This is a genomic window from Methylobacterium sp. OAE515 (genome assembly GCF_041806315.1).
GTDB classification, from domain to species: Bacteria; Pseudomonadota; Alphaproteobacteria; order Rhizobiales; family Beijerinckiaceae; genus Methylobacterium; species Methylobacterium tardum.
The window spans coordinates 3,977,035-4,033,696 of sequence record NZ_JBGMUV010000001.1 but is presented as its reverse complement, the minus strand read 5'-3'; the positions used below and the strand labels follow the sequence as shown (position 1 = coordinate 4,033,696).

The 56,662-nt window shown below is 70.8% G+C and carries 51 protein-coding genes and 2 pseudogenes (2 of these 53 running past the window's edge); 38 read left to right on the top strand and 15 right to left on the bottom strand.

Annotated elements, in window-relative coordinates; genetic code table 11:
* The 3 genes from ABIE45_RS19710 to ABIE45_RS19700 form a co-directional block, all read left to right on the top strand.
* A protein-coding gene (locus ABIE45_RS19710; protein WP_192711304.1) for a hypothetical protein crosses the window boundary here: on the top strand, positions 1-175 show its final stretch. It extends 212 nt beyond the left edge of the window; 175 of the gene's 387 nt are visible here — the last part of the coding sequence; the start codon falls outside the window, past its left edge; it ends in the stop codon at positions 173-175.
* 172 nt (positions 176-347) lie between these two features.
* A complete protein-coding gene (locus ABIE45_RS19705) occupies positions 348-593 on the top strand; it encodes a hypothetical protein (protein ID WP_192711303.1) in 246 nt (81 codons plus the stop codon).
* Positions 594-700: 107 nt separating this feature from the next.
* Positions 701-1,306: a glutathione S-transferase gene (locus ABIE45_RS19700; protein WP_192711302.1), complete on the top strand. Its 606-nt coding sequence runs from the start codon at positions 701-703 to the stop codon at positions 1,304-1,306.
* A gap of 21 nt (positions 1,307-1,327) precedes the next feature.
* Here the strand turns inward: ABIE45_RS19700 and ABIE45_RS19695 are convergent, their stop codons facing one another.
* A complete protein-coding gene (locus tag ABIE45_RS19695; protein WP_192711301.1) occupies positions 1,328-1,801 on the bottom strand; it encodes a DoxX family membrane protein in 474 nt (157 codons plus the stop codon).
* Positions 1,802-1,898: 97 nt separating this feature from the next.
* On the bottom strand, positions 1,899-3,113 hold the full coding sequence (argE, locus tag ABIE45_RS19690) for an acetylornithine deacetylase (protein ID WP_192711300.1): 1,215 nt from the start codon (positions 3,111-3,113) through the stop codon (positions 1,899-1,901).
* 181 nt (positions 3,114-3,294) lie between these two features.
* Here argE and ABIE45_RS19685 point away from each other — a divergent pair, with 181 nt between their 5' ends.
* The 7 genes from ABIE45_RS19685 to ABIE45_RS19655 all read left to right on the top strand — a co-directional run bounded on the left by ABIE45_RS19685 (position 3,295) and on the right by ABIE45_RS19655 (position 9,170).
* A complete protein-coding gene (locus ABIE45_RS19685; RefSeq protein ID WP_192711299.1) occupies positions 3,295-3,609 on the top strand; it encodes a hypothetical protein in 315 nt (104 codons plus the stop codon).
* Positions 3,610-3,681: 72 nt separating this feature from the next.
* The gene (locus tag ABIE45_RS19680) at positions 3,682-4,167 is read left to right on the top strand and encodes a heme-binding protein (protein ID WP_192711298.1); all 486 of its coding nucleotides are present in this window, start codon (positions 3,682-3,684) and stop codon (positions 4,165-4,167) included.
* 66 nt (positions 4,168-4,233) lie between these two features.
* The gene (locus ABIE45_RS19675; protein WP_192711297.1) at positions 4,234-5,100 is read left to right on the top strand and encodes an alpha/beta hydrolase; all 867 of its coding nucleotides are present in this window, start codon (positions 4,234-4,236) and stop codon (positions 5,098-5,100) included.
* Between the two features lie 348 nt (positions 5,101-5,448).
* Complete coding sequence (locus tag ABIE45_RS19670) at positions 5,449-7,221, top strand: sensor histidine kinase (protein ID WP_373622489.1); 1,773 nt, start codon at positions 5,449-5,451, stop codon at positions 7,219-7,221.
* Between the two features lie 346 nt (positions 7,222-7,567).
* Entirely contained in the window at positions 7,568-7,879 is a 312-nt protein-coding gene (locus tag ABIE45_RS19665; protein WP_192711296.1) for a hypothetical protein, read from the top strand.
* Between the two features lie 159 nt (positions 7,880-8,038).
* Positions 8,039-8,716, top strand: a complete 678-nt coding sequence (locus ABIE45_RS19660) for a carbonic anhydrase (protein WP_192711295.1) — start codon at positions 8,039-8,041, stop codon at positions 8,714-8,716.
* Between the two features lie 133 nt (positions 8,717-8,849).
* The gene (locus ABIE45_RS19655) at positions 8,850-9,170 is read left to right on the top strand and encodes a hypothetical protein (protein WP_192711294.1); all 321 of its coding nucleotides are present in this window, start codon (positions 8,850-8,852) and stop codon (positions 9,168-9,170) included.
* A gap of 32 nt (positions 9,171-9,202) precedes the next feature.
* Here the strand turns inward: ABIE45_RS19655 and ABIE45_RS19650 are convergent, their stop codons facing one another.
* From ABIE45_RS19650 to ABIE45_RS19640, 3 genes are all read right to left on the bottom strand, one after another.
* Positions 9,203-9,439 (bottom strand): hypothetical protein, encoded by a 237-nt coding sequence (locus tag ABIE45_RS19650; protein ID WP_238198977.1) that lies wholly within the window; start codon positions 9,437-9,439, stop codon positions 9,203-9,205.
* A gap of 178 nt (positions 9,440-9,617) precedes the next feature.
* A complete protein-coding gene (locus ABIE45_RS19645) occupies positions 9,618-10,331 on the bottom strand; it encodes a winged helix-turn-helix domain-containing protein (protein ID WP_192711293.1) in 714 nt (237 codons plus the stop codon).
* Positions 10,332-10,453: 122 nt separating this feature from the next.
* The gene (locus ABIE45_RS19640) at positions 10,454-11,551 is read right to left on the bottom strand and encodes a replication protein RepA (protein WP_192711292.1); all 1,098 of its coding nucleotides are present in this window, start codon (positions 11,549-11,551) and stop codon (positions 10,454-10,456) included.
* A 739-nt stretch (positions 11,552-12,290) separates the two neighbouring features.
* Between ABIE45_RS19640 and ABIE45_RS19635 the strand changes: the two genes are divergently transcribed.
* The 4 genes from ABIE45_RS19635 (at position 12,291) to ABIE45_RS19620 (ending at position 16,294) form a co-directional block, all read left to right on the top strand.
* Positions 12,291-13,145, top strand: a complete 855-nt coding sequence (locus ABIE45_RS19635; protein WP_192711291.1) for an RNA methyltransferase — start codon at positions 12,291-12,293, stop codon at positions 13,143-13,145.
* 169 nt (positions 13,146-13,314) lie between these two features.
* Complete coding sequence (locus ABIE45_RS19630) at positions 13,315-13,569, top strand: hypothetical protein (protein ID WP_192711290.1); 255 nt, start codon at positions 13,315-13,317, stop codon at positions 13,567-13,569.
* Positions 13,570-13,768: 199 nt separating this feature from the next.
* On the top strand, positions 13,769-15,199 hold the full coding sequence (locus ABIE45_RS19625; protein ID WP_373622486.1) for an MFS transporter: 1,431 nt from the start codon (positions 13,769-13,771) through the stop codon (positions 15,197-15,199).
* A gap of 237 nt (positions 15,200-15,436) precedes the next feature.
* On the top strand, positions 15,437-16,294 hold the full coding sequence (locus tag ABIE45_RS19620; protein ID WP_192711289.1) for an amidohydrolase family protein: 858 nt from the start codon (positions 15,437-15,439) through the stop codon (positions 16,292-16,294).
* Between the two features lie 106 nt (positions 16,295-16,400).
* On the opposite strand, the gene ABIE45_RS19615 is transcribed toward ABIE45_RS19620, so the two are convergent.
* Together ABIE45_RS19615 and ABIE45_RS19610 are read right to left on the bottom strand one after the other, a co-directional pair.
* Positions 16,401-18,449, bottom strand: coding sequence for a nitrate- and nitrite sensing domain-containing protein (locus ABIE45_RS19615; RefSeq protein ID WP_192711288.1), 2,049 nt, complete (start codon positions 18,447-18,449; stop codon positions 16,401-16,403).
* Positions 18,450-18,550: 101 nt separating this feature from the next.
* The gene (locus ABIE45_RS19610; RefSeq protein WP_192711287.1) at positions 18,551-18,910 is read right to left on the bottom strand and encodes a helix-turn-helix domain-containing protein; all 360 of its coding nucleotides are present in this window, start codon (positions 18,908-18,910) and stop codon (positions 18,551-18,553) included.
* Between the two features lie 110 nt (positions 18,911-19,020).
* On the opposite strand from ABIE45_RS19610, the gene ABIE45_RS19605 reads away from it, so the two are divergent.
* Both ABIE45_RS19605 and ABIE45_RS19600 read left to right on the top strand, forming a co-directional pair.
* Positions 19,021-20,040, top strand: coding sequence for a zinc-binding alcohol dehydrogenase family protein (locus tag ABIE45_RS19605; RefSeq protein WP_192711286.1), 1,020 nt, complete (start codon positions 19,021-19,023; stop codon positions 20,038-20,040).
* Between the two features lie 11 nt (positions 20,041-20,051).
* Positions 20,052-20,478 (top strand): annotated as a pseudogene (locus ABIE45_RS19600) (cupin domain-containing protein).
* 3 nt (positions 20,479-20,481) lie between these two features.
* Here the strand turns inward: ABIE45_RS19600 and ABIE45_RS19595 are convergent.
* Positions 20,482-21,660 (bottom strand): MFS transporter, encoded by a 1,179-nt coding sequence (locus tag ABIE45_RS19595; protein ID WP_192711285.1) that lies wholly within the window; start codon positions 21,658-21,660, stop codon positions 20,482-20,484.
* A gap of 418 nt (positions 21,661-22,078) precedes the next feature.
* Here ABIE45_RS19595 and uvrA point away from each other — a divergent pair, with 418 nt between their 5' ends.
* From uvrA to ABIE45_RS19555, 8 genes are all read left to right on the top strand, one after another.
* Positions 22,079-25,192, top strand: a complete 3,114-nt coding sequence (uvrA, locus tag ABIE45_RS19590) for an excinuclease ABC subunit UvrA (protein ID WP_192711284.1) — start codon at positions 22,079-22,081, stop codon at positions 25,190-25,192.
* A 534-nt stretch (positions 25,193-25,726) separates the two neighbouring features.
* Positions 25,727-26,710, top strand: a complete 984-nt coding sequence (locus tag ABIE45_RS19585) for a transporter (RefSeq protein WP_192711283.1) — start codon at positions 25,727-25,729, stop codon at positions 26,708-26,710.
* 247 nt (positions 26,711-26,957) lie between these two features.
* A complete protein-coding gene (locus ABIE45_RS19580) occupies positions 26,958-27,932 on the top strand; it encodes a S1C family serine protease (RefSeq protein ID WP_192711282.1) in 975 nt (324 codons plus the stop codon).
* Positions 27,933-28,098: 166 nt separating this feature from the next.
* Positions 28,099-28,359, top strand: coding sequence for a GCG_CRPN prefix-to-repeats domain-containing protein (locus ABIE45_RS19575; RefSeq protein WP_192711281.1), 261 nt, complete (start codon positions 28,099-28,101; stop codon positions 28,357-28,359).
* A gap of 276 nt (positions 28,360-28,635) precedes the next feature.
* Positions 28,636-28,782, top strand: coding sequence for a DUF1127 domain-containing protein (locus tag ABIE45_RS19570; RefSeq protein WP_192711280.1), 147 nt, complete (start codon positions 28,636-28,638; stop codon positions 28,780-28,782).
* Between the two features lie 75 nt (positions 28,783-28,857).
* A complete protein-coding gene (trmFO, locus tag ABIE45_RS19565) occupies positions 28,858-30,285 on the top strand; it encodes a methylenetetrahydrofolate--tRNA-(uracil(54)-C(5))-methyltransferase (FADH(2)-oxidizing) TrmFO (protein ID WP_192711279.1) in 1,428 nt (475 codons plus the stop codon).
* Between the two features lie 50 nt (positions 30,286-30,335).
* Entirely contained in the window at positions 30,336-31,553 is a 1,218-nt protein-coding gene (locus ABIE45_RS19560; protein ID WP_192711278.1) for a Zn-dependent hydrolase, read from the top strand.
* Positions 31,554-32,120: 567 nt separating this feature from the next.
* Complete coding sequence (locus tag ABIE45_RS19555) at positions 32,121-32,936, top strand: glycosyltransferase family A protein (RefSeq protein WP_192711277.1); 816 nt, start codon at positions 32,121-32,123, stop codon at positions 32,934-32,936.
* 108 nt (positions 32,937-33,044) lie between these two features.
* On the opposite strand, the gene ABIE45_RS19550 is transcribed toward ABIE45_RS19555, so the two are convergent.
* The gene (locus ABIE45_RS19550; protein WP_192711276.1) at positions 33,045-33,764 is read right to left on the bottom strand and encodes a CatB-related O-acetyltransferase; all 720 of its coding nucleotides are present in this window, start codon (positions 33,762-33,764) and stop codon (positions 33,045-33,047) included.
* Positions 33,761-37,691: pseudogene (locus ABIE45_RS19545) on the bottom strand (glycosyltransferase). The gene ABIE45_RS19550 and the pseudogene ABIE45_RS19545 overlap by 4 nt, the downstream one beginning before the upstream one ends.
* A gap of 345 nt (positions 37,692-38,036) precedes the next feature.
* Between ABIE45_RS19545 and ABIE45_RS19540 the strand changes: the two are divergent.
* From ABIE45_RS19540 to ABIE45_RS19525, 4 genes are all read left to right on the top strand, one after another.
* A complete protein-coding gene (locus ABIE45_RS19540; RefSeq protein WP_192709539.1) occupies positions 38,037-38,669 on the top strand; it encodes a PadR family transcriptional regulator in 633 nt (210 codons plus the stop codon).
* A gap of 24 nt (positions 38,670-38,693) precedes the next feature.
* Positions 38,694-39,650 carry a glycosyltransferase family 2 protein gene (locus ABIE45_RS19535; RefSeq protein WP_192709538.1) on the top strand — a complete coding sequence of 319 codons (957 nt, stop codon included), beginning with the start codon at positions 38,694-38,696 and terminating at the stop codon, positions 39,648-39,650.
* Entirely contained in the window at positions 39,647-40,636 is a 990-nt protein-coding gene (locus ABIE45_RS19530) for a glycosyltransferase family 2 protein (RefSeq protein WP_192709537.1), read from the top strand. Before ABIE45_RS19535 ends, ABIE45_RS19530 begins: the two co-directional genes overlap by 4 nt.
* A gap of 157 nt (positions 40,637-40,793) precedes the next feature.
* Positions 40,794-41,693, top strand: coding sequence for a DUF2142 domain-containing protein (locus ABIE45_RS19525; protein WP_192709536.1), 900 nt, complete (start codon positions 40,794-40,796; stop codon positions 41,691-41,693).
* A 7-nt stretch (positions 41,694-41,700) separates the two neighbouring features.
* Here ABIE45_RS19525 and rutD read toward each other — a convergent pair whose 3' ends face one another.
* The 4 genes from rutD to rutA are packed head-to-tail and all read right to left on the bottom strand — an operon-like array spanning position 41,701 to position 44,750.
* Positions 41,701-42,492 carry a pyrimidine utilization protein D gene (gene rutD / locus ABIE45_RS19520; RefSeq protein WP_192709535.1) on the bottom strand — a complete coding sequence of 264 codons (792 nt, stop codon included), beginning with the start codon at positions 42,490-42,492 and terminating at the stop codon, positions 41,701-41,703.
* Positions 42,489-42,875, bottom strand: coding sequence for a pyrimidine utilization protein C (rutC, locus tag ABIE45_RS19515; RefSeq protein WP_192709534.1), 387 nt, complete (start codon positions 42,873-42,875; stop codon positions 42,489-42,491). The genes rutD and rutC overlap by 4 nt, the downstream gene beginning before the upstream one ends.
* A 43-nt stretch (positions 42,876-42,918) precedes the next feature.
* Positions 42,919-43,656, bottom strand: a complete 738-nt coding sequence (gene rutB / locus ABIE45_RS19510; protein ID WP_192709533.1) for a pyrimidine utilization protein B — start codon at positions 43,654-43,656, stop codon at positions 42,919-42,921.
* Positions 43,656-44,750 (bottom strand): pyrimidine utilization protein A, encoded by a 1,095-nt coding sequence (gene rutA, locus ABIE45_RS19505; RefSeq protein WP_192709559.1) that lies wholly within the window; start codon positions 44,748-44,750, stop codon positions 43,656-43,658. Before rutA ends, rutB begins: the two co-directional genes overlap by 1 nt.
* Before the next feature lie 419 nt (positions 44,751-45,169).
* On the opposite strand from rutA, the gene ABIE45_RS19500 reads away from it, so the two are divergent.
* The 5 genes from ABIE45_RS19500 to ABIE45_RS19480 all read left to right on the top strand — a co-directional run bounded on the left by ABIE45_RS19500 (position 45,170) and on the right by ABIE45_RS19480 (position 52,447).
* Positions 45,170-45,526 carry a DUF4864 domain-containing protein gene (locus ABIE45_RS19500; RefSeq protein ID WP_373622484.1) on the top strand — a complete coding sequence of 119 codons (357 nt, stop codon included), beginning with the start codon at positions 45,170-45,172 and terminating at the stop codon, positions 45,524-45,526.
* Positions 45,527-46,149: 623 nt separating this feature from the next.
* The gene (gene thrC / locus ABIE45_RS19495; protein WP_192709531.1) at positions 46,150-47,562 is read left to right on the top strand and encodes a threonine synthase; all 1,413 of its coding nucleotides are present in this window, start codon (positions 46,150-46,152) and stop codon (positions 47,560-47,562) included.
* A 7-nt stretch (positions 47,563-47,569) separates the two neighbouring features.
* Positions 47,570-48,865: a pitrilysin family protein gene (locus ABIE45_RS19490; protein WP_192709530.1), complete on the top strand. Its 1,296-nt coding sequence runs from the start codon at positions 47,570-47,572 to the stop codon at positions 48,863-48,865.
* Between the two features lie 224 nt (positions 48,866-49,089).
* Entirely contained in the window at positions 49,090-51,966 is a 2,877-nt protein-coding gene (locus tag ABIE45_RS19485; RefSeq protein ID WP_373622892.1) for an EAL domain-containing protein, read from the top strand.
* Between the two features lie 67 nt (positions 51,967-52,033).
* On the top strand, positions 52,034-52,447 hold the full coding sequence (locus tag ABIE45_RS19480) for a globin family protein (protein ID WP_192709528.1): 414 nt from the start codon (positions 52,034-52,036) through the stop codon (positions 52,445-52,447).
* A gap of 91 nt (positions 52,448-52,538) precedes the next feature.
* On the opposite strand, the gene ABIE45_RS19475 is transcribed toward ABIE45_RS19480, so the two are convergent.
* Entirely contained in the window at positions 52,539-53,681 is a 1,143-nt protein-coding gene (locus ABIE45_RS19475; protein WP_373622483.1) for a Fic family protein, read from the bottom strand.
* 599 nt (positions 53,682-54,280) lie between these two features.
* On the opposite strand from ABIE45_RS19475, the gene ABIE45_RS19470 reads away from it, so the two are divergent.
* The 5 genes from ABIE45_RS19470 to ABIE45_RS19450 form a co-directional block, all read left to right on the top strand.
* Positions 54,281-54,547: a hypothetical protein gene (locus tag ABIE45_RS19470; RefSeq protein WP_192709527.1), complete on the top strand. Its 267-nt coding sequence runs from the start codon at positions 54,281-54,283 to the stop codon at positions 54,545-54,547.
* A complete protein-coding gene (locus ABIE45_RS19465; RefSeq protein ID WP_192709526.1) occupies positions 54,544-54,846 on the top strand; it encodes a hypothetical protein in 303 nt (100 codons plus the stop codon). Before ABIE45_RS19470 ends, ABIE45_RS19465 begins: the two co-directional genes overlap by 4 nt.
* Positions 54,843-55,049: a hypothetical protein gene (locus tag ABIE45_RS19460; protein WP_192709525.1), complete on the top strand. Its 207-nt coding sequence runs from the start codon at positions 54,843-54,845 to the stop codon at positions 55,047-55,049. Before ABIE45_RS19465 ends, ABIE45_RS19460 begins: the two co-directional genes overlap by 4 nt.
* A gap of 2 nt (positions 55,050-55,051) precedes the next feature.
* On the top strand, positions 55,052-55,237 hold the full coding sequence (locus ABIE45_RS19455; RefSeq protein ID WP_192709524.1) for a hypothetical protein: 186 nt from the start codon (positions 55,052-55,054) through the stop codon (positions 55,235-55,237).
* A 500-nt stretch (positions 55,238-55,737) separates the two neighbouring features.
* Positions 55,738-56,662, top strand: the 5' portion of a protein-coding gene (locus ABIE45_RS19450; protein WP_192709523.1) for a porin. The gene runs 725 nt beyond the window's last position; the window shows 925 of its 1,650 coding nt (coding positions 1-925); the start codon lies at positions 55,738-55,740; the stop codon falls past the right edge of the window.

The window sequence follows — 56,662 nt, the reverse complement described above, 5'->3', positions numbered from 1 at the left end:
CACCGGCACAATCCGCAGGGGCCTCGCCAACGTCGCGGTGTCCGGCCGCCTCAGCGGGGCCGCGGGACGGGGGCGCTGGACGCTCTCCGGTCTGGGCTCGTGCTCGGGACGCTGGACGGCCCGCCGCACGGGGTCGCGCGGGTCGGAGGTCGGAGCGCCTGCGACGCAAGATTAGGCAAGCCAAGTCAATGCAGGATCTGTATTTACCGTCTATAAACCTCGATCAACCGATTGAACTACCACGATAACAAATCTCAGCACGATCGCTTCAGTCGCGCCAACTTCTTAAGGGTCTCGGGTCAACTTCTGTCGACACGACAGCACCTTCAAATTTGGTAGGCGGCGTGATGGCGAAGTGGATACCCGGCGCGGCCGTTTTCGGCCTGCTGTGCCTGATGATCATCCCGGCTCCCGGGATCTGGGGCGTGCTGATCGGGGCCGCCTGCGTGCTGGCGATCGTCGGCAGCCTGTGCATGCTCGCCCTCGATCGGGTGGCGAGCGCCATCCTGGCCTGGCGCGAGCGGGTGCGGGCGCGACGCCTGGGCCGGGCCCGGGCGGTCCGTGCCGGCTTCGGGGTTATCCGGAAGGTCTGAGCGCCAGAAGGGGCGCTCGGCGGGGCGGTGGGGACTGGATTCCCCGCGGCATCGGTGCAAGGTCCCGGCGCCACGATCGCGGCGCCAAGACCAACCGGGACGGTCCGATGAAGCTCCTGTACTCCCCCGCCTCTCCCTATGCGCGCAAGGTGCTGGTCCTCGCCCACGAGGCGGGACTGATCGACCGGATCGACGTCACCGTCGCGGGGGCCTCGCCGACCGGCCCCTCCGCGGAGGTCGCCGCCCACAACCCCCTGGGCAAGATCCCGGCCCTGGTGCTGGACGACGGCACCGCCCTCTACGACAGCCGGGTGATCTGCGAGTATCTCGACGGTCTCTCGGCCGGGCCGCGCCTGTTCCCCGAGGGCGCCGCCCGCTGGGACGCGCTGACCCGGCAGGCGCTCGCCGACGGCCTGCTCGATGCGGCGTTGCTGACCCGGTACGAGCGCGTGCTGCGCCCGGAACCGCTGCGCTGGGACGACTGGGAGGCCGGCCAGATCGGCAAGATCCGGTCGGCGCTGGACCGGTTCGAGACCCTGGTCGCCGGGATGCCGCCGCTGGATATCGGCACCGTCGCGCTGGCCTGCGCCGTCGGCTACCTCGATCTGCGCTTCCCCGACCTCGCGTGGCGCGAGGGTCGTCCGGCCATCGCCGCGTGGTACGCGGATTTCGCGCGCCGGCCGTCGATGGAAGCCACCGTGCCGAAGGGCTGAGGATCCCGCCCGCGGGCCCGGCTACGGCCGGGCCCGGTCGGCGGTCGCGTAGGGGTGCGTGGAGCCGAGCGGGTCGGCGAAGAAGGTCTCCACCGTCCCCGCCCCCGTGCCGAAGGTGATGAGCAGGAAGCCGCCCGCGAGCGCGAAGTTCTTGAGGAAATCCCAGAACAGCTCGCGGCCCTTGCCGCCGGTCCGGAAGTCGCCCGGCACCCAGAACTGCTTCCACAGGAGCGCCGTGACCCCGCAATAGCCGGCCATCACGAAGGCCGCCGCCCGGTCGGCGGTGCCGGTCAGGATGCAGAGCGACATCCCGATCTCCACGCAGAGCCCGATCAGGATCAGCGCCGTGGCGGGCGCCGTGGCGTGCACGGCCTGCCGCGCCTGGCCGACCGCGCCCTTGAAGTTCAGGATCTTGTCGAGCGCGCTGAACGGCAGGAACAGCAGAACCAGGAGCAGGCGGGTGCCGAACGCGATCGCGACGCTGAGGCTGGCCATGCGCTGAGACGACTCCCGACCCGGCCCGCTTCGGGCCGCTGATCCAAGCCGCGAGCGGCGCAAAGGTTTCTTCCCCACCCCCGCCCGTCGGCGCGCCTTAGCCCCGGCAATCCCGGATCAGCCGCCGCACGAAGCCCGCGCAGGCTTCCAGTTCGTCCCGGGTCACGTACTCGTCGGCCTTGTGGGCGCGGGCGATGGAGCCGGGGCCGATCACCACGGCGGGCACGCCGCCGAGCCGCTCGAACAGCCCGCCCTCGGTGCCGTACGAGACCTTGGCGTGGCCGTTCCGGCCGGCGAGCCGCTTGGCCAGGGTCACGATCGGCGCCTCCGGGTCGGTGTCGAGGCCCGGATAGTCGATCAGCGGCTCGACCGTCACGCCGCACGCCGCGTCGACTGCCCGCATCAGCGGCACCAGGGTGTCGGTGGCGTAGGCGATGGCCGCGGCCGCGAGCGCCCCGGCATCGTCCGCGCCGATCGCCCGGTACTCAAACGCGACGCTGCAGGTATCGGGGACGATGTTGAGGGCCGTGCCGCCCTGGACCACGCTCGACAGGCCGGTGGTGTGGGGCACGTCGTAGAGCGGGTCGCGGGCGCCGTCCCGGGCGAGCGCCTCCGCGGACAGGCGGACATGCTCGATGAAGCGGGCGGCATATTCCACCGCGTTGACCCCCTGAGGCGCCAGGGCCGAATGGCTGGCCCTGCCCCGGAAGGTGAGGCGGGCGGCCGACTTGCCCTTGTGGCCGACCACCACCTCCATCCCGGTGGGCTCGCCCACGAAGCAGCCCAGCGGGCGGGGAATGCAGGCCAGCATCCGGTCGATCAGCGGCCGCACCCCGAGGCAGCCCACTTCCTCGTCGTACGAGATCGCGAGGTGGATCGGGGTGGTGAGTTCCGCCGCCGCCATCTCGGGCAGGAGCGCGAGGCAAACCGCCAGGAACCCCTTCATATCGGAGGTGCCGCGCCCGTAGAGACGGCCCTCGGCCTCCCGCAGGATGAACGGGTCCGACGACCAGGGCTGGCCCTCGGCCGGCACCACATCGCTGTGGCCGGAGAGCACGTAGCCGGGCCGGCTCGCGAACGGACCGACGCTGACGAGGAGCGCCGCCTTTAGCCCGGTCGGGTCGACGACCCGCTCCACCACGGCGCCGTGGCGGCGGCAATAGGCCTCCACCCAGTCGATCAGCGGTAGGTTCGAGCGGGCGCTCACCGTGTCGAAGGCGACGAGCCTCTCCAGCAGCGCCACCGGATCGGGCGCATCGGAGGGCGGGGGAGCGGCGTTCCGTTCGGGCTTCGTCGGTCCGGGCTCTGACATGGTTGCTCGCGCGCGAATCGTCTCGGGGAAAGCCTGCGGCTTCTACGGGGTTTTCGGCGATCCGGGGATGCCGGGAAACACCCTGGCTGCCCGCTTGATCCCGAAAAGCGCAGGTCCCGGAACCGGAGCGGCTGCCGGAGCGTAGCTGCCGGTGACAGCCTCCTCCCCTTGAGCCCGAACCATGCACGCCGGCCCGAACACGATCCCCGCGATGGTCATCGCCGCGATCCTCATCGCCGGAATGCTGGCGAGCGGCCCGGCCGGGGCGCGCCCGCATCCCGGCCGCCACCCCGGGCCGGCCTCCGGGTCCGACATGGACCGGACCCTGGCCCGCATGGCCGCGCGCGACCGGCTCCGGGGCTGGCGGGAGAGCTGGCAGGAAACCCGGCCGCTCGCCCTGGTCTTCGCACCGGCCACCCGGGAGCGCGTCGCCGCCCCACCCTTCTCGGGCTGGGGCTACGGCGGCACGATCCCCGGCGCCGGGCCCGGATTCTGAGCCGCCGGGATGGCCCGGGCCGTGCCCGGATGCCTCGTGCGGCCCGCTTCATGATCGCCCGATGATCACGCCATGACCGACAACCCTGCCGCCGCCACCCGCCACGTCCCGCAGCTCACCCATGCGGCCGCGCTGGCCGCCCTGCAGGCGGCCGTCGCCCACGCGGAGGCGATCGGGGCGCCGGAGAACGTGGCTGTGGTGGACCAGGGCGGCAACCTGCTGGCCTTCCTGCGCATGGACGGCGCCAAGCTCCTGTCCCGCGAGAGTGCGCTGGCCAAGGCGGTGACCGCAGCCTCCAACGGCGTGCCCACAGGCCGTCTGCCCGCCGATCTTGCCGTGACCGTGGCCCTCGCCTCCGGCGGACGGCTCACCAACCTCCCGGGCGGCTTGCCGATCCTGATCGACGGCGCCTGCCTGGGCGGCATCGGCGTCGGCTCGGGAACCAGCGACCAGGACGTGGCGGTGGCCCGCGCCGCCCTGCGGGCGATCGGCGCGCAAGATTTGGATGTGCGAGATCCGAACGGGCAGGCTCGGGGCGCGGACGGCCCGGAGCCCTGATCCGCCTCGACCCCGGCCCGGCACCCTGCCATGGTGCGGCGGACTGGGCGCCGGAGACAACCCACGATGGTTCTGGATTTCCGTCTGGACGACCCGACCCCTGCGGATCCGCGCCGCCGCTGGGCCGACCTCGACCAGGCCGGGCGGGACGCCTGCTACGACAACACCCGGGCGGTGGCCGACAGCGCGCGGCAGGTGGAAGCGCGGGACGAAGCCTCGGCGGCCTACCGGGCCGCCCATCCGGCCGGCCTCGACATCGCCTACGGCGCGGGCGCCCGCAACGCCCTCGACCTCTACCCCGCGCGGGACGGAGCGGCGCCCTGCCTGGTCTTCCTTCATGGCGGCTACTGGCAGCGGGGCGCCCGGGAGCTGTTCGCCTGCTTCGCGGAAGGTCCGAACGCCGCCGGCTGGTCGGTGGCGATGATCGGCTACACCCTGGCCCCGGAGGCGAGCCTCACCCAGATCGTGGCCGAGACCGGCGCGGCCCTCGACTGGCTCGCCGCGAACGGCGCCGCGCACGGGATCCGCGGTCCCCTGATCCTGTCGGGCTGGTCGGCGGGCGGATTGCTCACCGCGATGCAACTCGCCCATCCGGCGGTCGCCGCGGGACTCGCGATCTCGGGCGTCTACGACCTCGCGCCGATCCGCCAGACCTATCTCGATGCCAAGCTCGGCCTCACGGATGCCGAGATCGCGGCGCTCTCGCCCCTGCGCCTGCCGGCAGTCGGCAAGCCCCTGTGCATCGCCTACGGCACCCGCGAGCTGCCGGCCCTGGTGCATGACGCCCGCAACCTGCACGCCCTGCGGGCGGCGGCCCACGCCCCCGGCCCCCTTCTGCCGGTGCCCGGCGCCGAGCATTTCTCGGTGCTCGACGCCCTGCGCCGGCCGGACGGGATCCTGGTCCGGGCGGCCCACGCCCTGCTGAGGGCGTGACCGGGACGAGCCCGGCCGGAGCTCGATGGGGGTCCAAAGGCGTGGCGGCCCAAGGGCGAGACTGACATCGCCGGCTGCATATTTGCAACTCTCGATAGCAATAGTGCATCGCCGGGAGCCGAACCTGTCTTGCTGAGCCTTCCGGCGCGTGCTCAGAACGTGTCTTGAGCAGGCTTGGTGGGCGCGATCTCCGGAGGCGGGCGCGATCTCCGGGAGCGGACCGGGTCCGGGGGGCGGATGCAGGCGGGCGCGCAATCGGAATTGCCTGCAGCGGCGCGTGCGGCGACGTCTCCGGCAGCTCCTATCGGTCGGACCGTGCCGCGCCGCGGGGCGCCGCGGCTGCGTGTCGTGCTGGCGGTGAGTTTCGGCGCGATCGGCTTCCTGGCAACCCTGGCGCTCGCCGCCCTGGTCAGCCGCGAGGCGAGCCGTCGGCTCGAGGCGGAGGTCGGCGGCCAGCTCGCCGAGATCGCCGGCCAGATGGCGCGCGGCCTCGACCTCGGCATGTTCGAGCGCTGGCGCGACATCCAGATCGCCGCCGCCTCAGAGAGCCTGCGCGATCCTGGGGTGGGGGCGGCCGCCAAGCGCGGCCTGATGGAGCGGCTCCAGGCGACCTACCCGGCCTACTCGATCATCGGGCTGATTGACCCGGACGGCCGGGTCGCAATGACCAGCACCGGCGCCCTGGAGGGGGCCGACGTCTCGGGCCGCGATTATTTTCGGGCCGGCCGCGAGCGGCCTTTCGTGGGCGACGTGCACCCCGCCAAGCTCCTGCAGGCGCTGCTGACCCCGGACGCTGCGAGCGGGGGCGCCACCGCCCGGGAGCCGCTTCGCCTCCTCGACGTCGCGGCCCCGGTCCGGGCCGCGGACGGGCGCGTCCTCGGGGTGCTGGCCGCCCATCTCGACTGGACCTGGGCGCGCGACATGGCGCGCATCCTCGAGAGCTCGCTGCGGGGTCATCGCCAGGGCGCCGAGATCCTGATCCTCGCCCAGGACGGAACCGTGCTCCTCGGGCCACCTGCCCTGCAGGGCGGGGCCCTGCCCCCGTCCGTGCTGACCGGCGGCCAGTCCCTCGATCCGCAGGGCACGAGCCGGGTCGGGCACTGGCCGGACGGCCCTGCCGCGTATCTCAGCGCGCGGGCATCCACGGCCGGCTACCGCGACTATCCCGGCCTCGGCTGGCAGGTGGTGGTGCGCCAGACGGCCGACCGGGCCCTGGCCTCGGTCGCGGCCCTGCGCTGGAGCATCCTGAGTGCGGGCAGCGCCGTGGCTTTGGCTTCGGCGCTGCTGGCGTGGCTGCTCGCCGGCCTGATCGCCAGGCCTCTGCGGGACCTGGCGGCCGCCGCAGGGGCGCTGGGCCGCGACCAGAAGCTGCCGCCCCTCCCCCGCTCCCTCGTGCGCGAGGGCGCGATGATCGCCGACGCTCTCGGCGCGGCGGCCGACGAGCTCGCCCGGCGCGCGGATGCCCACCGGCTGCTGGTCGATGAACTCAACCACAGAGTGAAGAACACCCTCGCCACCGTGCAGTCGATGGCGGCGCAGAGCCTGAAGAATCTCGGGGGCGGTGCCGCGGCCGGGCGCGACGCCTTCGAGGCGCGGCTCCTCGCCCTGTCGCGGGCCCACGACATCCTGACCCGCGAGAGCTGGGCGAGCGCGGACCTGCGCGGCATCGCCGATCAGGCCGCGCGCCCCTTCCTCGACCAGGCGCATCCAGGCGCGCCGACCCCGCGCATCACCCTGGACGGACCCGACCTGCGGCTGCCGCCCGAGGGGGCGCTCGCGCTCACGATGATCCTGCACGAATTGTGCACCAACGCGGTCAAGCATGGCGCCCTCTCGGTTCCGGGCGGCCGGGCAGCGCTGGCCTGGACGCTGGAGCCCGGCCCGGAAGCCCGAATCCTGCGGATGAGCTGGCACGAGCGGGGCGGCCCTCCGGTGGTCGCCCCATCGCGGGTCGGATTCGGGAGCCGCCTTCTGGAACGGGGTTTCGCGGGCCGGAACACCGCCAGCCTCGCCTACGAGACCTCAGGCCTGATCTATCGGGCGGTCTGTCCCCTGCCCCCTGCCACCCGCATGGAGGCCGGTTCGGCCCCGGCGCGGTGGATCCGGGCCGGAGGGGCCTGAGGACGGTTCCGGCGAACGCCGTCAGGGCGGTCTCCGCCGGGATGGTCCGGGTGCGTGGCCGCCGGACTTGAGAGCCCCTCTCAAACGGTCCGCGGTGCCGACATCGCCCCGGGGAGGGACTCCCGGTGATCGGGCGCCTCGCGAGGCGGTCTTAATCCCGCTGATCTGATGCTGCCGGGACCCTGTTGTGCGTGCCCGCACCAAGTATATCCGAAGACAAGGATTAAATTTTACGCTTATCGACTGTGCCTATCCGCACATAAACTCTGCGCACTCACGATTATGTTCTGGCTATCGGTCAGGGCAGGGTGTTCCCGACCAGAAGACGAACATGTGAGGAAGCGCCATGACGAAGACACGGCACCGTTTGGCCCTCGGCCTTGCTCTCCTGGCCGGCGCAGCCGCGCTGCCCCTGGCCGCCCAGGCTGGCGAGGGCGGCGGCGGAAGCCGCCAGGCCGCGGGGGGCGGCCATATGAGTTCCTACATCAGCGATCCCCATCACGATCCGCGCTCGCTGCACTCGCAGCGCCTCGGCACCGGGCAGATCCTCGGCGCCCCGATGGTTCACGAGCGGGCCGGAGCCCTGGTCGCGCGCCGCCGCGTGGTCGATCCGCATTGGGCCTCCGGGTCCGCCGAGCGCCACCGGGGCCGCCGCTGAGATCCGCCGCCCGCCCGGATGGGGCTCCCGGTCTCCAGCCGGGCGGCCGGGCGCGACGGCCCCTGCCATCCGGACCGGCCGGCGGCGCGACCGACCGCGCGGGCTGCGCACCGCGCCTCTCTCCGACTTCTCGTTTCGTCCAGCGTCAGGGATTCCTTCATGAACAGCCTCATCCAGGGCATCGCGACCTTCCAGGGCAGCGTCTTCCCCGGCCAGCGCCAGATGTACCGGCAGCTCGTGCGGGACGGTCAGCACCCGAGCGCGCTGATCATCGCCTGCGCGGATTCCCGCGTCGCGCCCGAGCACATCACCCAGGCGGGTCCCGGTGAGCTGTTCGTCTGCCGCAACGCCGGCAACATCGTGCCCCCGGCCTCCGACATGGTCGGCGGCGTCTCCTCGGCGATCGAGTACGCCGTCGTGGCGCTCGGCGTGCGCGACATCGTCGTCTGCGGCCATTCTGATTGCGGCGCCATGAAAGGCCTGATGAACCGGGACCTGCTCAAGCGGATGCCGAGCGTTGCGGCCTGGCTGCGCCACGCCGCCGCCGCCGAGCGGATCGTCTGCGAGGCCTATCCTGAGGGGATGGACGCGAAGGACCGCCACCACGCCCTGGCCCTGGAGAACGTCGTGGTGCAGCTGGCCAACCTGCGCACCCATCCGAGCGTCGCGGCCGCCCTCGCCAAGGGCGCCCTGCGCCTGCACGGCTGGTTCTTCGAGATCGAGACTGGCGAACTCCTGGCCTATGACGGCGCGCGCGGCCGCTTCCGGCCGATCGCCGAGGCCGACATGCCGGTGGCGGAGACGTCACACGCCGGCAGCCGTCTGCGGGCCGCGTGAGCGGCGCGGCCTTCAAGATCGGTTAATCCTGAATCTTTGCACGCCCTTAACGCGGGACCACCAGACTCGCCCCGTCGGCCGGTCCGCCGCGCGGGCCTGGTTCGGCGGATCAGTTTCGGCAGGAGCTTCGTCGATGCTCAGGTTCCTCGCGGCCCCGGCCGCCTGCCTGGCCCTGTGCGGCGTCGCCACCGCGCAGGACATGCCCGGACTTGCGACCTTGAGCCCGCCCGATCTGGCGCAGTCAACCCTCACACCGGCCCTCACGCCGGGCGTCGCGTCCGGGCCGGCGAGCCCGGAGGCCGGACGGGCGAGCGTCGCCAGCCTGACGCTGCGCGGCGGCGATCCGGGCCCGGCGCGGATCGCCGATCTGAAGACCTCGCCCGGTCCGGTGAAGCCCTGGTGCGCCCAGGAGCGCCGGGTCGGAACCGGAGCGGGCTTCTGCTTGGTCAATTGAGGCGGCCGGCCCGGAAGGCTAAGGCTCGCGGCTCACGAGGCCGCGTAGACCGAGACCTCGTCGAAGGTCTCGTCCGGCCCCGGCGCGTAATCCAGGGACGCGGCGAGCAGAACCAGCACGGCTGCCGCGATCGCCACCGCGGCGAGCAGCCGCGTGAGGATTGCGGCATGCGCGCGGGCGGCATGAATCACCGCGCAGCCGAGCACGAAGGCGCAGGCCTGCGCGGCCGGGCTCACCAGGGCCGCCGTCACCGCCCGTCCCCGGAGCACCGATCCCGGTCGATCCTGCCGACGCCGTCCATGACATGCCCTCCCCGGCCGCGACGGACCACGCCCGCCCGCTGCGGCCGGCACGATGCAGGCTTTCCGGACGCGCTCGACCTCAATATGGGGGATGCCCCCGTCCAGCTGGCACAGCGTCACGCTTTCGTGACCGGCCCGCCGCAGCTCACGCCGGCGACGGACCCGGCCCCGCCAGCGCGTAGGTGGCCTCGCCGACACGGCACAACGGGCCGCCGGGGCCCGTCCGCTTCCACAGGCGGGTGTTGAGCGCTGCGACCGGATCCCGGCCCGGCAGGGTGAAGCCCTGCTTCAGGAGGACCTCCAGGATCTCGGCGGCATGCAGCGGCCGGCCCGCTTGCGCGATTGCCCGACAGGCCGCCTGCACCACGGCCCGGCCGTAGCGGCGGGCCCCGGCGGCATCGTCCGTGAAGGCGACCGGCGGCGGGATCGCCCCGGGTGGCCCGTCATCTTCGGACTCGGTCCGGGCGTGAGCTTCGGGCCACGCCTGGGGCCACGCCTCCGACAGAACGGCCGACGGGCGTTCGGAGCTCCGAACCGGAGGCGCAGCCCGCGGAACCGGCACCGGGTCGTCCGCGGGATCGGATCGCCCGACCGCGGCCTGATCGGGGACCCGGCTTGGGTCCGGACTTGGAGGCCGACTTGGAAGCTGACTTGGAAGCCGACTTGGGGCCGGCGCGGCCTCGCGCGGGTCGTCCGAGCGGGCAGGCCGGGGTGCCGGGTCGAGGATCATCCCGGCGGCACCCAGGCGGCGGCCGAGCTCCAGGTAGAGCACGAGATCGGCGATCTCCCGATCGAGTGCCTCACGCTGGCGTCGCAGGGCGGCGAGCCGCGCCGTGATCTCGGATTCCGACAGGCCCACGCTGTGTTCCCTCCCCCCGGTGAGAACGTCTAGTGTGTTCCGTCGCGGTAGGGAACGGCCAGCCGCGATCTTCCTTGTCCTTACTGAGCGAAAATATCTTATTCCCTCAGGTCATTCCGAGTTTACGTTCCCTGTCGCCGGATCCGTGTTCCCTTCCCTGCCGGGCGCGGCGGCACCAGCAGCGCTCCCGGATCGGCCGGATGGAGCGTCAGCCCACCGTCGTCGAGCACCAGGGGCAGGCGCGGGAAGACCTCGCGCAGATGGGCGAGATCCGCCTTGAACGCCTGCCGGAAGCTGCGGATCGACGCGTTCTCGGCTCCGAACTGCGCGTGTAGGTTGGTCCAGGTCAGCCGCAGCGGGCGCTGCAGCGACCGCAGCCGGTAACCGGTCCAGAACAGCAGGTCGAGCTTGCGCGCCGAGCCCGAGAAGGCCCGGGCCGCCCGCACGTCCACCGGCAGGGCGTGTCGGATCAGGGTCTCGTAGAATTCGGGGTCGAAGCGCACCGTGCGCCCCGCCTCGTCGTCGCCCTCCCCGGCCCGGGGGCGCCACAATTCCAGGCTGCGGAATGGCGGGACGTTGAGGGTGGTGGCGCTGTCGCGCCCGTCCCACAGGCCGATCTGCATGGTACAGGCGGCCAGCCGGTTCAGCTGCTCCTTGAATTGCCGGATGGTGCCGCGCTCGCCGCCGGTGACCGCGAAGCCCATCTCGCGCATGAAGCCCGACAGGGTCTCGGCGACCTTCACGGTGGGGCTGCGCTGGCGTACGGCCTCGGTGCAGAGGTGGAGCAGCACCAGCCGGGCTTTGGGCCCGTAGGGCAGCCCCTGCGGCGCGAAGGCGCCGGTCTCCGGATCCTTGATCCGGCCGGCGATCAGGCTGAGCGAGTTGCGCCCGTAGGTGCGGGTGAACTCGCGCACCGGCCCGGGATCGCGGTAGGGCAGGCCGCACAGGGCCAGCACCGAGTGGATGTGCTGAAGGCTCGACGGCAGCGCCGGCTCGCTCTCGATCACGAGGCGCACCGCGTCACGGCGGCGCTGGTCGCGCGAGAGCCCGGCGCGGCGGCTCTCCTCCTCACCGAGGAGCGCGGCCTGGGCGTCGCGCTCGCGCTGACGATGCAGCACATGCTCGACGATCTGCGCGAACAGGAAGCCGCCGCGCGCCGCCTCGATCTCCGCCCGCAAGTCCGGGTCGTGGATCCCGGCGATCTTCTCCTCGATGCTCATCGCCCCTCGGCCCGCGTCAGACGGGGTTCCCTCCGGCGAACGGGAGGGCGGCCCGATCCTGCCATGCCACGATTCGGCCACCGGGATCCCGGCCCGGTCCGGCTTGTCCCGGCAATCCACGCTTCCCCAGGCAGGGTGTGCGGCCGGCACAGGAGGCCGCCTGCGCAGAGTTGCATACGGGCCACCGCGCCCGGTTCGACCCGCGCAGAGTCCGATACGCCAGGATCCGCCCGTTCCGTCCCCGTTATCCACCGCGTCAAGCCGGAATCCGCGCCGAGTCCGATACGCGACCGCGCAGACTCCGATACGCCGACCCGCCGACCCCACGCAGATTCCGATACGCCGCCACGCAGAGTTGGATGCACCATCGCGCAGAATGGGATACGGAAAACCCGATCAAACCATTGAACTACAAAGCGAATCCGACACACCATATAACCTGCTGAACTGACTCTCTGAAAGACTCTTCTAGATAGTTTTCCTAGCGCGGACAGACCTGTTCGTTCTGACGAACGAACGCCGGACGCGTCGGCGTGCACATGGTTGGAAGGGAATATCCAGGATTTTTCCACATTCCGAGCCGCGTCGCGGGGCCGATCGGCAGGGCTGTCTCGGACCGTGTCAGGTCGGTCCGTGCGGATCCGGCTTGACGCGGACCATGCCGCCCGGTTTGTCGGGACTTCCCGACAGGCCCGCCAGAGAAGGCCGTGCCGATGCCCCGCTTCCCGATCGCGCTTCGATGACCGACCGCCGCAACGACGGACGCCCGCCGCAGGGCCGGCCGCCCGGCCCACACCGGCCGGGCTCACGGCCCGGACACCGGCCCTTTTCGGCGGGTCCCCGGCGGGACGCCGGCGGCCGAGCCGGAAACCAAGCCGGCGCCGACGGATCCGCCGTGCTCTACGGCTGGCATCCGGTGGTGCAGGCCCTGGGCAACGCCGCGCGCGGGCTGCACCGCCTGCTGGCCACCGAGAATGCGGCGACGCGGCTCGAGGCGGAGTTCGGCGGCGCCCTGCGGATCACCCCCGAACTGGTGCGGCCGAGCGAGATCGGCCGGCTGCTCGGGCCCGACGCGGTCCACCAGGGCCTGTATCTCGAGGCGGAGGCCCTGCCCGCCCCCGGCCTCGACGACCTGCCCGCCGACGCCCTGCTGCTGGCGCTCGACCAGATCACCGACCCGCACAATGTCGGGGCGATCGTGCGCACCGCCGCGGCCTTCGGGGTGGCGGGGATCGTCACCACGGCACGGCACGCACCGGGCGCCACCGGGGTCCTGGCGAAATCCGCCTCCGGCGGCCTTGAGCACGTGCCGTTCGTGACCGTCCGGAACCTCGCCGAGGCGCTGATCGCCTTGGGCGAGCGTGGCTTCACGCGGGTCGGTCTCGACTCCGATGCGCCCGAAAGCCTCGACGCGCTGACGGTCGCCCGGCCGCTGGTGATCGTGCTGGGTGCCGAGGGCAAGGGCCTGCGCGAGCGCACCCGGAGCTGCTGCGACGTCCTGGCCCGGATCCCGTTCTCGGGGGCGATCCGCAGCCTCAACGTCTCGAACGCGGCGGCCATCACCCTCTACGCCCTGGGCCGGATTCCGGCTTGAGGCGGCGTCCGGGACACAATCCTCGGTCAATGCCGGGTGCCTGTCTGCCGCCCGGATACATCCGGAAACACGCAAGCGGCAGCGGAGGTGGTCGCTCTACCTAGTCAATATCTGCAACCTGCCGTAGAGTGACTGGCGAGGGGGGCGTAGCCTTGCGGGCGTGCGCCGGATGCTGGACGATACATTGACCTACGGGGGCTGGGCTTTGAGCCTGTTCGCCCTCCTGGTGTGGGTGTGGCTCGCCCGGCGGGCCTTCCCGAACTTCGACGCCTTCGTGAAGGGGTTCGACGACGAGTTGCATCTGGGTGCCAGCCCGGAGGAGCGCGCGCGCAGCGCCCGCTGGTATCAGGTCCGGCAGGCCGCCGTGGCCCTGACCGCCGTCGCCGCCCTGTGCCTGTCGATCGGCTTCGCGATCCCCGACTGATCGGACTGCTCCGGGACCCGCGCGCTCAGCCGCCGGGATGGATCTGCGCGACGATCGCGCCCTCCGCGGCGACCCAGATCCGGTCCCGCCTGGCGGTTCCTGCCCTCGCCTCTATCCCTGTTCCGGCGGCCGGGGGTGATGTACCGGGTCCCCACGAGCGCCCCGGGAGGATCCGGGGCGCGGAGGACGAGAGCCCACCGTGCCATCCACCGTCGACATCCCGGCCGCCCTCTCTCCGGGGGACGCACGGCCGCGCGTCTCCGATATCGCGGCCCGTCTGGAGCGGCTGCCCATGTCGGGCTACCAGCGCAGGATCTTCGCGATCATCGCCTCCGCGTGGCTCGTCGACCAGATCGACGTGGCGCTCCTGACCTTCCTGCTCGGCTCGATCGTGGTGGCGTTCGGCCTGACCCCCACGGAGGCCGGCCAGCTCGCCGCCATGACCTTCGCGGGCCAGCTCGTGGGCAACATCCTGGCCGGCACCGCCTCGGACCGGTTCGGCCGCAAGGCGGTGTTCCAGGTGACCATGGTGGTCTGGGGCTTGGCGAGCCTCGCGGCGGCGGCGTCCTGGAGCCTGCCCGTGCTGATGGCCTGCCGGTTCCTGATCGGGGTCGGGGTCGGCGGCGAGGCCCCGGTGGCCCAGGCCATGGTCTCGGAGATCGTCCCCGCCTCCGTGCGCGGCAAGTACATCGCGATCATGGAGGGGTTCTGGGCGGTGGGCTACGTCCTGTCGGGGGCGATCAGCTTCTTCGTGCTGCCCTATCTCGGCTGGCGCTGGGCCTTCGTGGTGGTGGGGCTGCTGTCGCTGGTGGTGCTGGCGGTCCGCCGGTCCATGCCGGAATCGCCCCGCTGGCTCGCCGAGGCCGGACGCGGAGCGGAGGCGGAGGCCGTGATGGCCACGATGGAGCGCGCCGTGGAACGCGCCACCGGCCGGCCCCTGCCCCCGGTCGCCGCCACGATGGCCGCGGCCGCGGTGAGGCCCGCCCCGCGGCTCGGCGCCGTCGCGACCCTGTTCGCGCCCGAATATCGGCTGCGCACCGTGATGGCGTTCGGCCTGTGGTTCTTCGCGCTGATCGGCTTCTTCGGGCTCAATTCCTGGATCGCCGTGCTGCTCAAGGAGCGCGGCTTCTCGATCGTCGGCTCGGTGGGCTTCGTCACCCTGATCACGCTCGGCGGCATCCCGGGCTTCGCGGCGGCGGCGCTGCTGCTCGAGCGGGCCGGCCGCAAGCCCACCACCGCCCTGTTCTTGGTCTGCGCGGCGGCTTCGGCCTACCTCTACGGCAATGCCGGCGGCGATGCGGTGCTGACCGTCGCGGGGGTCGCGGTGACGTGGCTGTTCGTCGCCGGCTTCGTCATGCAGTTCTTCATGTTCGGCATGTGGAGCTGCCTCTACGCCTACACGCCGGAACTGTACCCGACCCGGGCCAGGGCCACGGGTGCCGGATTCGCCTCGGCCTTCGGGCGGATCGGCGCGATCCTGGGGCCGATGATCGTGCCGGTGCTGGTGCGCGATCACGGCCCGGCCACGGCCTTCCAGGTCGGCGCGGGCGGCTTCCTGATCGCCGCCCTGCTGGTCCTGATCCTCGGTGTCGAGACCCGCGGCAAGGTGCTGGAGGCCGTCTCGCACTGATGGTGGCCGGCTTCACGCGGTCGGGCCGAACGGCTCCAAAGTCTTGAGCCGAAGAAAACTGGTTTCGAAAGGTCCGGGACCTTTCGTGGGAGCAGGGCAAAGCCCTGCCCGTCGGGGCTCCGCCCCGAGACCCCGCCAAAGGGCCCGGCCCTTTGGAAACCTGGGACTTTTTAAAACCCCGGACTTGCCGGTACACACCGGACGATCCCCCCAGCCTCACTGGAGAGTCGCAAGAAAATGCCCGTCGTGGACATGCGCAGCCGGCCGACCTTCCTGCACCGGTTCTTCGGCGCCGAGCCCGACACGCCGGAATTCGGCGTCGCCCGCTGGCTGAACGCCCGGGTCGGCAGCCGGGAGGTGGAGCACTTCACCCGCGGCACGACGATCGCGGGCTTCCGCGCCGAGATGGACGGCGCCGGCATCGACGTCGCCGTCATGGTCGCCCGCTCGGTGCCGGGCGTGCGGATCACCAACGACGCGCTGGCGGAGGCCGCCCGGCACGACCCGAAGCGCCTGATCGGCATCGCCTCGGTGGATCCGGTGAAGCTCGGCCGCAAGGCCGCGGTCGCGGAGGCGCGGCGCGCCGTGACCGAGCTCGGCTTCAAGGGCATCAACCTCGATGCCGGCTTCTACCGCGAGGCCATGACGGCCGACGACGAGCGCCTGATGCCGCTCTACGAACTGTGCCAGGATCTCAAGGTCCCGGCCTTCGTGATGTCGGGGCCGACGACGCCGGACCTGCGCCTCAACGACCCGCTCGCGGTCGACCGGGTCGCCCGGACCTTCCCGAAGCTGCCGATCGTGTGCTGCCACGGGTTCTACCCGCGCGTCGCCGACATGGTGACGGTGGCGTTCCGCAACGAGAACGTTTTCGTCTCGCCGGACATGTACACGTTCGCGCCGGGCGGCGGCCTCTACGTCGAGGCGGCGAACGGGTTCATGAAGGACCAGTTCCTGTTCGGCTCCTCGTTCCCGTTCCGCCCGATGGGCCAGGGCGTCGCGGATTTCCGCGGCCTGGGCCTGTGCGAGGAGGCCCTGGACGCCGCCCTCTGGCGCAACGCCGACCGGCTCCTCGGGCTCGGCCTCGCCGCGTAGGGACAGTCCGGTTTCGAAAGGCCGAGACCTTTCGCGGGCGCGGCCCGGATGTCGGGGCGCCCCCCGACACCCCGCCGAAGGGCCGAGCCCTCCGGAAATCCCGTCCTCAGGCCGCCCGGACCTGGGCCAGGAAATCCTCCACCGCGCCGCGCAGGTCGCCCGCCTGCCGGGAGAGGTCGCCGGCCGCCTGAAGCACCTGGGCCGAGCCCTGGCTCGCCGTGCCGGCCGCCGCGCCGACGCCCGCCATGTGCTTCGAGACCCCGCCGGTGTCCTGCGAGGTCTGTGCGGTGGTCCGGGCGATCTCCGCGGTCGCGGCGCCCTGCTGCTCGATCCTGGCGGCGATCTCGGCGCCGATCCGCGCCAGGGTGCGGATCACCTCGGTGATGCCGCCGATGGACCGGACCGAGGCCTCCGTCGATCCGGTGATCTCCGCGACCTTGGCGGCGATCTCCTCGGTGGCCCGGGCCGTCTGCTCGGCGAGGTGCTTCACCTCGGCGGCCACCACCGCGAAGCCGCGGCCGGCCTCGCCCGCGCGCGCCGCCTCGATGGTGGCGTTGAGCGCCAGAAGGTTCGTCTGGCCGGCGATCTGCGAGATCATCGCGACGATCTCCCCGATGCTGCCGGCGGCCTGGGCGAGGCGGTGCACCTCCCCGGCCATCCCGTCCGCATCCCGGGTCGCCGCGGCGGCGAGGTCGGCCGAGGCCCCGACCTGCACGCCGATCTCCCGCACCGAGGCGGTGAGCTCCTCGGTGGCCGCCGCCACCGTGTCGGCCGAGCGCGCGGCGGAATCCGCGGAGTCTGCGACCGTGCGGCTGAGATCGGTCGTGTCCTGCGCGGCCCGGGCCATGCCGTGCGCGGCGGCCTCCAGCCGTCCGGCCGCCGCCGAGACCGCCGCCACGATGCTGCCGACCTGGCGCTCGAAGCTGTCGGCGAGGCCGCGGGCGGCCGCCTGCTGGGCGGCGCGGGTCTCGGCGGCGAGCCGCTCCTGCGCGGCCCGGGCCGCCCGGCGCTCGGCGACACTGTCGCGGAAGGCGAGCGCGGCGGCGGCGATCGCCCGGACTTCGCGCGGGCCGCCGGACGGGATCGCCAGATCCTCCGTCCCCGCGTCGCGGCCGATCGCGGTCAGCACCCGCGCCATCCGGGTCAGCGGCCGGGCGATCGCGGTGCCGAGCCAGGCCGCGAGGCCGGCCGAGAGCGCGAACAGGACGAGCCCTCCGGCGATCCAGAGGGTCAGCATCCGGTCGGCCCGCGCGCGCACCGCGCCGGCGGCCGCCACGAGGTCGGTGGTCAGCCGGTCCTCCACGCCCTTCAAGGCGTCGATCCGCTGCGTGGCGAGACGGAACCAGGCGGGTGCGTCGCGGAAGGCCAGTGGCGTCCCCGGCATCGTTGCGTGCACGCCCTCGCGCAGGCGCGCCACCGCCCGGGCCGGCTCGGTCGCCTCGGCGTCGTCGAGCAGGGCCGCCTGTCCGGCCTCGGCCCCGGCCCGGAACAGGGCGGCATGGGTCGCCTGCTCGGCCGAGAGCGTGACGAGCCGGCGCGCGGCCGCGAGGTCCAGGCTGCCGGACGCGAAGGCGGCCGAGACGGCGGCTCGCTCCTGGCCCGCGGCCTCCTTGAGCGCCAGGAAGGCCGCATAGGCGTTCGCCCGGGCGGCGAGGCCGGCCTCGTCGATCACCCCGCCCATCGCCCGCACCAGGCCCAGCCCCTCGCCGATCAGACCGGTGTAGAAGGCGGCCGCCTGCGGCGCGCTCGGGCCGAGCGCATCGATGGCCCGGCGCTGCGCCGCGAACCCGGTCAGCGCCGTGGTGAACCCCCTGCCGCGGGCCGCGAAGACCGGGCCGAAGCCGGTCGCGCCCGCCATGGCCTCGGGCAGGCCGGCCAGCGCCGCGTCGGTGCGCCCGCGCTGGGCCGCCAGCTCCGGCCCGAACTGCGCACCCTTCGCGCCCAGGAACAGGCTGGAGGCGCCGCGCTCGCGCTGGGCCTCGTGCACGAAGGCGCTGATCCGCGAGGCGAGGTCGACCAGGCTCTCGACCCGGTCCATCTCGGCCCGCCGCGCCCACTGGTCCGATACCGCGAGGCCCGCCGCCCCCGCGAAGGCGAGGCACGGGGCGAGCGCCACCGCCAGGATGCGGGCGCGGAGCGAGGCGAGGATCGGCATCGGTGGATCTGGAAGTGTCCGAAAGGAGACATTTCACCATCCGGCCAAGTCTTAAAGAACCCGTTATAGGTTTGCCGCCGTCGCCGGCCCGATCTGCCCAATCAAGCGGCGTCGTGGACGGTCTCTGCCTGATCGGCGTGCAGGTCCCCCCAGGTCTTCAGGGCGCGGATGACCGGTTCCAGGGAGCGCCCGCGCGCCGTCAGGCTGTATTCGACCTTGGGCGGGACTTGCGCGTAGACCGTCCGGGTGATCAGGCCGTCCGCCTCCATTTCGCGCAGCTGGTTCGTGAGCATGCGCTGGGTCACGCTGGTCAGCCGCCGGCGGATCTCGTTGAACCGCAGAGTCCCCTCCAGCAGGTGATAGAGGATCACGCCCTTCCACTTGCCGTCGATGAACCGGAGGGTCGCCTCGACGGCGCAGCCGGGGCTGCAGGCGCCGGCGTGATGGCGGGTGCGCGGCATGGCGATGTCTCCGACGGTATCGTTTTTGGCACTATCGGCGTTTTATGTGCGTACTTGCGGTTCGTGAAGGCGGGCGGCATCTCCTGCGGCGACAGCCCGAGGAGACCACGATGCGCGCCGTCGGCTACCGCAAGTCCCTGCCGATCACCGATCCCGAAGCCCTGGTCGATTGCGACCTGCCGCAGCCCGAGCCCGGCCCGCGCGACCTGCTGGTGAAGGTCGAGGCGGTCTCGGTGAACCCGGTCGACACCAAGGTCCGGCGTCGGGCCGAGCCGGAGGAAGGCGGCGTCAAGGTGCTCGGCTGGGACGCGGCCGGCACCGTCGTCGCCGCGGGCGCGGAGGTCGCGGGCTTCGCCGCGGGCGACGCCGTGTACTACGCGGGCGACCTCACCCGGCCGGGGACGAACGCCGCGTACCATTGCGTCGATGCCCGCATCGTCGGGCACAAGCCCGCAAGCCTCGACTGGGCGCAGGCCGCCGCCCTGCCGCTCACCGCGATCACCGCCTGGGAGACCCTGTTCGACCGGCTCGATGCGGGAAAGCCCGTGCCCGGGGCCGCCCCGGCGATCCTGATCGTCGGCGGCGCGGGCGGCGTCGGCTCGGTGGCGATCCAGCTCGCCCGGGAGCTCACCGACCTCACCGTGATCGCCACCGCGTCGCGGCCCGAGACGGCGCAATGGTGCCGGGATCTCGGCGCCCACCACATGGTCGATCATTCCAGGCCGCTCGCTGCCGAGGTCGCGTCCCTGCGGCTCGGCGCGCCGGGTCTGGTCTTCTCCACGACCAACACCGACGCCCACCTCGCCGCGATCGTGGATCTCATCGCCCCGCAGGGTCGCCTCGCCCTGATCGACGACCCGGAGCGCCTCGATGTCGGGCTCCTCAAGCGCAAGAGCCTGTCGCTGCACTGGGAGTTCATGTTCACCCGGTCGATGTTCGCCACCGCCGACATCGCCGCCCAGGGCGCGCTCCTCGACGAAATCGCCCGCCTCGTTGACGCGGGCCGCCTGCGCACCACCCTGGGTGAGCATTACGGCCGGATCGACGCCGCGAACCTGAAGCGCGCCCACGCGCTGATCGAGAGCGGGCGGGCCAAGGGCAAGATCGTGCTCGAAGGCTTTGCGGACTGAGGGGGGGCGCGATGGCGGAAGCGGCGGGGACCGGGATCTTCGACGTGGCGGCGCTGGCGGCAACGCTGCCCGAGCGGGCGCAGACCCTCCTGGTCGACACCTACCTGACCGACCGGGAGGCCCGCGAGCGCCCGGGTGTTCCGGGTCTACCGGCCGACCCGGCCGCACTATCACGCCACCTGCGACGAGTACCTCTACTGCCTCTCGGGCCGGGGCCGGGTTTGGCTGGGCGATCCGGCTTCCGAGACGGCGTTCGGCCCCGGCCAGCTCCTGTTCTTCGAGAAGGGCACGGTCCACGCGATGCCGGAGATCGCGCCCGGGGCGCCGGTGGTGTTCCTGTCGATCGACACGCCCCGGCGGGCGCCCACCGACATCATCTTCGTGAACCCGGAAGACGGCAGCCCCGCCACCTTCATGGCGCGCAACGCCGAGGCGTGAGCCTCACACCCGCAGGGACCGCCCGGCCGCCGCCACGCCGAGGAGCAGGGCCGCCACGATCAGCAGGGCCGCGGGCAGGCCGAGCACCTGCGCGGCGAAGCCGATCAGCGCCGGACCCGCCAGCACCCCGGCATAGCCCAGCGTCGTCACCGCCGGCACCGCCACGCGCGCGGGCATCGCCCTCTGGCGGCCGGCGGCCGTGAACAGGACCGGGACGATATTGGCGCAGCCCGCCCCGACCAGGGCGTAGCCGGCCAGCGCCGCCTCCCAGGCCGGCACCAGGACCGAGAGCGCGAGACCCGCGGCCGCCAGCAGGCCGCCGAGGACCACCACGCGCCGCCGGCCGAGCCGGGCCACCACCCGGTCGCCGCCGAGTCGCCCGGCCGTCATGGTCACCGAGAAGGCCGCGTAGCCCAGCGCCGCCCAGGCCGGATCGAGACCGCGCTGCTGGATCAGGAACACCGCGCTCCAGTCGAGGGCCGAGCCCTCGGTGAGGAACACCACGAAGCACAGCAGGCCCAGCACCAGCACCGGGCCGCGGGGCAGCGCGAAGGCGGGCCCGCCGCTTCCCCCTGCCCCGCCGGCCGGCAGGATGCCCGGCCAGGCGGCCGCGAACAGGGCCACGATGCCGGCGACCAGGATCAGCACGCTCCAGCCGGCGCCGAGACCGGTGCCCAGCAGGACGCTGGCCAGCAGCGCCCCCAGGATGCAGCCGAGGCTGTAGAGGCCGTGGAAGCCCGACATCATCGGGCGCCCGGCGGCGCGCTCCACCGCGACGGCCTGCAGGTTCATGACACAGTCCACCGCCCCCATCCCGGCCCCGAACAGCAGCAGCGCCCCGGTGAGCGGCACGAGCCCGGAGCCCACGGCCAGCACCGGCAGGGCGAGGCCGATCGCGAGCGTGCCGGCGAGCAGGACCGGCCGGAAGCCGAGCCGCGCGGCCGCCACCCCGGCGCACGGCATGGTCAGGATCGAGCCGATGCCGAAGGTGAGGAGCAGCAGCCCGAGCCCGGCCGCATCGAGGTCGGCGCGGTCCTTCACCAGCGGCACCAGCGGCGCCCAGGTGGCGTTGGCGAGGCCGACGATCAGGAACAGCAGCCGGGTGGACAGCCTCTGCTGGGCTGCGGCCCGGTCGTCGGCCCCAGGGATGGCGACCGGATCGGTCAGGTCGAGCGCTGGCATCGCTACCGGTCGGGGTGTGGATCTGAGGGCGGGATTTGGCGACGTGGATCTCAGCCCCGCTGTGCAACACCGAAGGTGGGCCAAGGTTTGGCGAACATAGGGCCGCCGGACTCTGGTCGCGGCCGTTGGCTGCGCCGCGTCCTCGCGAGCGCTGCGAGGTGGCCCAGGGTCGCGCGCGACTGGTCCGCGTGGCGCGCTCTGGATGGCTTCGCTGCGCTCGCCAAGACGGGTGATCGTTCACCGAGTGGTTGCCGCCGTACGCGTTTCGTTCTAGCAAGGGCGGCGCATGACGGGCCTGCGTCCCGCCGGCCGCATCTTGCCGTGAGCCTTCTCGGGCTCGACATGAGGCCGTTGCGGCGGCTGGCCCGCGCGCGAATCCGATCTGACCGCGTCGACGCCTCGAAAGACCGCCGCCCTCATGGCCAAAGCCCAAGCTGGAAGTCGTGCCGCAAGCCGCGCCGACGCCGCCAAAGCCGCTCCCAAGTCGCCCGTCAAGGCGGTCCCGGCCAAGACAGCTCCTGTGAAGGCAGCCCAGCCCAAGCCGGCCCGCGCGAAGGGCGAGGCGTCCGCTGCCCGGACCGAGGCCGCCGTCGACGCAAAGCTGGCCGCCCTGTTCGATGCCGCGCCGGCTCCTGCCGAGGACCGGCGGGTCATTGCGATCCGCGGCGCCCGCGAGCACAATCTCAAGAACGTCGACCTGACCATCCCTCGGGACAAGCTCGTGGTGTTCACCGGGCTGTCGGGCTCGGGCAAGTCGTCGCTGGCCTTCGACACGATCTACGCCGAGGGGCAGAGGCGCTACGTCGAGTCGCTCTCGGCCTATGCCCGCCAGTTCCTGGAGATGATGTCCAAGCCCGACGTCGACCAGATCGACGGGCTGTCGCCGGCGATCTCCATCGAGCAGAAGACCACCTCCAAGAATCCGCGCTCCACCGTGGGGACGGTCACCGAGATCTACGACTACATGCGCCTGCTCTGGGCGCGGGTCGGCATCCCCTACTCGCCGGCCACCGGCCTGCCGATCGAGAGCCAGACCGTCCAGCAGATGGTCGACCGGGTGCTGGAGCTGCCGGAGAAGACCCGGCTCTACCTGCTCGCGCCCGTGGTCCGTGGGCGGAAAGGCGAGTACCGCAAGGAGATCGCCGAGTACCAGAAGAAGGGCTTCCAGCGGCTGCGCGTGAACGGCGAATATTACGCCATCGATGACGTGCCGAAGCTCGACAAGAAGTTCAAGCACGACATCGACGTGGTCGTCGACCGCATCGTGGTCCGCGCCGATATCGGCTCCCGGCTGGCGGATTCCTTCGAGACCGCGCTGGAGCTCGCCGACGGCATCGCGGAGGTCGTATTCGCCGACGCCCCCGAGGGCGAGACGCCCCGGACCATCACCTTCTCGTCGCGCTTCGCCTGTCCGGTCTCGGGCTTCACCATCGCGGAGATCGAGCCGCGGCTGTTCTCGTTCAACAACCCGTTCGGCGCCTGCCCGACCTGCAGCGGCATCGGCCACGAGATGCGGATCGACCCCGAGCTGGTGATCTCCGATCCGGCCTTGAGCCTGAAGCGCGGCGCGGTCGGCCCCTGGGCGAAATCGACCTCGCCGTATTACGGCCAGACGCTCGACGCGCTGGCCGAGCATTTCGGCTTCAAGACGAGCGTGCCCTGGCAGAGCCTGTCGGAGACGGCCCGCGCCATCGTGCTGTACGGATCGAGCAGCCAAGCGATCCGCTTCGCCTACGACGACGGGTTGCGCAAGTACACGGTCACCAAGCCGTTCGAGGGCGTGATTCCGAACCTGGAGCGCCGCTACAAGGAGAGCGATTCCGACGCCGTCCGGGAGGAGATCGGCCGCTTCATGAGCGAGACGCCCTGCGCCGCCTGCGGCGGCAAGCGGCTGAAGCCGGAGGCGCTCGCCGTGAAGGTCGCCATGGCGGACATCGCCGACGTGACGGCTCTGTCGGTCTCGGAGGCCCATCGCTGGTTCTCCGAGCTGCCGGGGAAGCTGACCACGAAGCAGAACGAGATCGCGGTCCGAATTCTGAAAGAGATCCGCGACCGACTGACCTTCCTGGTGGATGTGGGCCTGGAATACCTGACGCTCGCCCGCGGCTCCGGGTCGCTCTCGGGCGGCGAGAGCCAGCGCATCCGGCTCGCCTCGCAGATCGGCTCCGGGCTGACCGGCGTGCTCTACGTGCTGGACGAGCCCTCGATCGGCCTGCACCAGCGCGACAACGAGCGACTGCTCGGCACGCTCAAGCGCCTGCGCGACCTCGGCAACTCGGTGATCGTGGTCGAGCACGACGAGGACGCGATCCTGCAGGCCGATTACGTGGTCGATGTCGGCCCGGGCGCCGGCATCCACGGCGGCGAGATCATTGCGCAGGGTACTCCGGCCGAGGTGCTGGCGAATCCCGCCTCACTCACCGCGAAATACCTCACCGGCGCGATGGCGGTGCGCACGCCGACCGCCCGGCGGAAGGGTCGCAAGGGCAAGCTCGGGCTGTTCGGCGCGCGGGGCAACAACCTGAAGGACGTGGATGTCGAGATCCCGCTCGGCACCTTCACGTGCATCACCGGCGTCTCGGGGGGCGGCAAGTCCACCCTGGTGATCGACACCCTCTACAAGGCCGTCGCCAAGAAGCTGAACGGCGCCCCGGAGCACCCGGCGCCCTACGGGCGGCTAGAGGGGCTGGAGCATCTCGACAAGGTCATCGACATCGACCAGTCGCCGATCGGGCGCACGCCGCGCTCGAACCCCGCCACCTATATCGGCGCCTTCACGCCGATCCGCGACTGGTTCGCGGGCCTGCCGGAGGCCAAGGCGCGCGGCTACCAGCCCGGCCGCTTCTCGTTCAACGTCAAGGGCGGGCGCTGCGAGGCCTGCTCGGGCGACGGCGTCATCAAGATCGAGATGCACTTCCTGCCGGACGTCTACGTCACCTGCGACGTCTGCAAGGGCAAGCGCTACGACCGCGAGACCCTGGAGGTGAAGTACCGGGCGAAGTCGATCGCCGACGTGCTCGACTCCACCGTCGAGGAGGCGGCCGAGCTGTTCAAGGCGGTGCCGGCGATCCGCGACAAGCTCGAGACCCTGAAGCGGGTCGGCCTGCACTACGTCCATGTCGGCCAGCAGGCCACGACCCTGTCGGGGGGCGAGGCGCAGCGGGTGAAGCTGTCCAAGGAGCTGTCGAAGCGCGCCACCGGCCGCACCCTCTACATCCTCGACGAGCCGACCACCGGCCTGCACTTCCACGACGTCGCCAAGCTCATGGAGGTGCTCCACGAGCTGGTCGACCAGGGCAACACGGTGGTGGTGATCGAGCACAACCTCGAAGTGATCAAGACCGCCGACTGGGTGATCGACATGGGTCCCGAGGGCGGCGACGGCGGCGGCAGGGTGGTGGCGCAGGGCACGCCGGAGCAGATCGCCCGCTCGACCGCGAGCCATACCGGCCGGTTCCTGCGCGAGGTGCTGGAAAGGCGCCCTGCCCCGCAGGCCGCGCCCCGCGCCGCCCGCCGCAGCGCCGCCGAATAGGCCCGGGCGTCCACGTCCCCCGACAAGCCCGAAGCGAGGCGGCAAATTCTGCCCGGTCCAGGCCGCCAAGGCCTGGCCGGGCGCCCGCGGCCGAACCTGATTCGGGCTGTCGGATACCGGTCCGGGTCCCGCACGGCCCATTTCGGGTGGCCGTTCCGGTCCCGGCGCCCCGTCGCCCCGGCGGCGTCCCGCCCGCGCCGGATTTGCCGGATTCTCCCGTGACTCGGGGGGACAACAGCTTGACCATTCAACGATATTTTGCCGAACCGACGATCGCGGCTCGGGCCTGTGGACAGTGTTGCATCGCCGCAAAAATGCGGCTTTTGCGCAACGGTTCGGCCAGTTTTGCCGTTTCGGCGAGCATTCCACTGTCTTTCCGCAGGTCTCTGTAGAATAGTCGCAGACGTTGAGACGGGCAGGCTCCGTGGGGGCGCTCGGCAGGTCCGAAGCCGGCAGCCGCGATAGGCGAGCAGACCGGCAGGGAAATGCCGAATGCGGGACGGATGCCTTGAGACCTTGGGAAGGAATGAGAAAATGATGAAGAACTGGCTCGCGGCCGGCACGGTCGCGCTCACGGTCGGCATGGCCTCGACGATCGCGCAGGCGCAGACCACGACGGTTCCGGGCGAGCAGGTCGGTCTCGCCGTCGGCGCGCCGCTGCCGGAAGGCATCTACGCCATCAACACGTTCACCTACCGCCGCACCGACGGCCGGAACGATCCCGACACGGCCGTCAACATCCCGGTCCTCGTGTGGTCGACCCCGTTCGTGCCGTTCGGCGGCCGCGTCGAGCTGCTCGTGGCGCCCCCGACCGTGTTCGCCTTCACCCGCAACCCGGCGGGCGTGCGCAACAAGGACATCTCGATCAACGTCGGCACCTTCGTCGGCGGTATCTGGGCGTTCGACCTCGGCAACAACTTCGGCGTCAGCTTGCTCGGCGGCGCGTACCTGAACGACCTGAACGGCGACCGCGGTTCGATCATCACGGCGAACGGCACGACCGCCACCCCGGTTCTGCCGCAGCTCTCCTCCAACACCTACCGCTTCGGCGTCGCCGGCAGCTACACCGGTGACGGCTGGAACATCACCGCCAACCTGACCGCCAACATCTACGACTCGCCCGGCCGTTTCCCCGGCCAGGTCGGCGCTGCTATCGGCCCGCTCCGCCTCTCGGACGCCCTGAACTTCGACCTCACCGCAACCAAGAAGTTCGGCAACTTCGAGATCGGTCCGATCGCCTACGGCACCTACAACTTCGACATCAGCCAGGCCAGCGCGGCGGCCGGCAACCGCGGCCGCTTCGCCATCGGCGGCCTGATCGGCTACGACTTCAAGGTCTTCACCGTCCAGGCTTACGTCGCCCGCGACGTCGTGACCGGCGCGCAGATCGCCGCGACGCCGTTCAGCCGCGCTCGCAGCGACTACTCCACCGACGGCTGGATCCGGTTCATCGTGCCGCTCTACTCGCCGGCCCCGGCCGCGTCGCCGGTCCCGGCCGCGCTCGTCCGCAAGTACTGAGGCTCTGGTCTCCCGCCGCAATCCGGCGGGAGATCCGGTCCCTCCGAACACGCCGTCCCTCCGGACGGCGCACCGCCCGGCTCCGGCCGGGCGGTTTTCGTTCGTGCCCGTGCGGCGAATGGCGTGCCGGTGCCGGTCCGTGGGTGTCACGGACCGCGCGAACATCCTATCTTGTGCCCTTTCGCGCGATCGGTGCCAGCCAGGACAGGGCCAGCCAGGACGCGGATGGACGAGCCGAAGGACGATCATGGCGACGCAGGGCGAGTGGAAGATCCCCGCGCAGGCCCAGCCCAGGCCTGCCGATTACGGCTACGACCTCGACCGGGCCCTGTCGGCGGTGCTGGCCCTCTCGGCGCGGATCCCGGAGGGCGCCTTCACGGCCGAGACCCTCGGCACCGAGCGGGCCGGCAACGGCGTGGTGATCCGCGAGGACGGGCTGGTGCTCACCATCGGCTACCTCGTCACCGAGGCCGAGAGCGTCTGGCTCACCACCCGGGACGGCCGCTCGGTGCCCGGCCACGTGCTCGGCTTCGATGCCGCCACCGGGTTCGGTCTCGTCCAGGCGCTGGGCGATCTCGGGGTCCCGGCCCTGTCGCTCGGTCGTTCGGCCGGGCTGAAGACCGGCGACCGGGCCGTGCTGGCCGGCGCGGGCGGACGCCAGCGCTGCGTCGCCGTTGAGGTCGTCGCCCGGCAGGAATTCGCCGGCTACTGGGAATACGTGCTGGATGAGGCCCTGTTCACCGCCCCCGCGCACCCGCATTGGGGCGGTACCGCGCTGATCGGCCCGGAGGGCGACCTGCTCGGGATCGGCTCCCTGCAATTGCAGCAGGGCGGCGCCAGCGGCGCGCGCCCGATCAACATGGTGGTGCCGATCGACCTGCTGCTGCCGATCCTCGACGACCTCGCCACGCGCGGGCGCGCGAACCGTCCGCCCCGGCCCTGGCTCGGACTCTACGCCACCGAGAGCGAGGAGGGCATCGTCGTGATGGGCCTCGCCGATGGCGGACCGGCCGAGACCGGCGGCCTCCAGGCCGGCGACGTGATCGAGGCGGTGGCGGGCGAGCCGGTGGCGGACCTCGCCGCCCTGTTCCGCAGCGTCTGGGCGCTCGGCGAGGCGGGGGTGCGGGTGCCGCTCACCGTCCGGCGCGAGGGGCGGGGCGTGAAGCTCGCCCTGGTCTCCGGGGACCGGGAACGGTTCCTGCGCACCCCGTCCCTGCACTGAGGCCGCCATCGCTGCGCCGCAACCTCCGCGGTGCGGACGGCGTTGCCGGGACGCCGCCGCGAGCCTGTACCGGACACAACTTCTGGCTCAGCGTCGGTTCAGGTGGCGGAGCCGAATCTTCATCGACCGGCTGCCGATCCGCCGGACGTAATGAGGAGATCGAGTCATGACGATTCTGAGCGCACCGCGCGCGAAGGCGCTCGTGATGGCCGCCGCGATCGCCGGCGGCCTGGGGTTCGTGGGCACCGCCGAGGCGGCGGGCGGCTGCGGCCCCGGCTTTCATCCCAATCCCTGGGGCATCTGCCGTCCGAACTGGGGGCCCCGCCCCTACGGCTACTGGCGCCGGCCCGTCTATTATGGCGGCTACGTCCGACCGCGCCCGTTCTACCGGCCCTACGGCTTCTACGGACCGCGCCCGTTCTACTGAGACCCGGAAGCGGTCGATCGGCGTATCGGGGGGCGTTCCGCCGCGAGGCGGGACGCCCTTCGCGCGTCCGCGACCGCGTTTCTACATGCGCCCAAAGAATGACCATCCGGAATGGTTGGCAGTTTCTTAAGCCGGTTATGCAATTCCCGCAGGGCTGATGCTTGACCTTTCGACTCCTGTTGCGCCGCGGTCGGCCTATATGTGCATTGCACCAACAAGAGGCAGTGATGCGCAATGAGGCGCCATCGTCTGCCCGAGCAGAGGTCAAAGCACACCATGTCCGCCGCCCGTAGCGTCCTGAGCCGCGTCCGCGCTTATCTCCGGTACCGCGACACCATCACCCAGCTCTCCCGCCTGTCGGATCGCGACCTCGCCGATCTCGGCATCAACCGCAGCGAGATCCGCGGCATCGCCCGCGTCTGATCCCAGCCATCGCGAGAGCCGTCCGAAGGACCGCCGCCCGTTGATCCGGGCGGCGGTCCTTCGCTATTCTCAGACATGACACAGACCATTCACATCGTCGGCGGCGGTCTCGCCGGATCCGAGGCGACCTGGCAGGTGGCGGAGGCCGGCCACCGCGCTGTCCTCCACGAGATGCGCCCGGTGCGCGGCACCGAGGCCCATCAGACCGACGGGCTGGCCGAACTCGTCTGCTCGAACTCGTTCCGGTCGGACGATCCGGAGGGCAACGCTGTCGGGCTGCTCCATCAGGAGATGCGCAGCTTGGGTTCGCTGATCATGCGGGCGGCCGATGCCAACCAAGTGCCGGCGGGCGGGGCGCTGGCGGTCGACCGCGAGGGCTTCTCCGCCGCGGTGACCCGCGCCCTGGAGCAGCACCCCAACGTCACCCTCGTCCGCGGGGAGGTCGAGGGCCTGCCGCCGGAGGAATGGGGGCCCTGCATCGTCGCCACCGGCCCGCTGACCGCCCCGGCGCTGGCCGAGGGCATCCGTGCGCTCACCGGGGCCGAATCCCTCGCCTTCTTCGACGCCATCGCGCCGATCGTCCACCGTGACTCGATCGACATGGACGTGGCGTGGTTCCAGTCCCGCTACGACAAGCCGGGTCCCGGCGGCACGGGGGCCGACTACCTGAATTGCCCGATGGACCGCGCGCAGTACGAGGCCTTCGTGGACGCCCTGGTGACGGGCGAAAAGATCGGGTTCAAGCAGTGGGAGGGCACGCCTTATTTCGACGGCTGCCTACCCGTCGAGGTCATGGCCGAGCGCGGCCCCGAGACCCTGCGGCACGGCCCGATGAAGCCCGTCGGCCTGACCAATCCGCGCGATCCGCTGGTCAAGCCCTGCGCGATCGTGCAGCTGCGCCAGGATAACGCGCTCGGCACCCTCTACAACATGGTCGGCTTCCAGACGAAGCTGACCTATGCCGAGCAGGTGCGGATCTTCCGCACGATTCCCGGCCTGGAGCGGGCCGAGTTCGCCCGCCTCGGCGGCCTGCACCGCAACACCTATCTCGACAGCCCGCGTCTGCTCGATGCCACGCTCCGGCTGAAGGCGCGCCCCGCCCTGCGCTTTGCCGGCCAGATCACCGGCTGCGAGGGTTATGTCGAGAGCGCCGCGGTGGGGCTGATAGCCGGCCGCTTCGCGGTGGCCGAGGCTGCCGGCCACCCGCTCGCGCCCCTGCCCCAGACGACCGCCCTGGGGGCGCTGATCGCCCACATCACCGGTGGCCACGTGGCGGCGGACGGTGAGGCCAACGCCCCGCGCTCGTTCCAGCCGATGAACGTGAATTTCGGCCTGTTCCCACCCCTGGAGCGGGCGCCCCGCAACGAGACCGGCCGACGCCTCCGCGGGCCGGAGAAGGCCGCCCTGAAGAAGCGGGCGCTGACCGACCGGGCCCGGGCCGACCTCGCCGCCTGGATGGGCGGTGCGCAGGGTGAGGCGGCAAGACCTGCAGCGGCGGAATAGCCCGCCGCACGGGGCTTGCACGGCCGGAACATCCAGCCCCCGGGGACCGCATGACCGAGATCGACACGCAGGCCTTCATCGATACTGAAGCCTTCCTGGCCGACCTGTACGCCCTGCGCGAGATCGGCCGGTTCCGCACCGGCGTCCACCGCCCGACCTTCTCGGCCGAGGACATGGAATCCCGCCGCTGGCTGATGGCCAAGCTGGAGGCCTGCGGCCTGGAGGCCTCCATCGACGGGATCGGCAACGTCCTCGGGCGGCACCGCGGCCCCGGCCCGCATCTCCTGGTCGGCAGCCACATCGAGACCCAGAACGAGGCCGGCTGGCTCGACGGGGCGCTGGGGGTCGTGGCCGGGGTGGCGCTCGCCCGCGCCGGCCTGCCGGTCGACGTCGTCGCCTTCGCCGACGAGGAGGGGCATTTCTCGGGCGGCTTCCTGGGCAGCCGCTCGGCGATCGGCGACCTGACCGAGGCCGAGATCGACGAAGCCCGCAACCGCACCGACGGCACGCCCCTGCGCGACGCCCTGGCGAATGCCGGGCTTGCCGGCCTGCCCCGGATGCAGCTCGACCCGGGCCGCTACCGCGGCTTCCTGGAGATGCATATCGAGCAGGGCACGCAGCTCGAATCGGCCGGCCTGCACCTCGGGGTGGTGAGCGGCATCGTGGCGATTTGGCAGTTCCGGATCGATTTTTCCGGCAACCAGGACCATGCGGGCGGCACCACCATGGCCGAGCGCCGGGACGCCGGGCTCTCGGCGGTGCGACTCCTGGCGGCGATCGACCGCGAGTTCCCGAAGGTCTGCGGCCCGCGCAGCACCTGGACCACGGGGCGGATCACCCTGGATCCCGGCGGCTTCAGCATCATCCCGGGCCGCGCCGAGGTGTTCTTCCAGTTCCGCGACGTGTCGATGCCGGTGCTGGAGCGGATGGAGGCCTGCCTGGAGGCGCTGGTGCGCGAATCGAACCGCCGCGAGCGCTGCCCCGCCACGCTGACGGCCCTCTCCAAGGCGATCCCCGCCCCCTGCGACCCGGCACTGATGCGCGCGCTCTCGGAGGCCGCCGAGGCGGTCAGTCCCGGCAGCTGGCAGGTGATGCCCTCGGGCGCCGGCCACGATGCCCAGAACGTCGCCCGGATCCTGCCGGCCGCGATGCTGTTCGTCCCCTCGATCGGCGGCATCAGTCATCATTGGGCGGAGGATACCAGCGACGCCGACCTCGTGTTGGGGGTCCGGGCGCTCGGCGCGGCGGCGGCGCACGCGCTGAGATGATCGGTTCGGTGTGAGGAGCCGCCTGTCGAAGCACCGGTCCGTGCGCTGAGCGGGCTCGCCGCGCCGTTCCGATAGGCTGCAGGACAAGCACAAGCCGCGGCTCGGCCGCCGCTTCGGCTTGGAGGGCGGCGGAGCGTCATCCGGATCTGAGGATCTGCCGGATCCTTCGGATTCCGTGTCGATGCCATAAACCACGTCTGCATCCGGCTTCCGGACGCGACAGCCGCGTGACGTCCGGTTGCAATTTTTTGATCTCGTTCAATCTGTTTATACCGACAGCATTAACTCATATAGAACTGACTATCTGTCTTAATTGTAATATATGTGAATTGCTGGGCATCAAACGCTTTTATATACATCTTAATTTTGTAAACTTGACGAAAAAATCTCTAAAATGTAACAAAGACAGCGCGATCAAGATCTGATCAGGTTCAAAAAGATCAAATTCGTACATGAGCGAATTTATTTTTACTGCTTTAAATGAATTATCGCTCGCCTATTTATCACTGTGTTTGGAAAATATTGCCAGTGATGTCTTTTCGGTGATCGTGCGAGGGAAGATTTGAGATGTCGCAACCTTTGTCGGTCGGGGTGATCATCCCGTCCCGTCTTCAGCACGTCGCCGACGGCGCTCAGACCGACAGATATTTTGTCGACCGGGCAATCACCAGCGCGCTCGACCAGATAGCCGTTGCGGAAGGTCGCGCCCGGTTGACCTTCATCATCGGCATCGATGCCGATGCGGACATCCCCGTGTGGCTAGCGCAGCGGAGCGATGTCATCTGGGCGCGCAGCGAGACCCGCTCGCAGGCCGGTGCCCTGAATGCGGGAATCGACGCGGCGGCGGATCGTTTTGACTACATTGCCTTCTTGGAGGACGACGATTGGTGGGACCGGAATTACCTGACCTGGGGTCTCAATGCTTTGAAACGCTATGATTTTGTTTCCACGACCCAGCTTGAGGTCGATGAGAATGGCACGATCATGCGCATCAACGACTTTCCAACACCCTCAGGCTGGCTGATGCCGTCCAGCACCCTCCGGCGGGTCGGACGGTTCGATCCTACCATGCGCTGGCATCTCGATAACGAATGGCTCGGTCGATTGGGCGACAGCGGCTTGAAACGTTGCCACCTCATCGACGCCTTGGCCCCGGCGACCTTCGCGATGGCGGAACAGGTCCGACCCTGGATCACCAATGTCGTGCGCTTTGGTGGAGCGTGCTTAGAGCTGCAGCGCCACACGATGCTGGCACCCCTTGTCACCCGGCTTGTCCATGCCCGCTCCGGCATGGCCCGCATTGCCGCCGATCGGGCCTTCGCGGAGCAGAGTGCGGCGGAATATGCAGTTCTGACGCGCCGGTACGGCCGCATCCCCTGGTGAGACGGCCGATTCAGAGACGCGGACGAGTTTCGAGCGAAACTTCGCACCGCGGAGGCGCGTCTTCCTGTCCCCGACCTGCGACGATCGCGGCCGACAACCTGCTGACCCTCACCCCCCCGGCACCAGCGACTGGATCGGGATCAAGTCCGGCCGGTATTCCTGCATGCCGCCGGCGATCCGCTCCTCCACGGCGTCGAGGAATTTTTCCGGGTCGGTGATCGAGCACTGGCGCAGGTCCCAGAAGGCGTAGCGCCACCATTGCACCTTCAGGTAGCGCTCGATCAGCGCGTCGGGGAAGCGCATCTTCACGATCCGGGCCGGGCTGCCGGCCACGATCGCGTAGGGCGGCACGTCCTTGGTCACCACCGCCATGGCGCCGATGATCGCCCCGTCGCCGATCGTGATGTCCGGCATCAGGAAGGCGCCGTGGCCGATATAGACGTCGTTGCCGATGCGCACGCGCTTGGGCCACAGGTAGGGGCCGCAGATCTCGTAATCCTCCGCCCGCGGCTCGAGGCGGTCGAACACGGCCGAGTGGTGCGTGTAGAACAGCGGCGAGGTCGAGCCGCAATGGACCGGGTGGCTGCCGCGCCCGACCTGGACGCTCTCGCCGATCGAGCAGTAGCGGGCGATGTCGGCGCCGAAATAGTAGCCGCTCACCGCGTACGAGAAGGCCCCCATGGTGAGGCAGTAATCGATGCCCATCCACTTGATGCTGCACGGCGGCTCGAAGGTGCAGTCCTCCGGCAGGCCGAACGGGGCCGGGTGCAGCACCGAGATGCCGCGCCGCAGCATCTCCTGCTTCATGTCCTCGTTGACGGAGATCATGCGGCGTCCTCGTCGATGGGGCGTTCCGTCCCGGCTGGCGCCGGGTCCAGACCGTAATAGGCGTGCCTCAGATCGCCGTATTCGGCGGCCTGGATCGGCCCGGAGAGCCGCCCGGTTTCCGAGACGTCGATGGCCAGCAGCCGGTCGTTGAAGGCCGCCGGGTCGGTGACCAGCGCGTAGGGCAGGCGGTGGCCGTTCGGGTAGGCAGAGAGCCGCTCGCCCGGGGCACCGAGGTCGAAGGCGACCACCGGCAGGCCGGTGCGCAGAGCCAGCGTCAGCGCGTACGAGTAGGTCTCCGGCCAGATCGCCGGAAGCAGGACCAGGTCGGCCACGACGCGCCAGACCATGTCGAGCGCCTCGTGGTCGCCGACATAGCGCCCAGTCTCGGTGACGCCTGCGCGTTCCAGGCCGCCCGTGAGCGCCGGGTCGGAGAAGCCCACGATCGAGAACCGCAGGGCCAGCTTCCGGTCCTGCGCGTCGGTCGCCAGCGCCTGCAGGAACAGGCCGCCCTTCGTCGCGCTGATGGCGCCCAGCACCGCGACCCGCCGGACGCGCCCGGGCCGCTGCAGGGCGGTGTCGCGCACGGCGCGCTCCGGCTCCAGATGCGGCCGCACCGTGATCGCCAGGTCCGGGTACACCCCCCGGATCCGCGCCGCCGTGTCGGCGGACGGCGCAAACACCCGCGCCGCCCCGGCCAGGAACGCCCCGAACGCCGCCCGCCGCTCACCCGGATCCGGCTCCTCGAACCCCTCCGCATCCGCCGCCAGGCACGCCCGGCATTCGGCGACCGGCGCCAGGCCGCAATAGCGCCCGTCCGGCTGCACCAGGTGGTTGCGGTGGCAGACCGGCGAGTAGTCGTGCAGCGTCCAGGCATAGGGACGCCCCGAGCTCGCCACCAGCTCCATCAGCGCGCCCGCCGCCGCCCAGCGCAGCCCCGCCAGCGAGTGCACGTGGATCAGGACCGGCGCCAGCGCCGCGATGAAGCCCGACAGCGTCTCGGCGTCGCGCGGCAGGTACAGGCTGCCGAGGTTGGGCAGGTACAGGAACTCGGCGCCCCGGTAGGCGACCTGGACCTCGAGGTTGCGGGTCCGGTCGATCTGCAGCAGCACCACCGACAGGCCCTCGGCCCGGGCCTTTGCGATCATGTCGTCGATGTGCCGCTGGATGCCCCCGCCCCAGCTGTGGGTCACGTACAGCAGCGCCCGGCCGGCGCAGTGCCGGGCCAGCCGGGCCAGGTCGAGGCGCGCCCGCCCGCCCCGGCCCGGATCGGCCTGGACGAACTGCCCGACGCGCGCCGGGTAGTCGGGGTGCTTGGACAGCAGCGCCGCCTGGCCCTGGTCGTACTCGCCGCCCTCATCCAGCCCGAACGAGATCTGGCCGGCATGGTAGACGTAGACGTCCTCGGCGAGCAGATTGACGAAGCCGCGCCTTGGTGGCGCGCAGGCACCAGTCGTTCTCCTCGCCGTAGCCCTTGCCGAAGGCCTCGGCGTCGAGGGGGCCGACGGCGTCGAGCGCTTCGGCGGTCATGTACATGCAGAAGCCGACGCCGGTGGGCACGGGCACGGCGCGGCCGCGATTGATCCGGGCGGCCAAGCGGTCGAGATCGGGCCGGTCGATCTCCAGCGGCATGGTGTTGTTGGCGCTGAAGCGCGGGTAGGAGCAGATCGTGGCGTTGTTGGACAGCGGCGTGACGCTGCCCACGCGCGGGCGGGCGGCGCCTGCGGGTTCCGCATCGGGCTCGGCCTCGGGTTCGGCATGGGCGACGAGGCGGTCGAGCCAGTCGCCGAAGACCTGGGCGTCGGAGTTGAGCAGGACGACGGCGCGGCCCTGGCGGAGGCTGAGGGCGCGGTTGACCGAGCGGACGAAGCCGAGGTTCTGCGCGTTCTCGACGAGGTGGAACAGGCCCCTGCGGGCGAGGTCGGCCAGCTCGGCGGTGAGCTGCGGATCGGGGGAGCGGTCGTTGACGGCCAGCAGGGTGAAGGGGGTTGTCTGCGGGGCCGACAGGCAGGCGTGGATGGCGCGCAGGGTCTCGCCGCGTCCCTTGTAGACGGGGACGATGACGACGACGCGGGCCTGAGCGATGGGCAGGGCTTGCGGCAGGCCGTCCCAGTCCTGGGCTGCGGGGGCGGTCATGGGCGGGGCGGTGCCCAGATCCTCGGGCGCGGCCAGCAGCCCGGCCGCCCGCCCGGTCCGGACGTAGTGCAGGAACGGCGACTCCCCCGGGCCGAACAGGTGCCCGTAGGTCTCCGCGTAGAAGACGGTGGAGAACGCCGCGCTGGGATCGCGCCCCTCGTGCTGGCCGTAGGCGACGAAATGCGCGAGCGGCCCGCCCTCGGCGGTGGCGGCGTCGGGATTGCGCTTGGCGTAGTAGGCGGCGTCGAAGAACGGCGCGATCTCCCGGGTCTCGTCGGCGAGCGCCGCCTCCCGCGAATCCGGCGTCCCGGAGCGCGGGTCGAAGGCCCCGGCCGCGATGTCGGTGCCGTGCATCAGCGCCGTGGCGAGGAAGTGGACGAAGGGCGCGAGGCCGGTCTCGCGCACGCCCGGATGCGCTTCGAGATAGGCCTGCCCGTTGAAGTCGGGCCGTGGGTTTCGGCCCTTGCGCCAGCCGGTGTCGCAGTAGTCGCGCACCGCGTCGGCCTCCGCGGGCAGCCCGTAGCGCGCCCGGTAGAAGCCGTGGTCGAAATGCCCCGCCACCAGCCGCGCCTGCAGGTCCAGCAGCGCCCCACGCGCCACCGGCTCGGCCCCGATCGCCCCCAGCCAGCCGGTGTCCTCGACGGGCGCCCGCGCCGGACGCAACCCGCACACCCGCAGCAGCGCCGCCAGCGTCGAGCGCCCCGGCCCCGGATCTCGCAGCTCCCGCCAGCCCAGACCGGCAAAGTGCAGGTACGGCTCACGCCCGCCCACATCCGGGTAGGTCGCCCGGTACCAGGCCTCATCCACCGCCGGCACGTTCAGCCGCTCCGGCTCGGCAAACGGCGCACGCCCGGACAGACGCGTCTCGGCCACGTAGCGGAAGAACGGGTCGTCCGCGACCGCCCGGCTGCCGGCGCGCGCCTGCACGAAGCCGGCCGGGTCGAAGTCCGGACGCGGGCTGACGAGCGCCCGCCAGCCGCCCTCGACATAGGCGCGCAGCAGCTCCGCGTCCGTGGCGCCGGCCCAGGCCTCCGCCTGTGCGGCGCTCAGCCGCCGCCGGTAGTGGGCGGCGTCGAAGTAGGGCGCGAGCGTCGCGACCCGCAGCGCCAGCGCCTCGGCCGGCTCCGGCCGGGCGGCTCCGCCGTGCAGGACGTAGTGCACCAGCGGGTTCTGGGTGGCGTAGGTGATCCCGCGGGTCAGGCAGTAGGCCAGGGTGTCGAAGCGCGGCGACGGCTCGCGGCCCTCGCGCCAGCCCGAGGCCATGTAGTGGTCGACCGGATCGACGCCGGCGGCCGCGAGGTCGGGGTTGCCGGCGAGGTAGAACGGCCCGTCGACGAGGCGGCGGGCGAGGCGCTCGGCCCGGGCGGTGTCGGGCTTCGGCAGGGCCGCGCCCGTGTCGGCGCCGCCCGTCCGTCCGGACCGGCGCCTGTGCGTCGAGAGGGCGTGCAGGAACGGGTTGATGCCGGCTTTGGCGAGATGGGGCCGGGCGGCGAGGTAGGCGGCGGAGGAGAAGTCGGGCCGCGGGTCGCGGCCCTCGCGCCAGCCCCGGACGAGGTAGTCGCGCACCGGATCGGCCGTGATCCCGTACCAGCTCGCGTAGAAGCCCGCATCGAAAGACGGCGCCAGCGCCGCGACCAGACGGGTCTCGAGGTCGTCGGTCTCCGTCGCATCCGCACCGGCCCAGAGGCGGTGCAGGGCCGCCGGACTGGCCATCGGATCGCGCAGCCGGCCGAGGCGGCGCCCGATCCGCCGCAAGGCCGACACCGGGCCATCTCGGTCGGAGTCGCGGCGCATCTCAGGATTCTGCGGAGGAACGGTCGCCACGAGCCGTCACGGGGCGCGGCATCCCTCGGCCACCCTCGGGGCGGGCGCGGTCGAGGCGCAGGTCTCGGATCGGTTCATGGGCGGCAGCCGGCGGGCAGCGTCGGGAGCGCAGGGCGCGCGAGGGGATGAAGGCGTCGATGACCCGTCGCACTAACGGAACCGGCGGAATCCGTAAACCGTGGTCGACCGAGGGGGACCGCGCTCCGCCGCAGCGGCAAGCCCGAGGAGCAATGCCTGCCGCTAATTCTTTCCCTTGCTGGCCACGAACTTTCGTTATATCTAAAAATACGACATATCGAAATTGGATCGAAATAGATGCATCCCTTGTTCCTGGACGCGTTCCACGCCGACCCCTTCGACGCTTATCGCTTCCGCGCGCATCGCGGCCCGATGGGCGCGGATCCGCGCGGGCGGCACGGTCCCCATGGGCCTCACGGCCGCGGTCCCGGCGACCGGCGGATGTTCGGCCGCAGCGGCCGCGGCGATCTCGCGCGCTTCTTCGCCCATGGCGACCTGCGCCTCGTCATCCTCCACCTCATCGCCGAGAAGCCGCGACACGGCTACGAGATCATCAAGGCCATCGAGGAGCGGGTCGGCGGCGCCTACAGCCCGAGCCCCGGCACGGTCTACCCGACGCTCACGCTCCTGGAGGAGCTCGGTCACGTGACGGTCACGCCCGGGGAGGGGACCAAACGGCTGCACACGATCACCTCGGAGGGGCAGAGCTTCCTCGACGGCAACCGCGCGACCCTCGAGGCAATCCTCGCCCGGATGGCCGAAGCGGAGGCCGCCCGCGGCGACGGGCCTCCGCCTTCGGTGGTGCGCGCCAAGGAGGGGCTGAAGCTCGCCCTGCAGATGCGGCTCGCCCGCAGGCCGCTCAGCGCCGACCAGGCGGCGGCGATCACGGCGGCCCTAGAGGTGGCCACCGCCGCGGTGGAGCAGGCGTGAGGCGCTGCGATCGGGAGAGCACCGGTGCCTGACCCGCGGCTGAGCCGCCTCGTCCTCGGGATCACCCTGTTCCGGCCGGGGCGGGACCAGGTGGACCGGGCCGTGGCGCAGGCCGCGGCGGGTTTCGCCGCGGTGATCGCCTTCGACAATGGCGGCCTCGCCGTCGCGGATGCGGCACGCCTCGCCCGGGCCGGCGTGACCCTGCTGTCGGAGGGGAGGAACCTCGGCATCGCCGAGGCGCTCAACCGGATCGCCGGGGCCGCCCGCGCGGCGGGGGCCGAGACCCTCCTGCTCCTCGACCAGGACGCCGAGCCGCCCGAACACCTCGCCGCCGCCCTGCTGGCCGCCCGCGACCGGCTGCGCGGCGCCGGGATCCCCGTGGCGGTGGTGGGACCGGCCCCCGCGCCCACCGCCGGCCACAAGGCGCCCGCCTACCCGCCGCGCCCGGCTGCGCCGGAGCGCGACGACCTCGCCCCGGTGCAGTTCCTGGCGACCTCGGGCTCGCTTATCGACCTCGACGCCTTCGCCCGGGTCGGGCCGTTCCGGGCCGATTTCTTCATCGACGGGGTCGAGCTCGAATGGTGCTTTCGCGCCTGGGCCTGCGGCTACGGCTGCTACGTCGCCCGCGCCGTCGCGATCCCGCACCGGGTCGGCGGCGGGGTGATCCGTGCCTTCGGGATCGCCAAGCTCGGGATCGTCATGCCGCGCCAGCCCCTGTTCCGCATGGGGACCTACCTGCGCAACGCCGTCTATGCCTGGCGCCTGCCGCACGTGCCGCTGCGCTGGAAACTCGCCCAGGCCGCCTATCTGCCGCTCCAGGCCGGGCTGTACTGGGCGGATTCCGGCTGGCGGCCCGCCGTGCTGATGCGGCTCCTCGCCGCCGCCCGCGACGGCGCCCTCGGGCGCCTCGGCCCGCCCGAGGATCTGCCCAAGGATCTTGCTGCGGATCTTGCCGAGCTTCTGCCTCAGGACAGACCGTGACCGACCGCCCTGCCCTTCGCCCGGTCCTCGACGTGGTGATCGTCAACTGGAACGGCGGCGCGCTGCTGCGCGCCTGCCTCGCGGGCCTCGCGGCCGTGCGGGACGCCGAGGCGGTGCAGGTCACCGTCGTGGACAATGCCTCGGAGGACGGCTCCACCGAGGACCTGCCCGCCCTGCCCCGCCCGCTCCGGCTGATCCGGAACGACGCCAATCTCGGCTTCGGCCGGGCCTGCGATCAGGGCGCCGCGGCAGGCGATGCCCCCGCGATCCTGTTCCTCAACCCAGACACGCAGGTCGCGCCGGACGCCCTCCGCATCGCCCGGACCGCCCTCATGGCCGATCCGCGGACCGGGATCGTCGGGGCGCGGCTCGTCGATCCGGACGGGCGGACCGCGCGCTCCTGCGCCCGGGCCCCCTCGGTGCCGGGCCTCCTCGGCCGCGCCCTGGCGCTGGACCGGCTGGGCCTCGCGCGGCCGCACTTCCTCCTCGAATGGGACCACGAAGAGGACCGCGCCGTCGACCAAGTGATGGGCGCCTTCCTGATGATCCGCCGCGACCTGTTCCAGGCGCTCGGCGGGTTCGACCCACGCTTCTTCGTCTACTGGGAGGATGTCGACCTCTGCACCCGTACCCGGTCCGCGGGCTTCGCCGTGCGGCACGTGGCCGGGGCGGTCGTGCGCCATGTCGGCCAGGGCACGACCCGGCAGGTGCGGGCGCGGCGGCTGTTCTACTTCCTGCGCAGCCAGATCCTGTATGCCGGCAAGCATCACGGCCCGGCCGCGGCCCTCGCGCTGACGGCGGCGAGCTTCGGCGCGCAGGTGCCCCTGCGGCTCGCCCTGGCGCTCGCCCACCGCTCCCCCGCGGAGGCCGCGGAGGTTCTGCGGGCGGCGGCCCTGCTGGCCGCGGCGCTGCCGGATCTCGTAACGGGCCTCCTGTCGGGCACTCCGGGCACTCCGGGCGCTTCGCGTGTGCGGAGGGCCGGCTGATCCGGTCCGCCGCGGCCCGGTGGGCCGTGGCGGACGGCTGCGCCGAGCCTGGATCCGCGATGCCGCACGCGACCCCAAGCGCCACTGAAACAGCCGCCGGCCCTCCGACCGGCGGAACTGCCCGGGATGACGGCGCCGCGCCGATGACGGTGCGGCCGTGAATCGGCTCTCGGCCGATGGCGCCCGGTTCTGGGGCCTCGCCTTCCTGGGCCTCGGCCTGCCGGTCTGCGTCGCCCTGGCGCTGACCGGCCCGCCCGGCCCTGCCCCGGACACCGTCGGCCGGCTCGCCCACGTCGCCCTGTTCCTGGGTCTCGGCCTCTCCGCCCTGATGCTGGCCGCCCGGGGGCGCGCGGCGCTGTTCGCGCTGCTCTGCCTGCCGGGCTCGCTCGCGGCCGCGACCGGCCCGGAGGGTGTCGTGATCGCGCTGGCCGCCCTCGCCGCCGCGCTGCTCACGCCCCGGCCTCTGACGGGCCGTGGAAGGCCTGCGCGCCTTGCCGCCGCGACGCTGGCGATCGCCCTGGCGGTGCTGGCCCGGCCGGCCTGCGCGCCGCTCGCCGGGATGCTGCTGGTGCCGTTCCCGCCGACGGGGCGGTTCGGCCGCTTCGGCCGGGATCACCTGGCACCCGCGGTTCTCGCGCTCCTGCCCGCCCTTCTGCCCACCCTCTTCCGGACGTCGCTCGCCGCCGGGGCCGGGGGCGAGGCCGCCCCGTCCCCGTCCTGGCCCTCTGCCCTCTACGGCGTGTGGGCTCTGGCCCTGCTGGTGACGCCCCTCGCCCTGCGGCGCGGCCCCCTGGCACCACTGGCGGAGCGTCTCTGGCTCGTCGGATGCGCGGTGCTGGGTCTGTGGCTGGTGGTGCTGGCGCAGGCGCTCGCCCCCGCCGGACATGCCGACGGACTGCAGGTCGGCGATCTGCTGCCGCTGGGAGCGCTGCTGGTTCCGGCCTTCGCCCGGGGGCGGATCGGCACCGCGGCCTCCCTGCGTTGGCCCGCCCTGCTCCCGGTGCTCGCGGCGGCGGCGAACATCGCGGCGCTGGCCGTCGTGCTTCGGTTGGCGTGAGGGCGGTTCAGGGCCGGTCGAGGAAATCCAGCAGCACCCGGTTGAAGGCATCCGGCCGGGTGACGCTGTGGGCGTGACCGCCCTCGGGGGCGAGGTCGAGGCGGGCGTTGGGCAAAGCCGCCGCGAGGCGCTCGGAGCGCGTGTAGGGCACCAGCACGTCGTCCCGGGCGGCCATCACCAGGGTCTCGTGCGGGATCTCCCCCAGGCGGTCGGCGATCGCGAAGCGCTCCAGGGCGCCGATGCGCGTGAGGACGGTCTCCGGCCCGGGGAAATGCGCCAGCGCGTGCGCCTCGTCGGCCGCGACCCGCTCGGCCTCGGCCGACAACCAGGGGGCCGGGTACAGGAAGATCGCCTGCGCCCGCACGAAGGCTTCCGGGCCGCCCCCGGCCAGGATCGCCCGGCGGGCCGAGAAGCAGCGGCGGGTGGCCGGGTCCATGGCGTCCCAGCCGTTGATCACCACGATCCGCCCGACCCGTTCGGGCGCGGCGAGCGCCATCTGCAGGGCGATCAGGCCGCCCAGCGCGTGGCCGACCACGTCGGCCCGGTCGAGGCCGGCGGCGTCCAGCACCGCGAGCGCGTCCCGCGCCATGGCCGGGATGTCGTGGTCCGGCCCGAGCCGGTCGGGCGAGCGACCGGTGCCGCGGTGGTCGTAGGCGACGACCCGGAACCGCCCGGTCAGGGCCGCCATCTGCGGCGCGAAGTAGCCCGCCGCGCCGCCGAGCCCCGGTGAGAGCAGGACCGGCCGCCCGTCCGCCGGGCCCGCCACCGCGTGATGGAGCGGGGCCGTCCCGGGACTCATCGGCCGAGATGCGCCACGGAGGCGATCTCCACCAGGGCGTCCGGCTTCACGAGACCGCACTGGATGCAGTAGCGCGCCGGCTTGTCGCCCGGAAAATACGCCGCGTAGACGGCGTTGATCGCCGCGTAATCGGCCCAGTCCTTCAGGAAGACGTGGTTGAAGGTGACGTCGTCCATCGTGCCGCCCGCGGCCTCGACCACGCCCTTGATGGTCTCCAGCACGTGCCGGGCCTGGGCCGCCGCGTCGCCGACATGGACCACGTTGGCGTCCGCATCCAGCGGCAGCGTTCCCGAGACGTACAGGATCCCGTCGGCCAGCGTGCCCGGCACGTAGGGGGCCAGCGGCTTCCCGGTTCCCGGCGGTATCACGACCTGCTTGGGCATGTTTTTTCGGACTCTCGCGGTGGGGATGGAGGTGGCGGGGATTCTACCCGGCCGCGGCGCGGGCCTGCGCGTCCAGGGCCGCCTCGAAGGCGGAGACGTCCGAGACCCAGCCGAAGAAGGTCTCGATATTGGCGAGCGCGGAGTCCTGCAGGCTCTCCGGCCCGGCCTGACGGGTGGCGTCGGCCAGCACGATGCCGAAATATTCCCGGTGGAACCCGTCCCGCAGGGTCGACTCGACGCAGACGTTGGTGGCGATGCCGGTGAAGACCAGGGTGTTCACCCCCCGGGCGCGCAGGGTGCTGTCGAGGGCGGTGTTGTAGAAGCCGCTGTAGCGCGGCTTGGCCATCACGATGTCGCCGGGCTCCGGCGTCAGGGCGTCAACCAGGGCGTAGTCCCAGGATCCCCTGGCGAGGAGCTGCGCGTTCCGCTCCGGATTCCGGCGCATGGTCTTGAGCGCGTTGGACTTGTGCCAGTTCGGCGAGCCCGGCCCGCCGGCCTCGACGTAATCCGGGTCCCAGCCGTTCTGGAACCACAGGACGCGGATCCCGGCCGCCCGCGCCGCCGCCACCGCCCGGGCAATCCGGGCGATCACCGGCCCGGTGCCCGACACGTCAAACCCCGCGAGGTCGAGGTAGCCGCCCGCGCTCGCGTAGGCGTTCTGCATGTCCACGACGATCAGGACCGTAGCGGCCGGGTCGAGGGCGATCGGCTCGGGGCGGGCCGGCAGGACGACCGCGCCATGCCGGCCGCGGGCATCGCGGAAGCCGGCGGGCGCGGCCATCAGGCGACCTCCGCCAGCGCCGGCGCGGCGACGTGCCGGCGCGCCTGCATCAGCGGCTGGATCCGCGTCCCGAACGCATCGAGACCCTTGAGGAAATCGTCGAACACCAGCAGCACGCCCTCCACCCCGTCGATGGTCATGATCTCGTCGAGCATCGCGGCCACCTGGGCGTAGCTGCCCACCAGGGTGCCCATGTTGAGGTTCACCGCCGAGGTCGGGTCGGCGAGCTGGCGCACGTTGGTGTCGCCGCCCGACTTAGTGTCGGCCGCGCCCTGCACGCCGAGCCATGCGATCGCCTCGGAATCTGCGCCCGCCTTGTAGTGCGCCCAGGTGGCCATGGCGGCGTCCTCGGTCTCGTCGGCGATGATCATGAACAGGGCGTAGCAGGTCACGCGACGCCCGCTCTGCGCGCAGGCCTCCGCGAGCTTCTCCACGACCGGCGCGAAGGCGGTCGGCGTGTTCAGCCCCTTGCCCAGGCAGAAATTGTAGTCGGCATAGCGCGCCGTGAAGGCCAGCCCGGCGCCGCTCTGGCCGGCGCAGATGATCTTCACCGGCGCCTGCGGCCGCGGGCTCAGGCGGCAATCGTTCATCTGGAAGAACGTGCCCTTGAGGTCGCTGGCCCCAGTCTCCCACAGCTCGCGCAAAACCTGAGTATACTCGGCCAAGTACTCGTAACGCTTGGCGAAATATGCGTCGCCCGGCCACAGGCCCATCTGGTCGTATTCCGGCTTCTGCCAGCCGGTGATGAGGTTCACGCCGAAGCGCCCGTCGGAGATCGAGTCGATCGTCGCGGCCATGCGGGCGACGATCGCGGGCGGCAGGCACAGGGTCGCCGCGGTGGCGAACAGCTTGATCCGGGTGGTAACGGCGGCGAGCCCCGCCATCAGCGTGAAGGATTCGAGATTGTGGTCCCAGAACTCGGTCTTGCCGCCGAAGCCGCGCAGCTTGATCATCGACAGGGCGAAATCGAGCCCGTAGCCCTCGGCCTTCAGGGTGACCGCCTTGTTGAGCGCGAAGCTCGGGCGGTATTGCGGGGCGTTCTCCGACAGGAGCCAGCCGTTGTTGCCGATCGGGATGAACACCCCGACGCTCATGGGGCGGGCGTCTCGGGCAGCGGCGTCGTCCGCGTGGATCTCCGTCATCGTCCTGCGCTCCGCCTGGCCGGTTCCCCCCGGAATCGAGTCGGCCCGCGGAGGCTTGCAAAACCCAGGCAGGGGGTCAAACCCGCGGCACGGATTCGGCGCGAAAATGCCCATCATTCCAGCGGCTTGCACAAACGGAACGCGGGCTGTGCCCAACCGGTGCGCGCGGCCGGGCTGCAGAATTGGCCCAGTCGAGACGCGTTTTCGTGCGGTCCCTTTGCCCGGGAGGTCGCAGGCCGATTGTCCTCGCCAGACCAGGGACCATTTCCAGGGCACGATGATAGAATTCGGATCCGTCCAGCCGGAGTGACCGTCGATGCGCGCGTGGCCCGCCCTCCTCCTCCTCGTCCTCGCGGGACCGGCGGCGGCCGATGACGGCGCCCGCGCGGCGGGCCCGGGCGGTCATCGCCCGGCAGGAGCAGGCGCTGAGCCGCGACGACGCGCAGACCGCCTACGACCAGGCCGCCCCGGCGATCCGCGCGCTGTTCCCGAACGCCGACCTGTTCATCGGCATGGTCCGGAACCAGTACCGCCCGGTCTACCGCCACCGCAGCTTCGTGTTCGGCGAGGCGCGCGACACGGAAGCGGCGGGCGTGGTCCAGTCGGTGGCGATCCAGGACGAGTACGGCGTCGACTGGACCGCCGAGTACAGCCTCGTCCGGGACGCGGACGGCCAGTGGCGGATCACCGGCTGCCGCCTGATCAAGGCGCCGGGTACGAGCGCCTGAAGGCCCGCCGCCTGCCCGGCGGCGGGCCCAGCCTCACCGGGGCTCTGACTTCAGCGTCGTTAGCTTGTCGAGCATCTGCAGGGTGATGTCGGCGCAGGCCTTCGTCGGGTCGTCGTCGGCGCATTTCACGTCGATGCGGGCATCGCCGCGCTCAAGGATGAAATGTGCGCCCTTCGGCGGAGGGGGAGGCGGCGGGCCATCGGGGCCGCGCTGCGGACCTCCGGGTGGCGGGGGCGGCGCGTCGGCATCCGGGCCGCGGCGGGGACCACCCGGGAGAGGCGGCGGGGGCGGTGCGCCGGCCTCGGGGCCGGGCCGCGGACCGCCGGGGGGCCGGAGGCGGCGTCTGCGCGAAGGCCAAGGTGCCGGACAGCAGCGCCGCGACGCCGGCGAGGGCGATGATTCGGGTCATGTCGGCTCTCCTGAGGCTCGATCCGCCCCGCCGGCTCGGGTGCCGTGGAGCCGGTCAGGCTCTACGGCGCACCCGCGAAACCGGCCCTGAACCGGCCCGTTCAGCCCCGGTTAAAGGCCCGGGCCGCCGCCCGCGCAGACCGGTCGCGCGGCCCGGGCTTTCGACAGGGCCGCCGGCATCGTGTAGAGGGGGCGCCTTCCCCTCGGAGGACCCTGTGCTCCACGTCTCGACTCGCGGCGAGGCCGCGCCGCTCTCGTTCTCGGATGCGCTCCTGGCGGGCCTCGCCCGCGACGGCGGGCTCTACGTGCCGCAGACCTGGCCGCAGATCGGCCGTCCGGAGATCGCCGCCCTAGCGGGCCGGCCCTACGCGGAGGCCGCCAAGCGGGTGCTGCGCCCGCTGATCGACGGCGACATCGCCGGCCCGGACCTCGACCGGATGATCGACGGGGCCTACGCGACGTTCCGCCACCCGGCGGTCTGCCCGCTGACCCAGCTCGACGACAACCTGTTCCTGCTGGAACTCTTCCACGGGCCGACGCTCGCCTTCAAGGACGTGGCGATGCAGCTGCTCGGGCGGCTGATGGACCATGTCCTGACCCAGCGCGGCGCCCGCGCCACCATCGTGGGCGCGACGTCCGGCGATACCGGATCGGCGGCGGTCGAGGCCTTCGGCGGTCTCGACCGGGTCGACGTGTTCATCCTCTACCCGCACGGGCGGGTCTCGGAGGTGCAGCGGCGGCAGATGACCTCGGTCCCGGCGCAGAACGTCCACGCGCTCGCGATCGACGGCACCTTCGACGATTGCCAGAACCTGGTCAAAGCCCTGTTCCAGCACGCCGATTTCGCCGACGCGGTGCGACTCTCGGGCGTCAACTCGATCAACTGGGCCCGAGTCGCGGCGCAGGCGGTCTACTACTTCACCAGCGCGGTGGCGTTGGGCTCCCCTCACCGCCCGGTCTCCTTCGCGGTGCCGACCGGCAATTTCGGCGACGTGCTCGCCGGCTGGGTCGCCAAGCAGATGGGCCTGCCGGTCCAGAGGCTGATGATCGGCACCAACGCCAACGACATCCTGGTGCGCACCCTGGAGCACGGCGCCTACGAGCTGCGCGGCGTGGTGCCCACCACCTCGCCCTCCATGGACATCCAGATCTCGTCGAACTTCGAGCGGCTGCTGTTCGAGGCGCTGGGGCGCGATGCCTCGTCTCTATCGCGGCTGATGGCCGGGCTGAAGCAGTCCGGCGGGTTCTCGCTGAGCCCCGAGGTGCTGGCCACGGTCCGGTCCGAGTTCGACGCCGTGGCGGTGCCGGAATCCGACGTCATGGCGGAGATCGCCCTGACCCAGGCCGCCACCGGCGTGGTGCTCGATCCCCACAGCGCCATCGGCGTGCGGGCCGGGCGGCGGCTGCTGGAGCAGGATCCGGCGACCCCGGTGGTGGCGCTCGCCACCGCGCATCCGGCGAAGTTCCCGGACGCGGTCGCCAAGGCCACGGGCGGCCTGCGCCCGCCCCTCCCGCCGCACCTGGCCGACCTGATGGACCGGCCCGAGCGCCTGACCCGGGTGGCCAACGATCAGGCCGCCGTGGAGGCGCTGATTCGCGAGCGCGCCCGCATCACGAGGGGTGCGTGAGCCCGCGATGAACCAGCACTTCTCCACGCACGCGGCCTCGCCGTCCCTGCGCACGACACAGCTTCCGAACGGCGTGACGGTGGTGACCGAGCCGATGCCGGGCGTGGCCACCGCCAGCCTCGGCGTCTGGGTCGGCGCCGGCTCGCGCAACGAGCGCGCCGACGAGGCGGGCCTGTCCCACCTCATCGAGCACATGGCGTTCAAGGGGACGCGGACGCGCTCGGCGCAGAGGATCGCCGAGGAGATCGAGAATGTCGGCGGCGAGATCAACGCCGCCACCTCTACGGAAGGTACGAGCTACACCGCCCGCGTGCTCGGCGAGGATGCCGGCCTCGCCCTCGACGTGATCGGCGACATCCTCACCGACTCGGTGTTCGACGCGGGCGAGCTTGCCCGGGAGAAGGGCGTCATCCTGCAGGAATACGCCGCCGTCGAGGACACACCCGACGACGTGGTCTACGACGCCTTCACGGAGGCCGCCTTCCCGGACCAGCCGGTCGGCCGGCCGATCCTGGGACGGCCCGAGACGATCCGGAGCTTCGACGAGGCCGGCATCCGCGCCTATCTCGACCGGGAATACACGCCGGACCGCATCGTCGTGGCCGGGGCCGGCGCCGTGGCCCATGAGGCGATCGTGGCGGCGGCCGAGCGCCATTTCGGCGCTCTCCCCGCCAAGGCCGCGCCTGCGGCGGTGCCGGGGGTCTACGGCGGCGGCGAGCGGCGGATGCCGCGCAAGCTCGAGCAGGCCAACGTGGTGATCGGCCTGCCGGGCCTGTCGTTCCGGGACGAGGGCTACTACGCGCTCCACATGTTCGCGCAGGTTCTGGGCGGCGGCCTGACCTCGCGGCTCTGGCAGGAGGTGCGCGAGACCCGCGGCCTCGCCTACGAGATCCAGGCCTTCCACTGGCCGTTCTCCGATTGCGGCCTGTTCGGCATCGGCGCCGGCACCGCGGGGGCGGACCTGCCCGAACTCGTGGACGTGACGCTCGCCGCCACCACTCGGGCGGCCCGCGACCTCGACGCCATCGAGATCGCCCGCGCCAAGGCGCAGCTGAAGGTGTCGCTGCTCTCGGCCCTGGAGACGCCGGGCGGGCGGATCGAGCGCAACGCCCGCCAGATCCTGGCCTGGGGCCGGGTGATTCCCGCCGGGGAGGTGATCGACAAGGTCGATGCCGTCACGGTCGAGGACGTCCGCGCCGCGGCGGCCGCGATGCTGCAGGGGACACCGACGCTGGCGGCGATCGGCCCGATCCGCAAGCTGCCCAGCCTCGACAGAATCGCGGGTGCGCTCCGGGCGGCCTGAGACGGCCGCGCCGTCTTCGCTGCCCTCGCGATGACGGAGAGGGCGGCGGAATGGCTGCCTCACGCCCCACCCAACTTGATTTGGCCGCAAAGGGGCGCGATCCGCGGGCGGTGGACCGGCCCCGGAGCGCGCTTGCCCCGGGTCAGGCCCACGCCTATCGATCGAGGCCGCACGGGCGGCCGACGCCGCTTCTCGTACGGCCGGAAGTCACGATACCCTTGCGCATCCTCGCCCTCCTCCTGACCCTGGTCGGCGGCCTCGTCGGTACCCTCGCGCTGGGTGGGCCGGCCCGGGCCGTAGAGGCGGTGCGCGTCACCCTCGACGCGCCGGTGATCGATCTGACCACCGCGATCGAGCGCTACCGCTCGGACGGCGACCTGATCCAGATCTCCACGGCGCCCGGCAAGGACGGCATCGTCCGCCGCATCGTCGTCAAGGCGCGCGACGCCGGCGCCCGGCCCGACTGGATCGTGTTCGCGCTTACCAACGACACCGACGAGCAGATCGACCGCATCCTGGTCGCGCCGCATTTCCGGCTGGTCGATTCCGGGGTGATCTGGCCCGATCTCGGCGGCTCGCGCATCGCCGCCATCACGGCGAGCCAGGGCATCCGCCCGGAACGCGACGAGAACCCGGAAGCCGACCAGTTCACCATCACGCTCGATCCCGGCACGACCGTCACCTACGTCGCCGAGCTGCGCGGCTCCAACGTCCCCCAGCTCCATCTCTGGGACCAAGACGCCTACCGGCGGAAGGCCGCCGGCCTGACCCTCTACAAGGGCATCATCATCGGCATCAGCGGCCTGCTGGCGCTGTTCCTGACCATCGTGTTCGTGGTCAAGGGCGCGATCATCTTCCCCGCCGCCGCGGCGCTGGCATGGTCGGTGCTCGCCTATGCCTGCATCGATTTCGGCTTCCTGCAGCGGGTCTTTCCGGTCACGGAACTGGCCGAGCGGGTCTACCGCGCCTCCGCCGAGGCGGTGCTCGGGGCGACGCTGCTGGTCTTCCTGTTCGCCTATCTCAACCTCGCCCGCTGGCACGTGCGCTACAGCCACGTGGCGTTCTTCTGGCTCGCCTTCCTGGCGGGCCTCGTGGGGCTCGCGGTGTTCGACCCGCCGGTGGCGGCGGGCGTGGCGCGGATCTCCATCGCGGCCGTGGCCGGCATCGGGCTGCTGCTGATCCTCTACCTCGCCGCCCATAACGGCTACGACCGCGCGATCCTGCTGGTGCCGACCTGGCTGCTCCTTGTCGTCTGGGTGACGGCGGCGGGCTTCGCGGTCACCGGCCAGATCGGCAGCGACCTCGTGCAGCCGGCGCTGATCGGCGGCCTCGTGCTGATCGTGATGCTGATCGGCTTCACGGTGCTCCAGCACGCCTTCGCGGGGGGCGGCCTCAGCCACGCCCTGGTCTCCGACACGGAGCGGCGGGCGCTGGCGCTCACCGGCGCGGGCGACGTGGTGTTCGACTGGGACGTGCCGGCCGACCGGGTCTTCGTCGGTCCGGAGATCGAGGGCCAGCTCGGCCTCGCCCGCGGGACCCTGGAGGGGCCGGCGACCAACTGGCTCGGGGCGCTGCACCCGTTCGACGTGGAGCGCTACTCGGCGGCCCTCGACACGGTGATCGAGGAGCGGCGCGGCCGCATCGTCCACGACTTCCGCCTGCGCTCGGCCGCCGGCACCTTCTTCTGGTACCGGCTGAAGGCGCGGCCGGTGATCGGCGCCGACGGCGAGGTGATCCGGGTGGTCGGCACCATCGCGGACGTCACCGAGATCAAGACCGCGGAGGAGCGCCTGCTCCACGACGCCGTCCACGACAGCCTCACCGGCCTGCCCAACCGGGAATTGTTCGGCGATCGCCTCGACGCGGCGCTCGCCTTCGCTGGCCAGGACCCGCGCCTCAAGCCCACCGTGATCGCGCTCGATGTCGACCGGTTCAAGGGCATCAACGACGCGATCGGCCTGTCGGCGGGTGATTCGATCCTGCTGACCCTCTCGCGCCGGCTCGGCCGCCTGCTGCGGCCGCAGGATACCCTCGCCCGGGTCGCCGGCGACGAGTTCGCCGTGATCCTGCTCTCCGAGCGCGACCCCGATCGGATCCTGGCCTTCGCCGAGATGATCCGCCGGGCGATCGCGACCCCGATCACCTACGCGGACCGGGAGATTTTCCTCACCGTCTCGATCGGCCTCGCCCTCCACGAGGCGGGGGCCAACCTCAAGCGCGACGAGGTGTTCAAGAGCGCCGAGATCGCCATGATCCAGGCCAAGCGCAACGGCGGCGACCGGATCGAGGTGTTCCGGGCCCATATGCGCACCGATCGCTCGGACCGGATGATGCTGGAGAGCGACCTGCGCAAGGCGATCGAGCGCAACGAGATGCGCGTCCTGTTCCTGCCGGTGGTGCGGCTCGAGGACCGCACCGTGGCGGGCTTCGAGACGGTGCTGCGCTGGGACCACCCGAAGCTCGGGCGCATCCCCGCCTCGACCTTCCTGCCGCTCGCCGAGGAGAGCGGCTTCATCGTCAATCTCGGCATCTTCGCCCTGGAGCGCACCGCCCTCGAACTCGCGGCGTGGCAGCGCTCCCTGGAGGTCGAGCCGCCGATCTTCGCGGCCTGCAACCTGTCCTCGCGCCAGCTCCTGCGCCACGATCTCCTGCACGACGTGAAGACCGTGCTGGCCCGTTCCGGGGCCCTGCCCGGCTCGCTCAAGCTGGAATTCAGCGAGAGCCTCGTGATGGAGAACCCGGAATACGCCGCCCAGATGCTGGCGCGGATCCACGACCTCGGCGCCGGCCTGTGCCTGTCGGATTTCGGCACCGGCTACTCGGCGCTCTCCTATCTCCAGCGCTTCCCGTTCGACACGATCAAGGTCGACGCGACCTTCGTGCGCCAGATCGGCACCGGACAGACCGCGATCCTGCGCTCGATCGTCCGCATGGCGAGCGAGTTGAACCTCGCCATCGTGGCGGAGGGCTGCGAATCGGAAGCCGACGCCCAGGCACTGGCCGGGCTCGGCTGCGAATACGCGCTGGGTCCCGCCTTTGGCGAGCCCATGACCCTGCTGCAGGCCCGGCAGATCGTCGGAGCGGCCCCGGAAGCGGCCTGAGGTTCGTTCCGGAGCGGGGGATCAGGTATACTGCCGACCAAAGATCAACCCGGCGGCAGGGGATGCGATGACGCCCGAACAGATCAAGCGCGTGCAGGACAGCTTCGCGAAGGTGCGGCCGATCGCCGGGACGGCGGCCGACCTGTTCTACGGGCGCCTGTTCGAAATCGCCCCGCAGGTCCGCGCGCTCTTCCCCGAGGACATGGCCGAGCAGAAGCAGAAACTGATGGCCATGCTGGGACTGGCGGTGGCCAATCTCGCCCATCCGGAGACCGTGGTCCCTGCGCTCCAGGACCTCGGACGCAAGCACGTGGCCTACGGCACGCAGGCCGCCCATTACGAGCCGGTGGGCGCCGCCCTGCTGTGGACCCTGGAGCAGGGCCTGGGCCCGGATTTCACCCCGGAGGTGCGGGAGGCCTGGACCGAGACCTACACGCTCGTCGCCCGGGTGATGCAGCAGGCGGCGGCGGAAGCGGCGTGACACGCGATCGGTTTAAGGCCCCCTCAAGGCTAAGCCTCTGAGAGGGTTGAGGAGCGTTCCTGGTGGAACGCGCGGTCACAGCGTTCCACCGTTAGCCACGAACCAGAGCCAGGAGCGGTTCGAACGAGTACATCGCCGGCCGCCTACCTGCTGATGGAGAAACAACCTCCAGAAGCTTGGCCTCCTGTAGGGCGCGGACAAACCGGTAAGCAGTTGCCGAGGGTATGCCCGATCTCGTGGTAAAGACGTTGTTCCGAAAAACTGGCCTCGTAAAAACGAAGTCCAGCGCAGCGACACCCCACTGCGAGGACAAAACAGATCTGAAGCGCTCCTTCATTTCTTCGTATAGCGATCTGATCTGCTCTGCCACTTGCAAGTTTTTCTGCGCTTGAGCTTCTATGGCTTCAAGAAAAAAGATCACCCATTCGGTCCATTCATCGTTGGCGGACACAGCCCGCATTTTATCGATGTAATCGTCCCTGCGTTGCTCAAGATACCCACTCATATAGAAATATGGTTCGGATATTTTCCCATGCTTCCAAAGCATCAAGGGAATGAGCATTCGTCCAATGCGTCCGTTGCCATCCTTGAATGGGTGCAGTGCTTCAAATTCTAGATGAACCAGTGCAGTGCGTATCAATATTTCCCAATCTGTATTATCCATAAACGTCATCATGGCATCCAATCCGTCGTTCAGATTTTCTGGACGGATGGGCACAAATTGTACTTTGCGGCGCGATCTGTCGACTAAATAGTTTTGTTCAGTTTTGAATTCTCCCGGAGACATCGCTGCGCCGCGTCCATACCCAAGAAGAACATTGTGGGTTGATCGGAGTAGAAATTTGGATATCGGCTGGCCTTCTTTGATCCGTTGCTGGCTGAGACGAAGGGCGCGGCTGTAAAGCCACACCTCGATGGCTTCGCTCCTGTATTTCGCCTCGGCCTCGCCCTCGCTGTCTTCGCGGTCGGCCTCGTACCGCAGCACCTCATCCAAGGTGCTCACGGTCCCCTCCATACGCGACGAGACGACAGCTTCCTGGCTCTGCAATGGCGCAAGGAGCAGGCTGCTGTTGTGCAGGCCCTTCAGCATTTGGTCGTAGCGCGCCAGCGCCTCCGAGGCGCTGGACACCAGCATCATTAACCGTCCGTAGTCGATGCCTGCCGGGGGGAACTTGCCGTAGTGGTACGGAACGGCATCGCGCAGATCGTACCCGTTTGGAGAAGGCTGGCTCACAGGTTGGCTCTCAAAAAATGACCTGTTTGATAGGCAACGGCGTTTGATTGCACCTAGCGCAAGACAACACCGTTTGTCTATCAAAGATCGACGTTTTTGATAATCAAACCGTTTTGCCTCTCACGCGTGACAGGCAAACTCGGTTGCCTTTCAAAATTTGCCTGGAATGAAAATCAAAAAACGTATGGTGGCGCTGACGTTGTCAAGTATCTGTAGAATATGATTTTTTTGAATTCGTATGAATAATTCTGAATGCCCCCCTGATGCGATTAGGGAACGATGCTCGGCCTTGTCACTGCGGTGATGAGCTGCGTGCGCAAAGCGCCACTGTCACGAGGCGTCCGGTAGCGCCGTCAGTGATTCCTTTGCAGATTGCCGCCGTTACCTGAGGCCTTGCCGCGGGGCTTCGTGATGCGGTCCCCTCCCCTGCCTTCGAATTCCGGCGTGACAGGCGGGGCGGAAATGCTGGCCAGCCAAAGGGTCGTCAAACTTTCCGCCTCCGAAATCGCCCTTCGCAGGCACCCGGAAGCTTGACGGTCCAGACGCATACGGGTCGGATGCTCGTGGACACCAAACCGCGCCTGCCATAGCTCTTCGCCATGGCCAAAGAGATCCCCAGCGTCGGCGACCTGCGCCGGAAGTCCGAGGTGACGGACGACGAGATCGAGGCGGCCACCGCCGCCTACCTGAAGGACGAGAACGCCAAGCCGTTCGCCTTCAAGTCCGGGCACACGATCGACGTGGCCAAGGCGATCGAGATGCACCCGCAGGCCAAGAAGCTGCTCGCGGAAAAGGCCACCACGCCCGGCCTGCGCCGCACGATGGTGATGACCGCCGTGATCCTGGGCTTCCCGGTCCAGGGATGAGCGACGACACGCCAAGGGATCGGGCCATATGGAAGGCGCAGCTCGTGGCCTTCCTCGCCCCGTACCTGAAGGGCACCGCGGCGGAGCGGAACAGCGTGCTCAACGCTGTGCTGACGGCGTTCGACACGGCGAACAGCGAGGGCTTGAGGCATGCCGCTCGGCTTTCCCGCCAAATAGCGAAAAGTTCCGATGGACACCGCGACGAGGCTCTCGCGCTGTTGGAGAGCATCATGCAAACGGCGGCGCAGGAGGATGGAAGGTCAGCCGAGGCCGCGCGGAAGTGGCAGAACGAGCCATGAGCGACGATCCCGAAGCCACGCTCGAGCGCGCCGCGATCCAGCACATGATGCGGCGGCTGGACAGGTTCGCGCGCGGGCTCGGCTTGGACGAGGGGAACACGCGGCGGATCGTCGAGCAGGTCGTCGCTGACATGCCGGTGCACACGGACGAGGAGCGCATAGGCTGGGCTCGCAAGTGGATGCTGGCGGTAGCGTCGGCATAGCAATGAGCGACGAGGCCGACCCGATCCTTGAGGCCGTCGAGGCGCTGATCGCATTGGGCCACACTGTCGTGCCCGACGAGGATTTCGAGCACTGGCAGGTGGACGGCGGCGAGTGGATCACGCTCGGAGACCTGCTAGCGCTCGCCCTGCGCCAGGGCCTTATGGACGGGCCAGGCCGAATTCAATAGCCGGGCGCTGATGCCGAAAGGCCACCTCGCCACACGACGTGCGGCCGCGCCTGATCATTTCTCCACGCATTCTGGCTGCGTTTAGGACCGAGCCCTCGACTGCGACGGAGATTACCGAGCGCGCTGGGATGTGTGATCGGGAGCGAACCATGACCGATCATGCGGCTCGGAAGACCAAGCGTCAGATGGCCTGAGCGCCTGACATCAGGGCGCACGCGGAGAGAAAGGATCAGAAGCCGCCGTTCGGTGTTTGCTGCCACCGAACGGGCAGATCACGTGTTTGTGATAAGATTGATACGGTCCCACGGAACGAATGTGTCTGGCTAGAAAACTTATTGCTGAGCGTAACAATTCAGGCATGATCCTGCATCAGCAAGCCGCCGCGACGTGAGGCCTGCCGGAGCACGCCACCAAGACGCGGGCCCGAATAACAACCGGCGGTACGACCTGAAAAATCAGGCAGGGCCGCAGTTCCGGGTCTCGAAGTTTTGGGGTTGCTGATGAAATTCCTGAAGAGTTCTCTGTTGGGGTCGGCTGCTGCGTTCGCCGCAGTTGGCGCCGCGCACGCCGCCGATCTTCCGGTGAAGAAGGCGGTTCCGATCGAGTACGTCCGCGTCTGCACCGCCTACGGCGCCGGCTTCTTCTACATCCCCGGCACCGATACCTGCCTGCGCATCTCGGGCCGCGCCCGGTTCGAGGGTGGCTACCAGACCAGCTACTCGCGCCAGTACGGCAACAACATCGGCGACACGTCAGGCTACCAGGGCCGGATGCGCATCAACCTCGATGCCCGCACCCAGACCGCCTACGGCACCCTGCGCGCCTTCGTCCGCCTCGATGCCGGCGCCCGCACCGGCTACTCCGGCGTCGGCACCTCCGGCACCCAGCAGCGCATCGGCCAGGCCTATGCCGGTATTGGTACCGACCAGTTCGGCCGCGACCAGCAGTACATGAACGTCGACAAGGCGTTCATCCAGTTCGCCGGCCTCACCGCCGGTCGCGCCTCCTCGTTCTTCGACTTCTACGCCCACGACTTCGAGTTCGCTGGTGCCACGCTCGGCTCGGACGTGTTCTCGACCAACCTGCTCGCCTACACGGCCACGATCGGCAACGGCCTGTCGGCCACGATCTCGATCGAAGATCCGGTCTTCCGCCGCACCCCGATCTTCTCGCCGTTCGGCGTCTCGCCGACTGTCTCCACCGGCAGCGCCTCGAACTTCGGCGTGACCGTCCAGCCGACGCCGATCTTCGTCGGTCCCAATCGGTTCGGGCTGGTGGACAGCATCGAGAAGTCGCGTCTGCCCGACTTCGTCGGCGTCGTGCGCCTCGACCAGGCCTGGGGTTCGGCCCAGCTCTCGGCCGCCACCCACGAGCTGAACGTCGGCAACCTGTCGAGCGCCGCCAATGCCGGCGGTCTCGGTGCCG

Coding starts and splice junctions, on each gene's coding strand:
- ABIE45_RS19640 (WP_192711292.1), bottom strand. CDS start 11,551: ATGAGCATCGAGGAGAAGATCGCCGGGATCCACGACCCGGACTTGCGG.
- ABIE45_RS19480 (WP_192709528.1), top strand. CDS start 52,034: ATGACGCCCGAACAGATCAAGCGCGTGCAGGACAGCTTCGCGAAGGTG.
- ABIE45_RS19455 (WP_192709524.1), top strand. CDS start 55,052: ATGAGCGACGAGGCCGACCCGATCCTTGAGGCCGTCGAGGCGCTGATC.
- ABIE45_RS19580 (WP_192711282.1), top strand. CDS start 26,958: ATGGCGACGCAGGGCGAGTGGAAGATCCCCGCGCAGGCCCAGCCCAGG.
- ABIE45_RS19610 (WP_192711287.1), bottom strand. CDS start 18,910: ATGCCGCGCACCCGCCATCACGCCGGCGCCTGCAGCCCCGGCTGCGCC.
- ABIE45_RS19695 (WP_192711301.1), bottom strand. CDS start 1,801: ATGGCCAGCCTCAGCGTCGCGATCGCGTTCGGCACCCGCCTGCTCCTG.
- ABIE45_RS19675 (WP_192711297.1), top strand. CDS start 4,234: ATGGTTCTGGATTTCCGTCTGGACGACCCGACCCCTGCGGATCCGCGC.
- ABIE45_RS19685 (WP_192711299.1), top strand. CDS start 3,295: ATGCACGCCGGCCCGAACACGATCCCCGCGATGGTCATCGCCGCGATC.
- ABIE45_RS19655 (WP_192711294.1), top strand. CDS start 8,850: ATGCTCAGGTTCCTCGCGGCCCCGGCCGCCTGCCTGGCCCTGTGCGGC.
- ABIE45_RS19680 (WP_192711298.1), top strand. CDS start 3,682: ATGACCGACAACCCTGCCGCCGCCACCCGCCACGTCCCGCAGCTCACC.
- ABIE45_RS19660 (WP_192711295.1), top strand. CDS start 8,039: ATGAACAGCCTCATCCAGGGCATCGCGACCTTCCAGGGCAGCGTCTTC.
- ABIE45_RS19460 (WP_192709525.1), top strand. CDS start 54,843: ATGAGCGACGATCCCGAAGCCACGCTCGAGCGCGCCGCGATCCAGCAC.
- ABIE45_RS19550 (WP_192711276.1), bottom strand. CDS start 33,764: ATGATCTCCGTCAACGAGGACATGAAGCAGGAGATGCTGCGGCGCGGC.
- rutD (WP_192709535.1), bottom strand. CDS start 42,492: ATGAGTCCCGGGACGGCCCCGCTCCATCACGCGGTGGCGGGCCCGGCG.
- ABIE45_RS19615 (WP_192711288.1), bottom strand. CDS start 18,449: ATGCCGATCCTCGCCTCGCTCCGCGCCCGCATCCTGGCGGTGGCGCTC.
- ABIE45_RS19700 (WP_192711302.1), top strand. CDS start 701: ATGAAGCTCCTGTACTCCCCCGCCTCTCCCTATGCGCGCAAGGTGCTG.
- ABIE45_RS19635 (WP_192711291.1), top strand. CDS start 12,291: ATGACCGACCGCCGCAACGACGGACGCCCGCCGCAGGGCCGGCCGCCC.
- argE (WP_192711300.1), bottom strand. CDS start 3,113: ATGTCAGAGCCCGGACCGACGAAGCCCGAACGGAACGCCGCTCCCCCG.
- trmFO (WP_192711279.1), top strand. CDS start 28,858: ATGACACAGACCATTCACATCGTCGGCGGCGGTCTCGCCGGATCCGAG.
- ABIE45_RS19605 (WP_192711286.1), top strand. CDS start 19,021: ATGCGCGCCGTCGGCTACCGCAAGTCCCTGCCGATCACCGATCCCGAA.
- ABIE45_RS19570 (WP_192711280.1), top strand. CDS start 28,636: ATGTCCGCCGCCCGTAGCGTCCTGAGCCGCGTCCGCGCTTATCTCCGG.
- ABIE45_RS19575 (WP_192711281.1), top strand. CDS start 28,099: ATGACGATTCTGAGCGCACCGCGCGCGAAGGCGCTCGTGATGGCCGCC.
- ABIE45_RS19540 (WP_192709539.1), top strand. CDS start 38,037: ATGCATCCCTTGTTCCTGGACGCGTTCCACGCCGACCCCTTCGACGCT.
- ABIE45_RS19470 (WP_192709527.1), top strand. CDS start 54,281: ATGGCCAAAGAGATCCCCAGCGTCGGCGACCTGCGCCGGAAGTCCGAG.
- ABIE45_RS19585 (WP_192711283.1), top strand. CDS start 25,727: ATGATGAAGAACTGGCTCGCGGCCGGCACGGTCGCGCTCACGGTCGGC.
- ABIE45_RS19665 (WP_192711296.1), top strand. CDS start 7,568: ATGACGAAGACACGGCACCGTTTGGCCCTCGGCCTTGCTCTCCTGGCC.
- ABIE45_RS19555 (WP_192711277.1), top strand. CDS start 32,121: ATGTCGCAACCTTTGTCGGTCGGGGTGATCATCCCGTCCCGTCTTCAG.
- ABIE45_RS19490 (WP_192709530.1), top strand. CDS start 47,570: ATGAACCAGCACTTCTCCACGCACGCGGCCTCGCCGTCCCTGCGCACG.
- ABIE45_RS19705 (WP_192711303.1), top strand. CDS start 348: ATGGCGAAGTGGATACCCGGCGCGGCCGTTTTCGGCCTGCTGTGCCTG.
- rutC (WP_192709534.1), bottom strand. CDS start 42,875: ATGCCCAAGCAGGTCGTGATACCGCCGGGAACCGGGAAGCCGCTGGCC.
- ABIE45_RS19465 (WP_192709526.1), top strand. CDS start 54,544: ATGAGCGACGACACGCCAAGGGATCGGGCCATATGGAAGGCGCAGCTC.
- uvrA (WP_192711284.1), top strand. CDS start 22,079: ATGGCCAAAGCCCAAGCTGGAAGTCGTGCCGCAAGCCGCGCCGACGCC.
- ABIE45_RS19595 (WP_192711285.1), bottom strand. CDS start 21,660: ATGCCAGCGCTCGACCTGACCGATCCGGTCGCCATCCCTGGGGCCGAC.
- rutA (WP_192709559.1), bottom strand. CDS start 44,750: ATGAGCGTCGGGGTGTTCATCCCGATCGGCAACAACGGCTGGCTCCTG.
- ABIE45_RS19620 (WP_192711289.1), top strand. CDS start 15,437: ATGCCCGTCGTGGACATGCGCAGCCGGCCGACCTTCCTGCACCGGTTC.
- ABIE45_RS19630 (WP_192711290.1), top strand. CDS start 13,315: ATGCTGGACGATACATTGACCTACGGGGGCTGGGCTTTGAGCCTGTTC.
- ABIE45_RS19560 (WP_192711278.1), top strand. CDS start 30,336: ATGACCGAGATCGACACGCAGGCCTTCATCGATACTGAAGCCTTCCTG.
- rutB (WP_192709533.1), bottom strand. CDS start 43,656: ATGGCCGCGCCCGCCGGCTTCCGCGATGCCCGCGGCCGGCATGGCGCG.
- ABIE45_RS19500 (WP_373622484.1), top strand. CDS start 45,170: ATGACGGCGCCCGCGCGGCGGGCCCGGGCGGTCATCGCCCGGCAGGAG.